Here is a 56,153-nt window from a genome sequence, read left to right as displayed (position 1 = left end):
GCTGGTGGGCCAGTTCGCGAGCGGCGGCGGCTGGGAGCCGGTGGTCGTCATCGCCGCCCTGTCGGCGGCCGCCGCGCTGATCAGCGCGGTGAGCGCCACGCTCTCGCTGGGGGCGCTGCAGCTGCTCGTCTACACGGCCCTCGCCTCCGGGCTGGTGACCCCGCTGCCGGCCGCCGCCGAGGTCGGCTTCTTCCTGTGCGGGGCGGCGTGGGCGACGGTGACGACCCTGGTGCAGGCCGGTACCGAGCCGCTGGACCCCGACCGGTCGGCCGTCGCGGTGGTGTTCACCCGGATCGGCGAGCTGCTGGCTGCGGTGGGCAGCGAGGCGGCGCCCGAGGCCCGGCGGGCGCTCACGGCGTCGCTCAACGGCGCGTACGACCGGGTGATCCGCAGCCGCAGCCGGTCGCCCGGGCGGAGCCGCGAGCTCTCCGAGCTGGCCGGGGTCCTCAACGCCGCGGCTCCGCTCGTGGAGGGCGCGGTCGCCGCTGCGCGCGCCGGCGTGCCCGCCGACCCGCTGGACGTCGCCGCCGCGCACTCCCTGGCGGCGGCGGTCTCCGGCAGCGGGCAGCTCACCGACCAGCGGCCGCCCCCGCTGGAGCAGGGGCACCCCGCGGTCCGGGCGGTGCGCCACGGCGTGCGGCTGGTGTGGAACGTGGTCGGCGACCCCGAGGAGCGGGCCGGCGCCGCGGCCGCGGCCCCCCGGCCCGACCTGCGCACCCGCCTCCACGACCTGGGCGACCGCACGCTCGCCAGCGCCGACGCCCGGGCCTTCGCCGTCCGCCTCGCGCTGTGCATGACGATCGCCGAGATCGCCCGCCAGTACCTGCCGATCGAGCGCCCGTACTGGGTCCTGCTCACCGTCGCGATCGTCCTGAAGCCCGACTTCGGGTCGGTCTTCACCCGCGCGGTGCAGCGCGGCGCCGGGACGCTGCTGGGCGTGCTGCTCGGCTCGGCGCTGCTCGCGGTGCTCCCCCGCGACGGCTGGGTCCTGCTGGCGCTGGCGGGCTCGGCCGCGGTGCTGCCGTGGGCGCGCAACGCCAACTTCGGGCTGTTCTCGGTGTTCCAGACGCCGCTGATCATCCTGCTGCTCGACCTCGCCATGCCGGGCGGTCCGGGGCTCGTGGGCGCCCGCCTGCTGGACACCCTCATCGGCTGCGCGATCGTGCTCGTGTTCGGCTACCTGCTGTGGCCGCAGACCTGGCGGGCCCCGCTCGACGAGGCGCTGGGCGAGGCCGCGCGCGCCCTGGACGCCTTCGTGGCGGCGGCCTTCACCGGAAGCCCGACGGAGCGCCGCCGCGCCCGCCGGCGGAGCTACCGCGCGCTCACCGAGCTGCAGACCCAGCTCCAGCGGCGCCTGGCCGAGCCGCCGCCGATCAGCACGCGGGCCGCTGCCTGGTGGCCGGTGATCGTGCAGCTCGAGCGCACCTCCGACGCGGTCACCGAGGCGGTCATCGCCAGCCGCGGCGGGGAACCGGCGCCCGACCTGGCCCAGGTGGCCGTGCTGCGCCGGGCGATCCGCGGGCTGGAGGAGGACGTGCGCAGCGCCGCCCTGCCCGACGACGCGGAGCTGCACGCCGAGGGGGTGCTGGCCCCGGTGGCCCGCGAGGTCGACGCCGCCCGCCGCCTGGTGCGGGAGGCCGCCCCGGGGCGCCGCGGCGGGCACTGAGCCCGCACCTCCCCGGTTGCGCCCCCCGCCCAGGGGCCCTGGGATGGCGCCGTGGCCGGCGACCCCCCGCTCCTGACCCTGCCCCCGCTCGACGGACCGCCCCCACCGGGCTCCCGGACGGTGACCACCGACGACGGCGTCGACCTGCACGTGGAGTTCGACGGGTTGGCCGGGGGCGGTGGGGCGGGTGGACCCGGCAACGCCCCGCTCACCGTCGTCCTCTCGCACGGCTTCACGGCGCGGCTGGCCGAGTGGGAGCCGCAGCGCCCCGCGCTGCGGGGCCGGGCCCGGCTCGTCCTGTGGGACCAGCGCGGGCACGGCCGCTCCGGCTGGACGCCGCTCACCCGGGCCACGATCGACCGCACCGGCCGTGACCTCGGCCAGGTCCTCGACGCCGTCGCCCCGACCGGGCCGGTGGTGCTGGCCGGCCACTCGATGGGCGGTATGAGCATCCTGGCGCTGGCGCGCCAGCGCCCGGAGCTGTTCGGCACCCGCGTCGTCGGGGCGTTCCTGCTCGCCACCTCGGCCGGCGGGCTGGTGGGCGGGCTCACCGGGTTCCTCGTCGCGGTGCTGCGCCGGTTGCGGCTGCTGCGGATCTACCTCTGGCTGCTGCAGCGGCTGGCCCCGGCGCTGGAGCGGCGGCGCCGGCGCGGCACCTTCCTCGGCCGGCGGGCCATCCGGCGGCTGCTCTTCGGGCGGGACGACGCCGACCGGCGCTCCGTGCGGATGGTGCAGCAACTGCTGGAGGAGACACCGCTGCCGGTGACCATGGCGTTCTACGCGACCTTCCTCGACCACGACGAGGCAGAGGCGCTGGAGGTCCTCCGCCGGGTGCCGGTCACGGTCGTCGCGGCGACCCACGACCGGCTCACCCCGGAGGCGCACGGCCGGCGGATCGCCGAGGCGGTGGGCCGGGGCGCCGAGCTGACCGTCGTCCCCGGGGCCGGGCACAGCGTCAACCTGACGCGCCCCGAGGTGGTGAACCGCGCGTTCACCGATCTGCTCGACCGCGTGGAGGTCGAGCAGCGCGAGGCCGGTTGACCGGATGCGGTCCCGGGCAGGGACGATGTGGCCGCCGCCACACGATCGATGTGCGTGCACGTACGAGCACACCTAACGTCGGCGGCTCCGAACCGTGACGGCCGAGGAGGCAGACGTGGACCGCATGAGCGCCCTCGACAGCGGGTTCTACTTCGCCGAGAGCGAGAACACCCCCATGCACGTGGGGTCGGTGGCGGTGTTCGAGGGCCCGGCCCCCACCTACGGCGACGTCGTGCGCCTGCTGCTGAGCAAGCTGCCGCTGGTGCCCCGGTACCGGCAGCGCGTGCGCGAGGTGCCGCTGCAGCTCGGGCGGCCGATGTGGGTCGACGATCCCCACTTCCAGATCCTGTACCACGTGCGGCACACCGCCGTCCCCTCCCCGGGCGGGGACGAGCAGCTGCGCAACCTGGCCGGCCGGGTGCTCGGCCAGCGCCTGGACATGGCCAAGCCGCTGTGGGAGCTGTGGCTCGTGGAGGGCCTCGCCGACGGGCGCTGGGCGCTGATCTCCAAGGTGCACCACTGCATGGTCGACGGCGTCGCCGGCACCGACCTGATGCAGCTGATGTTCGACCTGGACCCCGACGCCACCCACGACGACCCCCGCGACTGGACGCCGCGGCGCGACCCCTCGGCGCTCTCCCTCGTCGCGGGCGCGGTCACCGAGGCGGCGACCCAGCCGCTGCGGACGCTCACCTCGCTGCCCACGGTGCACGGCGCCGTCCGCAACGTGCGGGGCCTCACCGAGTCCGGCCGCACCCTCGCCCGCACCGTGCCCTCGCTGGCCAAGCAGGCGATCACGCCGACGGCCCGGTCGCTCAACGGGCACATCGGCCCGCACCGGCGCTGGGCGTGGACCCAGGGCCGGTTCGAGGAGTTCCGGACCGTGCGCACCGCGCTGGGCGGCACGGTGAACGACGTCGTCCTCACCGCCATCACCCGGGGCTTCCGCGACCTGCTCAAGGGCCGTGGTGAGCTGTCCTCGGAGAACCTGGTGGTGCGGTCGATGGTGCCGGTGTCCGTGCGCTCGCATCAGCAGCGCGGCTCGCTGGACAACCGGGTCTCCGCCGTCTTCGTCGACCTCCCCGTCGGCGACCCGGACCCGGCGTCCCGGCTGCGGACGATCCGCGGCCAGATGGACGAGTACAAGAGGGCGATGCAGGCCGTCGACGTCCCCTCCATCATCTCGACGGGCGACTTCGTGGCCCCGACGCTGCTCTCCCTGGGTGTGCGCGCCGCGATGCAGGCCGGTCAGATGTGGTGCCAGGCGGTGACGACGAACGTCCCCGGCCCGCGCGTGCCGCTCTACGTGCTGGGCAAGCGGATGTGCTCCGCGCACGCCTACGTGCCCATCGCGGGCGGCACCCGCTGCTCCATCGGGATCTTCAGCTACCTGGACACCATGACCTTCGGCATCAACGCCGACTTCGACGCCTTCCCCGACGTCGACGTGCTCTCCGGCGGGATCCGCCGCGGCATCGAGGAGCTGCTGGAGCTGGCCCGGGCGGCGGAGGCCACTCCCCCGGTGGACCAGCCCACCGGCGGGAAGCCGACGACCTCGGCAGCCGCCCGGTGAGCCCGGCGAAGAAGCGAGGGGGCCGTACCCGCGGGCTCACCGTCGCCGTCACCGGGCCGACCGGCACCTTCGGCGCCGGCCTGGTGCCGCTGCTCCAGGAGGACGATCGCGTCGAGAGCGTCATCGGGATGGCCCGCCGGCCGTTCGACCCGGCCGAGCGGGGCTGGACGAAGATGACGTACCGGCAGGGCGACGTGCGCGACCCCGCGGCGCTGCGCGAGGCGTTCGCCGGCGCCGACGTCGTCGTCCACCTGGCGTTCCTCATCACCGGCAACGCGTCCCGGCAGACGACCCGGGCGATCAACGTCGACGGCACCCTGAACGTCTTCCGCGCGGCGGCCGCGGTCGGCGCACGGCGCTTCGTCTACGCCTCGTCGGTCGCCGCCTACGGCTTCCACCGCGACAACCCTGAGCTCATCCCCGAGGACTGGCCGGTGCGGCCGGCGTCACGGCTGTTCTACGCGCAGGAGAAGGCCGAGCTCGAGCAGCTGCTCGACGAGGAGTCCGCGGCCGCGCCGGAGCTCGACCTGTACCTGCTCCGCCCACCGGTCGTGCTGGGCCCGCAGGCCGTCGGCGGTAAGGACGTGCTGCCCGGCCCGCTCGCCCCGGTGGGGCGTCGCCTGTTCGGCCGGCCGCGGCGGCTGCCGGTCCCCGTGCCGCTGCTCGTCCCGCAGCACCCGCTCCAGTTCGTGCACCAGGACGACGTCGGGCAGGCGCTCCTGCTGTGCGTGCTCGGGGCCGGCCCGCCCGGGGCCTACAACATCGCCGGCGAGGGCGTCCTCACCGCTGCCGACGTCGCCCGGGAGTTCGGGGCGTTCGCCATCCCCCTGCCGGCCGCGCCGGCGCAGGCGGCCGCCCGCGCGTTCTCCCGGCTGCCGTTCCTGCCGCCCGCGGCGGAGTGGGTGGAGGCGGCCAGCCGGCCGGCGATCATGGACACCACCCGCGCCCGCGAGGAGCTGGGCTGGCGACCGCGCTACACCGGGCTGGAGGCGCTGCGGGACACGCTCCGCCCCGGCAACGGGAGCTAGGCCCGGGGCCCGGTGAGCTGCGCGTCCCGCAGCCAGTCCCCCACCTCGGCGACCAGCCGCTCCGGCTCCTGCAGCTGCGGCACGTGCCCGACGCCGGACCACTCGGCGTAGCGCCACGCGGGGTGCCGCCGGGCGATGTCGCGGGCCGCCTCCACGGGCACCAGCCGGTCGCGGTCGCCGTGGACCAGCAGCACCGGGACGTCGATCGAGGCCATCGCGGCCCGGTAGCGGCGCGGATCGGCGAGCACGCGCAGCAGCGAGCGGGCGGCGGCGAGGAAGGCGCGGTCCATGCCCTGGACGTCACGCCGCTCCTCCAGGAGGGTCACCGACCGGTCGATGACGTCGGGGGGCACCCGTCCGGCGTCGACGCCCACCAACTCCAGCATCTCGTGCACACGGGCCAGGGCCGACGTCCGCTGCCGCCGCCACCACAGGAACCGCTCGCCGACGAAGGGGATCGCGTACAACGCGAACATGACCGCCACCCGGGGGTCCAGCGCGCGCCGCGACCCGGGGACGGCGGGGTCGAGCAGCACCAGTCCCCGGACCGCCTCGGGGTGCTCCCCCGTCTCGAGGATGGAGATCATGCCGCCCATCGAGTTGCCCACGAGCACCGCCGGCTCCCCCACCACCTCGGTGAGGAAGCGGTGCAGGACGGCGACGTTCGCCGGCACGCTGGCCGTGCGCCCACCCGGCTCGCTCCGCCCGAACCCCGGCAGGTCAAGCGCCAGCACGCGACCGTGGTCCCGCAGCGCCGGCGCGACGAGGTCCCAGTTCAGGTGCGAACCGCCCAACCCGTGCACGAGCACCACCGGCGGCCCGTCGTCCGCGCCCCCGAAGTCCAGGTAGTGCACCGGCCCCCCGAGGTCCACCGTGCGGCTCCGCCCGGGCGTCCCGTCCTCGCGCATCCTGCCTCCTCCGTCGTCGTCCGTACGGTGGCACGTGCTGCCGGCGGGTCCCCCACCGCCCCTGCCCGGCGCAGGACGAACGCCGACGGCCGCTATGACGCAGGACACAGTTCGGCAACTCCTGCCCGCGCGTTCCGGGCCCGCAGGTGTGAGCCAAGCCGCATCTTGGTAGAGCCCTTGCACCAACGGACGGCAGCCAGGAGGACGACGTGGCACGACAGCAGGGCGATGGTCCGGCGCTCCCGCTCTACCTGAGCGAGCCCACGCGGGCGTTCGCGGACTACGGCCTCTACCTGGCGGCCCGTCCGCTCACCCAGCGGTTGCCGAAGGGCGACGGCCACCCGGTGCTGGTCCTCCCCGGCCTGCTCGCCGACGACACCTCGACGCGGGTGCTGCGGGCGACGCTGCGGCGGCTGGGCTACCGCGTGCACGGCTGGGGGCTGGGACGGAACATCGGCCCCACCGCGGTCTGCGTCAACGGGATGCGCGACAAGCTCGACTACCTGCACAACCGCTACCGCCGCGAGGTCTCGGTGATCGGCTGGAGCCTCGGCGGCATCTTCGCCCGCGACCTCGCCCGCCAGTGCCCCGACGCGGTGCGCCAGGTGATCACGCTGGGCAGCCCGTTCCGCATCGAGCGGCACACCCAGACCCGGGCCTCGAAGGCGTTCGACCGCTTCGCGCACCTGCACGTGGAGCAGCGGGAGTTCCCGCTGGAGCCCGAGGGCTGCCCGCTGCCGGTGCCGGCGACGTCGATCTACTCCCACTACGACGGGATCGTGCACTGGCAGACCTGCCTGAACACGCCCGGCGAGCGCTGCGAGAACATCGCGGTCACCGCGAGCCACCTCGGCATCGGGCACCACCCCGCGGCGCTGTGGGCGATCGCCGACCGGCTGGCCCAGCCCGAGGGCGAGTGGACCCCGTTCAGGGCGCCGGCGTTCCTGCGCCCGGCCTTCCCCAAGCCCGCCGAGCCGGCGGCGCGCGGCCCGGTGGGAGCCGCTGCCGCCTGAGGGGCCCGCAGACCGGACCTCCGCCCGAGCGCTCGCCGGCGACGGCACGGGGTGGGCGCGACAGGGTTCGAACCTGCGACCGCTCGCTTGTAAGGCGAGAGCTCTACCGCTGAGCTACGCGCCCGGCGCGTCCAGGGTATGGGCCCGGGACGCCCGGCCTCAGGCCGCGAGCGCGGCGACGGCGTCCTTCCAGCCGGACTGCTCGCGGGCGTCGCCGGGGCCGTTGACCTCGGCGAAGGCGATGACGCCCTCGGCGTCGACCAGGAAGGTGCCGCGCAGCGCCATGCCGGCCTTCTCGTTGAACACGCCGTAGGCCTGGGCCACGGCACCGTGCGGCCAGAAGTCCGACAGCAGCGGGAACTCGAGGCCCTCCTGCGCCTTGAACGCCTTGAGGCTGAAGACGGGGTCGGTGCTGATGGCCAGCACCGTCACGCCCGCGTCGGTGTAGTTCGCCAGCTCGTCGCGCAGCTGGCAGAGCTCGCCGGTGCAGATGCCGGAGAAGGCGAAGGGGTAGAAGACCAGCAGCACCGGGGTGCCGCGGAGATCGGCCAGGGACACGACCTGCTTGTCCTGGTCGGGGAGGCTGAACTCGGGCGCGCGGTCACCGACGGAGAGGCTCATGCCGCCCATGCTGCCTCAGCGGCGGCTGCGGGCCGCCTTGGGGGTGACCAGCCGGATCCCCGACCAGTCCTTGGCCGCGGAGATGCTGCTGGTCTGGGAGAGCCCGGCCGTGGGCGCGACCTCGGTGACGTCACCCGGCTCGACGTGCCCGGGCCGGCCCGACTTCGGCACCAGCAGCCAGACGACGCCCTCGTCGGCCAGCGAGGTCAGCGCGTCGGTCAGGGCGTCGAACAGGTCACCGTCGTCCTCACGCCACCAGAGGATGACGACGTCGGCCACCTCGTCGGTGTCCTCGTCGACCATCTCGCTGCCGGAAGCCTCGACGATCGAGTCGCGCAGGTCCTCGTCGGCGTCCTCGCTCCAGCCGAGCTCCTGCACGACCATGCCCGGCTTGATGCCCAACCGGGCCGCCATGCCGGTGCTGTCGACGCTCATCCCTGCTGCTCCTCCATGGGTCGGCCTGTTGCTGGCCTGGTGTGGGGTGGACGGTGCCCGGCCGGGCCGGCGACCGCGCGGGAACGCGTCACGGGCGGACCGAGCGGGCGGAGGACGGACACGCGGCGGCGATCGACACGACCAGCGGGAGAACCACCCGCACCCCGGTCATGTCACCCCTCTCGCTGTCGTCGAGCGCCCGTCGCCCGGCCCTCGTGGCCGGGAGTCCGGACGGCGCCGTCTCGTCGAGGCACCGCAGGCGGAAGCGTAGGGCATAGCGGGCGGGGCGCAAGCCTGCGTGCACGCAGGGCACCGCGCGCTGCCCGGGCGCGCCCCCCGACACGACTTGGGCCGCAGATGGCGCCGCGACGTGACGGGGACGACGTCGTCGGGAGACGATGGGGGCATGAGCGCACCGCAGCAGCCGGACGGCGACCCCGCCCGCGCAGGACAGGCCCGCGCGGTCATCACCGACGGGCTCCCCAGCCAGCTGGTCGACACCGACCCCGACGAGACGCAGGAGTGGCTGGAGTCCCTCGACGCCGTCGTCGACCACGCCGGCCGCGGCCGCGCCCGGTACCTGATGCTCCGGATGCTGCAGCGCAGCCGCGAGCAGCAGGTGGGCGTGCCCGCCCTGCGCAGCACCGACTACATCAACACCATCCCGCCGGAGCGCGAGCCCTGGTTCCCGGGTGACGAGCACGTGGAGCGGCGCATCCGCGCCTACATCCGGTGGAACGCCGCGATCATGGTCCACCGCGCGCAGCGGCCCGGCATCGGCGTCGGCGGGCACATCTCCTCCTACGCGTCGTCGGCGTCGCTCTACGAGGTCGGCTTCAACCACTTCTTCCGCGGCAAGGACCACCCCGGCGGCGGCGACCAGATCTGGTTCCAGGGGCACGCCTCTCCCGGCATCTACGCCCGCGCCTTCCTCGAGGGTCGGCTGACCGAGGACCAGCTCGACGGCTTCCGCCAGGAGGTCAGCCACCCCGGCGGCGGGCTGTCGTCCTACCCGCACCCGCGGCTGATGCCCGACTTCTGGGAGTTCCCCACCGTCTCGATGGGGCTCGGCCCGCTGAACGCGATCTACCAGGCGCGGTTCAACCGCTACCTGCACGCCCGCGGCGTCAAGGACACCTCCGACCAGCACGTGTGGGCCTTCCTCGGCGACGGGGAGATGGACGAGCCGGAGTCGCTGGGCGCCATCGGCCTGGCCGCCCGCGAGGAGCTGGACAACCTCACGTTCGTCATCAACTGCAACCTGCAGCGGCTCGACGGCCCGGTGCGCGGCAACGGCAAGGTGATCCAGGAGCTGGAGTCGTTCTTCCGCGGCGCCGGCTGGAACGTCGTCAAGGTGATCTGGGGCCGGGAGTGGGACCCGCTGCTGGCCGCCGACCGCGACGGCGCGCTGGTGAACCTGATGAACTCCACGCCCGACGGCGACTACCAGACCTACAAGGCCGAGGACGGCGCCTTCGTCCGCGAGCACTTCTTCGGGCGTGACGCGCGCACCCGCAAGCTCGTCGAGAACATGAGCGACAAGGAGATCTGGAACCTCTCCCGCGGCGGGCACGACTACCGCAAGGTCTACGCGGCGTTCAAGGCCGCGATGGAGCACAAGGGCCAGCCGACGGTCATCCTGGCCAAGACGATCAAGGGCTGGACCCTCGGCAGCCACTTCGAGGGCCGCAACTCCACGCACCAGATGAAGAAGCTGACCGCCGAGGACCTCGCCGCCTTCCGCGACCGGCTCTACCTGGACATCCCCGACTCGGCGCTGGACAAGACCCTGCCGCCCTACTACAAGCCCGATCCCGACTCCGACGAGATGCAGTACATGCTCGAGCGGCGCCGGGCCCTCGGCGGCGCCGTCCCGCGCCGTCGCTCGGAGTTCAAGACGCTCAAGGCGCCCGACGACAAGGCGCTCGACGTCCTGCGCCGCGGCTCGGGCAAGCAGGAGGTGGCGACGACGATGGCGTTCGTCCGCCTGCTCAAAGAGCTGCTCAAGGACAAGGAGCTCGGCCCGCGCTTCGTGCCGATCATCCCCGACGAGGCGCGCACCTTCGGGATGGACTCCCTCTTCCCGTCGCAGAAGATCTACAACCCGGCCGGTCAGCGCTACACCTCGGTCGACCGCGAGCTGATGCTCACCTACAAGGAGTCCGAGCAGGGCCAGATCCTGCACGAGGGCATCAACGAGGCCGGGTCGACGGCGTCGTTCACCGCCGTCGGCACGTCGTACTCGACGCACGGCGAGCCGATGATCCCGATCTACATCTTCTACTCGATGTTCGGGTTCCAGCGGACCGGCGACTCGATCTGGGCCGCCGCCGACCAGATGACCCGCGGGTTCCTGCTCGGCGCCACGGCCGGGCGGACGACGCTCAACGGCGAGGGGCTGCAGCACGAGGACGGCCACTCGCTGCTGCTGGCGCAGACCAACCCCGCGGTGGTCGCCTACGACCCGGCGTTCTCCTTCGAGGTCGCGCACATCACCCGGGACGCGCTGGCCCGCATGTACGGCGAGGACCCGGGCGCCCCGCTGGGCGGCTCCCGCTCGCCCGACGTCATGTACTACCTGACGGTCTACAACGAGCCGTTCAGCCAGCCGGCCGAGCCCGAGGACCTCGACGTGCGAGGCCTGCTGGCCGGCATGTACCGGTACGCCGAGGGTCCTCAGCTGGAGGGGCCGAAGGCGCAGGTGCTGGCCTCCGGCGTCGCGGTGCCCTGGGCGCTGCGGGCGCAGGAGCTGCTGGCGCAGGACTGGGGGGTGAGCGCCGACGTCTGGTCGGTGACCTCGTGGAACGAGCTGCGCCGGCAGGCCGACGAGTGCGAGGAGCACAACCTCCTGCACCCGGAGGAGGAGCCGCGCACCCCGTACGTCACCGCGCGCCTGCAGGAGACGGTCGGCCCGGTGGTGGCGGTGTCGGACTGGATGCGCGCGGTGCCCGACCTGATCGCGCCGTTCGTGCCCGGCGGCATGGCGACGCTCGGCACCGACGGGTTCGGCCTCTCCGACACCCGGCCGGCGCTGCGGCGGCACTTCCACGTCGACGCGGAGTCCATCGTGGTGCGCACGCTGGCCTCGCTGGCCGACGAGGGGCAGGTCGAGCGCGCGACGGTGCGCGAGGCCGTCGAGAAGTACCGGATCCGGGACGTGCAGGCCGCGCCGGCCGAGGAGCGGTCGGACCCCAGCCCGGCCACCTGAACGAGCGAGGGGGCGCCGAGCACTGCCCGGCGCCCCCTCGTCGTCTCAGGTCTGCTCGCGGTGGCGGCGGATCAGGTCGGCGTAGGCCCGGCCGCTGTCCTTCACCGTGCGGCGCTGGGTGTCGTAGTCCACGTGCACCAGCCCGAACCGCTGGGCGTAGCCCCGGGCCCACTCGTAGTTGTCCAGCAGCGACCAGGCGAAGTAGCCGCGGACGTCCACGCCGTCGTCGATGGCGGTGCGCAGCGCTGCGAGGTGCCGCAGCAGGAAGTCTGTCCGCTCGGGGTCGTGCACGGCCCCGTCGGGCGAGACCTCGTCCTCCCACGCCGAGCCGTTCTCGGTGATGACCAGCGGCAGGCCGGGTGCTTGCTCCCCGATCCACCGCAGCAGCCGGGTGAACGCCTCCGGGCTCACGCCCCAGCCCATCGTCGTCGTGACGCCCTCGGGGTCGAGCTCGACGACGTCCTCCCCGCCGATGAACGAGGTCGGCGGCATGCTCTCGGGACGCACCCCGGCCCGCACCGTCTCCTCGAAGTAGTAGTTGACGCCCAGCCAGTCCAGCGGCGCGCCGATGATCTCCAGGTCGCCGTCCTCCACCGGGAGGGGTGCGCCGGCGGCCGCGAGGTCGGCGACGACGTCCTCGGGGTAGGCGCCGGTGACCACCGGCAGCAGGAACATGCGGTTCTGCTGCCCGTCGAGCCGCCGCGCGGCGTCCAGGTCCTCGGGCCGGTCGCTGGCCGGGGACATCGGCGTGAAGTTCAGCGTGATGCCCAGGTGGTCGACGCCGCGCTCGCGCAGCACCCCGGCGGCCAGGCCGTGGCCGAGCAGCAGGTGGTGCACCGCCCGCGAGGCCGAGACGGCGTCCCGGATGCCCGGCGCGTGCGCGCCCGACTGGTGGCCGAGGAGCGCGCTGACCATCGGCTCGTTCAGCGTCGACCAGTGCCGCACCCGGTCCCCGAGCGCGTCGTGGACGATGCCGGCGTAGTCGGCGAACCGGGCCGAGGTGTCGCGGGCGGTCCAGCCGCCGCGGTCCTGCAGCGCCTGGGGCAGGTCCCAGTGGTAGAGCGTCAGCCACGGGTCGATGCCCTGCTCCAGCAGCTCGTCGACCAGGCGGCGGTAGAAGTCCAGGCCGCGCTGCTCCACGCGGCCGGCGCCCTCGGGCAGCACCCGCGGCCAGGCGACGGAGAAGCGGTAGGCCGAGAGCCCCAGCTCCTTCATCAGCGCGACGTCCTCGGGGTACCGGGTGTAGTGCTCGACCGCGACGTCGCCGGTGTCCCCCCGGAAGGTGCGGCCCGGGGTGTGGCTGAACGTGTCCCAGATCGAGGGGCCCCGGCCGTCGACGTCCACGGCGCCCTCGATCTGGTACGCGGCCGTGGCGGCGCCGAAGAAGAACCCGGGCGGGAAGGTGAGCCCTCCGGCGAGTTCCGGACGGCTGTCGGTCGAGGACATGGGCGCGCTGCTCCTTGGCGGTCGGTCGGTCCGGGGCGCCGGCCGGCGAGGTGGCCGCCTGGCGCGGTGAGAACGCTCTCACACCTCGTGCGGTGGTCGCACCGGCACTACGGTGACCACCCGGTGGCCCGCTGCGGTCCCCGCCCGTCACCGAGGAGCTGCCATGACGACCACCGGGGCGCGCCCTCCGACGCCCACGCTCGAGCAGGTGGCCGCGCTCGCCGGGGTGTCCCGGGCCACGGTGTCGCGGGTGATCAACGACTCGCCGCGGGTCAGCCCGGAGGCCCGGGACGCCGTGCGCGCTGCGGTCGAGGCGCTGCGCTACGTGCCCAACCGGATGGCCCGCAGCCTCGTCACCCGGCGGACCGACACGATCGCCCTCGTCCTCTCGGAGTCGAACACGCAGATCTTCGCCGACCCCTTCTTCGCCCGGATCGTGCGCGGGTTGTCGGCCCGGCTGGCCGACACCGAGCAGAACCTGGTCCTGCTGGCCGCCCGGGGCCGCCGGGAGCAGGAGAAGGTGGCCCGGTACGTCCAGCAGGGGCACGTCGACGGCGTCATCCTCATCTCGCTGCACCGCGACGACCTGCTGCCCGACCTGCTCGACCGCTCCCCCGTACCGCTCGTGCTCTCCGGGCGCCCCTTCGACGGCCGGCCGGTGCCCTACGTCGACGCCGACAACGTCGGCGGGGCCGAGGCCGCCACCCGCCACCTGCTGCGGCTGGGGCGTTCCCGGATCGCCACCGTCGCCGGCCCGCTCGACATGGTGGCCGGCCTCGACCGGCTGGCCGGGTACCGCGCCGCCCTGGCCGCCGCCGGCGCGCCGGCCCGGCCGGAGCTCGTCGCCGAGGGGGACTTCACGGAGGCCGGCGGCTCCCGCGCCATGGCGCGGCTGCTCGGCGAGGTGCCCGACCTCGACGCCGTCTTCGTCGCCTCCGACCCCATGGCGGTCGGCGCGCTGCGCGTCCTCCGGGCGGCCGGCCGGCGGGTGCCCGAGGACGTCGCGGTCGTGGGCTTCGACGACGCGGAGGTCGCCGCCACCTGCGACCCCCCGCTCACCACCGTGGCCCAGCCGCTGGAGGAGATGACCGGGGCGCTGGTCGACCTGCTGCTCGAGCAGATCGGCTCCGGCGGGTCACCGGCCGTCGCGGCCCGCCTCTGCGGCACCGCGCTGGTCCGGCGGGCCTCGGCCTAGGCGCGGAGCGCCTGGAGCGCCATCTGCGCGTAGAGAGCGACACCGGCCGGCAGCGGCTCCTCGTCGAACACCACCAGGTTGGAGTGGTTCGGCGGGGCCGTGGCGGCGTCCACCCCGTGCGGGCGGGCCCCCAGCCACGCCATCACGCCGGGCACCCGCTGCAGCACGTAGGAGAAGTCCTCGGCGCCCATCAGGGGGGCCGGCATGAGCACGGCCGCCTCCTGGCCCAGCAGCTCGGCCGCCGTCGTCAGCACGTGGGCGGCCATGCCGGGGTCGTTCATGGTCACCGGGTAGCCCTCGATGTGCTCCCAGTGCAGCTCCATCTCGTGCGCGGCGGCGACGTGGGTGGCCACCCGCTGCACCGAGGCCACGACGTCGGCCCGCCGCTCCGGGGAGAGCGTCCTGATCGTGCCCTCGAGGAACGCGGTGTCCGGGATGACGTTGTTCGTGCTCCCCGCCTCGATGTGCGCGACCGTCACGACGGCCGGGTCGAAGACGTCCACGCGGCGGGTGACCATCGACTGCAGGGCCAGCACGATCTCGGCCGCGACCGGGACCGGGTCGGCCGCCGCATGCGGCTCGGAGGCGTGCCCCCCGCGCCCGCGGAGCGTCATGCGCCACTGGTCGGCCGCGGCCATCACCGGTCCCGGCCGCAGGTTGACCGTGCCGCTGGGTAGCGTCGAGGAGACGTGCAGCGCGAACGCACCGCTCACCGGCGCCTCGGGGACGGCCTCCAGGAGCCCCTCCTCCAGCATGTACCGGGCCCCGTGGAAGCCCTCCTCCCCCGGCTGCACCATGAAGACCACCTGGCCGGCCAGCTCCTCCCGGCGGTCCGCGAGCAGGCGGGCCGCCCCGACCAGCATCGCGACGTGGGTGTCGTGCCCGCAGGCGTGCATCACGCCGGGCACCTCGGAGGCGAACGGCAGGGCGCTGTCCTCGTGCACCGGCAGGGCGTCCATGTCGCCGCGGAGGAGGAAGGTCGGCCCCGGCCGGTCGCCGCGGAGCACGCCGACCACCGAGCTGGTCGTGGTGCCCGTGGTCACCTCCAGCGGCAGCTCGGCGAACGCCTCCAGCACCGCCGCCTGCGTCCGCGGCAGGTGCAGCCCGATCTCCGGGTGCCGGTGCAGCCGCCGGCGCAGCTCGATGGTGCGGTCGGCGTCGGAGTACGCGGCGGCGAGGACCTCGGAGGGGCTGGTCGGCATGCCCCCACTCTCACCCACGGGAGGCGCATCGCGCCCGTCGCCCGTTCAGCGCGCCCAGCTCGGCCGGCCGGCGTCGAGCTGCCAGGCCAGGACCGTGGCCGCCCCGGTGGCGCGCACCGGGCCGCCCTCGTGCGCCCGCACGCCGTCGGGACCGGCGACGAGCACCAGGCCGGCGGGCGGCACCAGCTCCTCCCCCGGCGCCGCCCGCCCCACCCACAGCCGCGCGTCCTCGCGCCGCAGGTCCACCCACCCGCTGGGCGACCGGTGGACCGCGTGCGCCGGGGGCTCCGCCGGCGCGGCGCTGCGCAGGTAGCACTGCAGCACCCGGGCTCCCCGGTCGCCGGCCACCTCGTCGTGGGTCAGCCCGGCTCCCGCGCGCAGCACCGCGACGTCGCCCGCGGCGAGCTCGGCCCCCGCCCCCCACCGGTGGTGCAGCTCCCCGTCCACGACGACGGCGACGACGTCGACGGCGCGGTGGTCGTGCCCGCCGTAGCCCGCACCGGCTGCGAGCCGGTCGTCGGCGATCCGCAGCAGCGGGCCCAGCGAGCCGTCGTCGGGGGCGAGCACGACCCGGGAGACCGGGCCGTCCGCACCGCCCGCCGGGGCACCGACCGGGGGAACGTCCACGGCCTCACTCTCCCCGATGCCGGGGGGGCGTGACACGCTGACCCGGTGAGTCGGGTGAGCAACCACCCGCCGAGCGACGCGACGCTCCGGCGGCTGGAGCGCGCGTCGGGGTCGTTGGCCACGCAGGCCGTCGCGCGGATGGACGAGGACCTGCCCTGGTTCCGGGCCATGCCCGCCGACCAGCGCTCGTGGGTCACCCTGGTGGCCCAGGCGGGGATCGCCTCCCTCGTCGAGTGGTGCCGCAGCCCGGGCAAGCCACCGCGGCTGACCGGTGAGGTGTTCGGCGCGGCGCCCCGCGAGCTGGTCCGGGCGGTGGCCCTCAAGCAGACCGTCGACCTGATCAAGGTCACCGTCGAGGTCATGGAGGAGCGGGTCTCCTCCGTCGCCGAGCCCGGGGACGAGGAGACGCTGCGGCTGGCCGTGCTGCAGTTCAGCCGCGAGGTCGCCTTCGCCACCGCGCACGTCTACGCGACCTTCGCGGAGAACCGGGGCGCCTGGGACGCGCGCCTGGAGGCGCTGGTGGTCGACGCGCTCGTGCGTGGCGAGCGCTCGGAGGAGCTCTCCGGCCGGGCGGCGGCGCTGGGCTGGGCCGCCGGCACCCCGGCCCTGGTCGTGGTCGGTGCGACGCCGACCGGGGTCGACGACCCGCACGGGGCCGTGCGCCGGGCCGCACGCTCGCTCGACTGCGACGTGCTGGTCGGGGTGCACGCCGACCAGCTGGTGGTCGTCCTGGGCGGCGGCGGTGACCTGCAGGCGGCCGCGGAGCGGGTCGCGGACGAGTGCGGCGAGGGCCCGGTGGTGACCGGTCCGGTCGTGGACGGCCTGGGGCGGGCGGCCGTCTCGGCCGCGGCGGCGCTCGCCGGGCTCCGGGCGGCCGGCGCGTGGCCGGAGGCGCCGCGCCCCGTGGCCGCCGACGCGCTGCTGGCCGAGCGGGCGCTGGCCGGCGACCCGCTGGCCCGCACCGCGCTGCACGAGCAGGTGGCCGCTCCCCTGCGCTCGGCCGGCGGCGGCGTGCTCGAGACCGTGCGGGCCGTGCTGAGCACCGGCGGCAACCTCGAGGCGAGCGCCCGGGCGATCTTCGTGCACCCCAACACGGTGCGGTACCGGCTGCGCCGCGCGGCGGAGCTGACCGGGCTCTCGGCGACCGACCCGCGGGGGAGCTGGACCCTCCAGGTGGCCCTCGCGCTCGCCGCCCTGGACCGCGACCGCTCCCTCTGGCACTGACCCGGACGTCCGGTTCCCACCACGGATCGGCGCATCGAGGCCCCGATGGCCTGCGGGTCCTGTAGGAACCCCACAAAGATCAGCGGTGCGCTTTCGTGCCCGGTCGCCGCGCGCGGGACCGGTGATCACTGGCACGGTGAGGAGGTGCTCGCCGTCCTCGCCCCGGGTCAGGGTGCGCAGAAGCCCGGGATGTTGACCGACTGGCTCGACCTCCCCGGCGCCGAACCGTTCTTCCGCTGGGCCGGGGCCATCGCCGGCACCGACCTGCTCTCCCTCGGCACGACCGGCGACGCCGAGGCGATCAAGGACACCGCGGTCACCCAGCCGCTGGTGGTCGCGATGAGCCTCTTCGTGGCCCGGGAGCTCGGCGGGCTGCCCGGCCCGGTGACCCACACCCCGCACACCGGGCGCGACGTCGTCATCGCCGGGCACAGCGTCGGCGAGCTCACCGCCGCGGCGCTCGCCGGCGTGCTCAGCGTCGAGGCGGCGATCGCGCTGACCGCCGTCCGCGGTCGCGCCATGGCCGCCGCCTGCGCGCAGACGCCGACCGGCATGTCCGCCGTCCTGGGCGGTGACCCCGACGAGGTGCTCGCCGCCCTGGAGCGGCACGGGCTGACCCCGGCCAACATGAACGGCGGCGGCCAGGTCGTCGCCGCCGGTCCCCTCGACGGGCTGGCCGCGCTGAAGGCGGAGCCGCCGGCCAAGGCGCGGATCATGCCGCTGCCGGTGGCCGGCGCCTTCCACACGGGCTACATGGCCTCCGCGCGCGAGGAGCTCGAGGGCCTGGTCGGCGGCCTGCGCCCGGCCGACCCGAGCCGCCTGCTGCTCTCCAACGCCGACGGCGCGGCCGTCGACTCCGGCACCGAGGTCCTGGCCCGCCTCGTCAGCCAGGTCACCAGCCCGGTCCGCTTCGACTCGTGCCTGGCCACGATGCGCGAGCTGGGCGTCACCGCCGTCCTCGAGCTGCCGCCGGCCGGGGCCCTCGCCGGGCTCGCCAAGCGGGAGTGGAAGGGCGCGGGCATCGAGGTGCTCGCCGTCAGCACGCCCGCCGACCTCGACCGCGCCCGCGAGCTGATCGAGGCCGAGCGCGGCCGCAGCGAGGCCGAGCACCTGCCCGACTGGCGCGTGGTCGTGGCCCCCGCCCGCGGGACGGTCAGCCCGGCGGAGATCGCCGAGGGCACCCACCTCCCCGCCGGAACCCCGCTCGGCTGCATCCGCGGCCGCCGGGAGGAGGTCAACGTCTCCGCCGGCTACGACGGTGTGCTCGCCGAGTGGCTCGTGCACGACGGGGACCTCGTCCACGCCGGCGACCCCATCGCCCGGCTCTACCCGGAGGTGACCGCGTGACCACGCTCAAGCTCGACCGAGGCGCCCCGGGCGCCCGGATCCTCGGGTTCGGCAGCTACCGCCCCCGTCGACGGGTGACCAACGACGAGCTCGCCCAGCGCATGGACACCAACGACGAGTGGATCCAGGCGCGCGTCGGCATCGCCGAGCGCCGGTGGGCCGAGCCCGACGAGACGCTGGTGGAGATGTCGGTGGCGGCCGGCGGCAAGGCGCTGGCGGCCAGCGGTCTGGACGCCGGCGACATCGACCTGGTGCTGCTGGCGACCACGAGCCCGCCGAAGGCGATCCCGGGCCTGGCCCCGCGGATCGCCCACCAGCTCGGGGTCCCCCGCCCGGGGGCCTTCGACGTCAACGCCGGCTGCGCGGGGTGGTGCTACGCCCTCAGCGCGGCCTCCGACGCGATCCGCAGCGGCACCGCCCGCAACGCCCTCGTCGTCGGCGGCGAGCGGCTGACCGACTACACCAACCTCGACGACCGGGCGACGGCGGTGATCTTCGCCGACGGCGCGGGGGCCGCGGTCGTCACCGCGTCCGACGAGCCCGCCATCGGCCCGGCGGTGTGGGGCAGCGACGGCGACCTGCACGAGGCCATCGCCATCCCCGAGAACGAGACGGGCATGAGCATGGCCGGCCAGGCGGTCTACCGCTGGGCGACGACGAAGCTCACCGACACCCTGGTCGAGGCCATGCGCCGGGCCGGCGTCGGCCCCGGGGACATCGACGTCTTCGCGCCGCACCAGGCCAACCTGCGGATCATCGAGCTGATGGCCAAGCGGTTGAAGCTGCCGGAGCGGACCGTCATCGCCCGCGACATCGTGCGCTCGGGCAACACCTCCTCGGCCTCGGTCCCGCTGGCCCTGTCCGCCCTGCTGGAGAGCGGTGAGGCCAAGAGCGGTGACCTCGCCCTCCTGCTCGGGTACGGGGCGGGCCTGACCTTCGCCGGGCAGGTCGTCGTGCTGCCGTGACCCGTCCGGCCGGGAGCCCCGCCGCTCCCCCCAGATCCCCGGGACACCCGTCCCGGACGTCGACGGCGCCCCCGCCCGGGGTCGCCGTCCCATCCGAGAGAGAGGACCCCGCGTTGGCCAGCACCCAGGAGATCCAGGCCGGACTCGCCGAGATCCTGGAGGAGGTGGCGGGTGTGACCCCCGCCGACGCCACTCCGGAGAAGTCCTTCACCGAGGACCTCGACGTCGACTCCCTGTCGATGGTCGAGATCGCCACCGCCGTCGAGGACAAGTTCGGCGTGGCGATCCCCGACGACCAGCTCGCCAACATCAAGACCGTCGGCGACGCCATCAGCTTCATCGAGAGCAACCAGGGCTGACCCCCCCGGGTCCCGCCGGCCGAGCGCCGGCGGGACCCGACCCCGATCCGGCCCCCTCGGGGCCGTCGTCCGCACGAGGAGACATCCCATGAGCCCGTCCACCACCGACGTCGTCGTCACCGGCCTCGGGGCCACCACGCCCCTCGGCGGGGACGTGGCCGGCACCTGGGACGCCCTGCTCGCCGGCCGCTCCGGCGTCAGCCGGATCACCGAGGACTGGGTGCAGGAGTTCCCGGCCCAGCTGGTCGCCCGCCTGGCCGCCGACCCGGTGGAGCAGCTCGACCGGGTGCGCGCCCGGCGCCTGGACCGCAGCCAGCAGGTGGCGGTCATCGCGGCCGAGCAGGCGTGGGCGGAGTCCGGCGCGTCGGACGCGGGCGTCGCCCCCGAGCGGATCGCGGTCGTCTTCGGCACCGGGATCGGCGGGGCGCTCACCCTCCTCGGGCAGGACGACGTCCTCGAGCAGAAGGGCCCCAAGCGGGTCTCCCCCTTCACCATCCCGATGCTCATGCCCAACGGGCCGGCGGCCGCCGTCGGCCTGGCCATCGGCGCCAAGGGCGGCGTCCACGCGCCGGTGAGCGCCTGCGCCTCCGGCGCCGAGGCGATCCGCTGGGGCCTGGACCTGCTGCGCTTCGACCGCGCGGACGTCGTGCTGGTCGGCGGCGCCGAGGCATGCGTCCACCCGCTCCCCATGGCCGGGTTCGCCGCCATGCGTGCCATGTCCACCCGCAACGACGAGCCGGAGCGCGCGTCCCGCCCGTTCGACAAGGGCCGCGACGGGTTCGTGCTCGGTGAGGGCGCGGCCGCGCTGGTGCTGGAGCGGGCAGACTCCGCCGACGCCCGCGGCGCCCGGGTGCACGCCCGGCTGGCCGGCGCCGGCGCGACCGCCGACGGCTACGACCTGGTCGCCCCGCACCCGGAGGGCGAGGGCGCCGGGCGCGCGATCACGGCCGCGCTGCGCGACGCGGGGCTCTCCCCCACCGACATCGGGCACGTCAACGCCCACGCCACCTCCACCCCGGTCGGCGACACCGCCGAGGCCGCGGCCATCCGCTCGTCGCTCGGCGAGCACGTGCTGGTCAGCGCCACCAAGAGCCAGACGGGCCACCTGCTCGGCGCCGCCGGGGCACTGGAGTCGGTGTTCACGATCCTGGCGCTGCGGGAGCAGATCGTGCCGGCGACGGCGAACCTCGACGACCCCGACGACGACGCCGCCGTCCAGGCCCTCGACATCGTGCGCCGCGAGCCGCGCAAGGCGCAGCTCACCGCCGCCGTCAACGACTCGTTCGGCTTCGGCGGGCACAACATCGCGCTCGTGTTCACCACCGCCTGAAGAAGGACCTCGTCCCTCTCACCCCTCGCAGGCTCGGGCCGAGCCTCCGGACGGGGCCACACGACCCGGAGGTACCCGTGACGACAGTCCAGGCCGCGCCCGCCGTGACCGCGCCCGACCCCCGCGATCCGGAGGACCGGCTCCGGCGGTTCTTCGACCCGGGTTCCCTGCAGCAGTTCGGCGCCCGCGACACCTCCGGAGTGCTGGCCGCCCGCGGCACGGTGGCGGGGAGCCCGGCCATCGCGTTCTGCACCGACGCGACGGTGATGGGCGGGGCCATGGGCGTCGACGGCTGCCGGCACATCGTCGACGCCATCGACACCGCCCTGCGCGAGCGGGTGCCGGTCGTCGGCATCTGGCACTCCGGTGGGGCGCGGCTGGCCGAGGGCGTCACCGCCCTGCACGCCGTCGGCGAGGTGTTCGCTGCCATGGTCCGTGCGTCCGGCCGCATCCCGCAGATCTCCGTGGTGCTGGGCCCGGCCGCGGGTGGTGCCGCCTACGGTCCGGCGCTGACCGACCTGGTCGTCATGGGGCCGGCCGGCCGGGTGTTCGTCACCGGGCCGGAGGTGGTGCGTTCGGTCACCGGCGAGAACGTCGACATGGAGAGCCTCGGCGGGCCGGACACCCACGGCCGGCGCAGCGGCGTCGTGCACGTGGTCACCGACTCCGAGCCCGCGGCGCTGGAGACGGCGCGGCTGGCCGTCGACCTGCTCGCCGCCCAGGGCACCTTCGCCCCCGCCGGCGACCAGCCGGGCACCGACCTCGCGGCGCTGCTGCCCGAGCAGACCAACCGGGCCTACGACGTGAAGCCGCTGGTCTCCTCGCTCCTCGACGAGCCCGGGCTCGAGCTCCACCCGCGGTTCGCGCCCAACGTCGTCACCACCCTGGGCCGGCTGGCCGGGCGCACCGTCGGCGTCATCGCGAACAACCCGCTGCGGCTGGGCGGTTGCCTGGACTCGGCGTCGGCGGAGAAGGCGGCCCGGTTCGTGCGCATGTGCGATGCCTTCGGTGTGCCCCTGGTGGTGCTGGTCGACGTGCCCGGCTACCTCCCGGGCGTCGGCCAGGAGTGGGACGGCGTCGTGCGGCGCGGCGCCAAGCTCCTGCACGCCTTCGCCGAGGCGGTGGTCCCACGGGTGACCCTGGTGACCCGCAAGTCCTACGGCGGCGCCTACATCGCGATGAACTCGCGTTCCCTCGGCGCGACCGCGGTGTTCGCGTGGCCCGGCGCCGAGGTGGCCGTCATGGGCGCCAAGGCGGCCGTCGGCATCCTGCACCGCAAGAAGCTGGCGGCGGCGCCTCCCGGCGAGCGGGAGGCGCTGCACGCGCAGCTGGCCGAGGAGCACGAGCGCATCGCCGGCGGGGTGAACCGGGCGCTGCAGATCGGCGTCGTCGACGAGGTGGTGGAACCGGTGCGCACGCGGCAGCGGCTGGTCGAGGCGCTGGCGGCGGCCCCGCACGGCCGTGGGGCCCACGGCAACATCCCGCTCTGACGTGGGAAGGCCGTCCCGGCGCCGCTTCCCCGACGGCGCCCGGACGGCCCGCTCCAGGCTACGACGACCTCCCGACCAGGCCGGGAGTGTCGTGCCCCGATCGTGACCTTCAGACCACCTGGTGCAGCCAGGTCACCGGGCTCCCGTCGCCGGCGTGCCGGTAGACCTCCAGGTCGGCGTCCCAGGCGGCGCCGAGGAGTTCGTCGACACCATGCCGGAAGGCCTCGATCGAGGTCGCCGTGGCGGCCAGGTGCCGGAGCTGCTGCTCGGTGACGATCAGGTCACCGTTGGCGCTGGTCGGCGCGCGGAAGACGCCGTGCCCGGGCACGTAGGACATCCGCTCGCCGTCGTTGCCGTGGCTGGCCTCCTCGGTGACCTCGAAGCGCAGCATCGGCCACGCGCGCAGGGCAGCGACGAGCTTGGCGCCGGTGCCGGGCGAACCCGTCCACGCCACTTCGGCACGGTAGGCACCGTGCGCCGCAGGCTGCTCAGCCCACGACAGGGAGACCGGCGCGCCGACGACGCGTTCCAGCGCCCACTCGACGTGCTGGCAGAGCGCCTTCGGGCACGAGTGCACGAAGACGACACCCTGGGTTGACCGTCGCTGCACCGGGCACCTCCATCGACTCGATCGGTCTCGTCTTCCCCTACGGACCCATCGATTCGGTGACGCGCCGTTATCGGCAGTGGCGGAGCAGGGCTCCCGCGACAAGTTTGCACGATGGTGACCCCATCGCGCCAGCCCGGGTGCGACTCCTGGGACGAAAGTGGCGATCGAGCGCCCGGCCGCCGCCTTGTCGCTGGTCAGCGGGCAATACCATCTGTCACCGACCACGTCCAGCAGTGTCAGGGTATTCACAGGTCCACCGGCTCGGCGGGCGCCGCACCGATCCGGACCGATCCGGAACCAGCCCGGGACCGTGCCACGCCCGGTGACGCTGAGTCACCACCCGGCCGGGCCGGACGGTGGCGACCGGACCGTTCGACCAGCGCATCCGGCCACCCGGCCGTTCACCGTGCGTTGCGTGCATGACACGTGGCGTGGAGGGCGGAAGCGTGCGAGAAGCAGACGGTGGTGCCGCCAGCCCGCTGGACGCCCCCGGACGGGCCGGGACGACCACCACCGCGACGGTGCCGAGCGTCCACCCGCGGGACCCAGCGGGCCCCACCAGTCGCGCATCACGGCCGGCGACGGGAGCAGCAGGACCGAAGGAGCGGTGACCGCCACGACGACGGCGAGGACCACCAGGGCGATGTGCTCACCGGCCGACCCCCCGGCGAGCAGCGCGTGAGCGATGACGACCAGCGCCGACAGCTCGGCCCTCCCCCGTGCAGGTGACCGGCACCACGGGACCCGATGCCTGCCCGGCCAGGCCACCGGGTAGACCCGCGGCATGGGCGCACACCAGGGGATGGCCGAGGCGGGGCGGGACGCCGTCGCCGGGATGGTGCTGCCGGCCTGGGATGCGTTCCTGGCCCAGGCGGAGTCGGTGGACCTCACCCGCTCCTCGCGCCTGCCGGGGTGGCGGGCCCACGAGATCTGCGTGCACCTGGGCTGCTGGGACGACCACGCCGCGCTGGCCGACCTCATCAGCTCGGCCCGGTCCGGCGGGGCGGGGACGCCGCCGGACCCGGACACGGTGAACGCGCGGGTCGTCGCCGCCCACCGCGACGCCTCCCGCGAGGAGGTGCTGGCCGGGCTGCGCCGCAACCGCGAGGCGACGGCCCGGTACCTGGCCGACGAGCCGGAGGGGCTCGACACCGCCCCGGCGGTCTCCGTCGTGGGCCGGCTGCCGCTGCTGAGCGTCGTCCTGGGCCAGGCCTACGAGCTCGCCGTCCACGGGCTGGACCTGGTCTCCTGCGGCGCGGAACCGCCGCCCGCCACCGTCCTGCAGTCCGGGCTGGCGGCGCTGACCGACGTCACCGGCGCGCTGGCCGCCTCGAGCGGCATCTCCGGGCGGGTCAGCCTGGTCACCCCTGACGGCGGGTGGGGGTTCACCTCGGCCGACGGCGGCTGGCAGGTGCGCCGGGTGCCCGCGGGGGTCGTCGACGGGCCGGCCGTCGAGGCGGCCGCGGACCTGCTGCTGGACGCCGCGTCGGGCCGGGTGAACCCCGTCCCGGCGGCGGCACGCCGCAGGCTGAAGGTGCACGACGTGCCGGGCCTGCTGCAGCTGGCGCCGATCGTGCAGCAGGTGCCGGGCATCCCGGGCGGACCCATCCTGCAGCTCGCCGCCCGCACCGTCGGTGGGGCCGGCGGCGTGCTCGGCCGGCTGTTCGGCCGCGGCTAGGCACCCCCGCGGGCGAGCCGCGCGCCCCGTCCCCGGCACCACCACGCGGTGCCGACGGCGAGCGCCGCGAGTCCGACCACGAGGCCTGCGACGACGACCCAGGAGCCCAGGTGCCCGATGAGCACGCCGGCCGAGGCGCCCACGCCCACCTGCACCACCGTGCTGGGGACCAGCCCGACGGCCGTGGCCGCGGCGAAGGGCGCCGGCCGCACGCCCACGAGGCCGGCGCCGTAGTTGACGGCGACGAAGGGCACGACCGGCACCAGCCGGCTCACCAGCACGGCGACGAAGGTGCGGCCGCCGGCCAGCCGGGCCGGCCGGGGCCCGACCAGCCGGGCGACGGCCGGCCGCCCCAGCGTGCGGGCGAGCCCGAACGCGAGGACGGCGGCGAGCAGCCCGCCCGTGAAGGAGACGGCCAGCCCCGCGGCGAAGCCCAGGACCGCCCCGAGGAGAGCCGAGACCACCGACCGCGGCACCGGCGCCAGCAGGACCAGCGCCACGGCGCCGACCAGCGCCGGCCAGGCGACGACGCCGGCGCCGGCCACGACCGCCCGCAGGTGGTCCGCCGACGGCAGGTCCAGCGTCAGCGCCGCCACCCCGCCGCCGAGCAGCAGGGCGCCGAGCCCTGCTGCCCGCAGCCAGGTGCTGCCCGCCGTCGTCCGCACGCCCCGATACTGCCCGAGGGCGCGCGCCGGACCGGTCAGCTGCAGCTGCCGCCCAGGGAGATGCCGCGCTGCGCCAGCCACGGGACCGGGTTGGCCCGGTCGGCGTAGAGGCCGCCCCGGTGCGTCTCGAAGTGCAGGTGGGGCCCGGTGGACTGGCCCCGGTTGCCGACCTCGGCGATCTGCTGCCCGCCGGTGACCACCTGACCCGGCGACACGAAGAACTGGTTCACGTGGCCGTAGACGGTGATGACCCCGTCGGGGTGCTGGATCGCGACGGCGAGCCCGAAGCCGCTGGCCGGCCCCGCCTGCAGCACGACGCCCGGCTCGGGCGTGTAGATCGGGGTACCGATCGGCGCGGCGATGTCCACCCCGAGGTGCATGGTCCCCCAGCGCGCGCCGTAGCAGGAGGTGACCCTGCCCTGGGTCAGCGCGGCGCCGCTGCCACCCGGGGCCGCCGCCACCGTCATGACCGCCTGCTCCGCCGCCTGCGCCTCGTCGTACGCGCGGGCGGCGTCCTCGGCCCCCTTGACCTCCAGCAGCCGGATCTCGGCATCGCGCAGCTGCTGGTCCAGGCTCGCCTTCTCCGCCGTCAGGGCGTCGAACTCGGCCTGCGCCTCGACGAGGAGGCGGTCGGCCTCCGCCTGCGCCTCACGGGCCCTGCCCGCCGCGGCGTCGCGCTCGGCGACGGCGGCCTTGGCCTCCTGGTCGAGCCGCGCCTCGCGCGCCTCGGCGACCCGCAGCTCCTCGAGCACCCGGGCGCGGTCCTCACCGAGCAGGTCCAGCGTCGCCGCCTGCTGCAGCAGCTCCCCCGGGCCCTCGGCGTGCAGGACCATCTCGAGCTCGGTGAACGCCTCGTCGCTGCCCATGTAGGCCTCCCGGCCCAGGGTGGCGACGTCGTCCTGGGTGCGCCCCACGGCCTCCCGGACGGCGGCGAGCTCGGCGGCGATCGCGTCGGCGTGCTGCCGGGCGCGGTCGAGTTCGGCCTGCGCGGCGAGCACGGCCCCGCTGGCCTCCTCAGCCCGCAGCGTCATCTGCTGCAGCCGGTCCTCGGCCTCGCGGACGCGCTGCTCGATGCTCTGGACCTCCGCGGCGACGCGGTCGTGCTCGCTCTGCGCTGCGCTGGGGGCCGCCGACGAGACCGGCGCCCCGAGCAGGGACAGCGACAGCAGTGCGGTGAGGGCGATGGTCGCCCGGCCGGCTGCCCGGCGTGGGCGCCGCAGGACGCCCTTCAGGTGGTGCGTGGTCGCCAAGGCGACGGTCTCCGTTCCTCGGTCCGCCTACCAGGTCAGCTGACGGGTTCGGGCCGGAACGTGCCCTACCTGCCTGCCCGTGGAGGCGCAGGCCGGATTCACCCCAGAAACGTGGGTCCCCGGTCCCCGCGGCGGTCAGACCGCAGAGTTCGGCGGGGCCCGCCCGAGCCCCCGGGTTCGGGAGCGGGATCGGGTGGGCCGCGAGAGACGGTACAAGCGAAACCCGCAGATGTCACAGGCAGGTAACGGACCATCTCGGTCCGCCACTCGGGTACCGGGTCGCGACGCGGGTGCTGCGGCGCCTTCTGGCAGGCTGGTAGGTCCGGGGCGGTAGCTCAGCCGGTCAGAGCATGGGACTCATAATCCCTGGGTCGTGGGTTCGAGCCCCACCCGCCCCACCGTTCGTCGGCGTTCCCGGCCACCGGCCGGGCGGTCGAGGTGTGCCGGAGATCATGTCCCGTCCGGGTCACCGAGCAGGGCCGCGGCGCGCGGGTGCCACGCCGCGCCGCCGGCCGCGACCGCCCGGACGTGACGGGGGAGATCGGCGGGGTCGTCCTCCTTGAGCAGGTAACCGGCCGCATGGAGCGCCCGGGCCCGCTGCACGCTGGCCGAGCTGAGGCCGCCGGTGAGGAAGAGGATGCGCACCTCCGGGTGGGAGGTGCGGACGTCGCTGGCCGCGGTGAGGCCGTCCACCACCGGCATCTGCAGGTCGAGCAGCAGGACGTCGGGGCGCAGGTGCCGGACGGCGTCGGCGACCTCGCTCCCGTCCGCGCACTGCCCCACCACCGAGATGCCACCGGCTGCCTGCAGCAGGTCGGTGAGCGCCTCCCGCACGAAGCGGTGGTCGTCCACCACCACGACCCTGATCTCGGACACCCGCGTCCCGCCCCTCGGTACGGCCCGGTCCCCACCCTGCGCGGCAGGCCGGCCACGACTGACACGCGGTGGGCCCCGGTGCATGACGCGGCCGCGCGGAGCCACCGCCGCCGCCCGCGGGGTCAGGGCGGTGGGCGACGGTGGTCCGCAGCGAGGACGAGGCGCGAGCGCCCGGGGCATGACGCGGGGACCGCCCCCGCCGCGCACCGGGCCGCCCGTCGTCGCGGCGCCGCCCGGGGTGGGCGCGGGGTCGTCACGACGGGCCGCGCGGCAGCCCCCGCGTCATGCCGTGCGCGTCGCCGCGTCCTCACCTGCGCACAGGCCCAGGAGGATGCGAGGTGCGCCATGACCACGGACCACCAGCCGTGGAGGAGGTCCACGGATCCCGGGGGCGGGAGGCCCCACCGCCAGGAGCAGCTGCTCCGGTGCACCCGGGCGCGGCGGGCGGCCGGTCACCTGGCGACCGCGGAGCTCCTCGAACGCCGCGCGGCTCGCACCGCCAGCCCCGTGCTGGCGTCGCTGCTGCGCGAGCGCGCCGGACAGCGGCGGTCCCTCGGGGAGCGGCTCCTCGCGAACGCGCCCGGGTTCCGGCGCACGGGAGGGGAGGCGGTGCAGGCCCACCGGCTGTAGCGTCCGGCCATGGCAGCCGCGGGGCCGGCTGGCTCCGCCGAGGAGCGACCGGGATCGGTCGAGTTCATGGCGCTCGTGCCGCTCGTCCGGCGGATCGTCGCGTCCCGGGTCCGCGACCCCACCACCGTGGACGACCTGGTGCAGGAGACGTTGACGCGCGTGCTGGCCGCGGCCGGGCGGATCGAGCCGGGGATGCTCGAGCCCTACGCGATCGTGACGGCCCGCAACGTCGTCACCTCGCTCTGGCGGGAGCAGGACCGGCAGCGGCGGAACCAGCACCGCGTCGTCGACCTGCACCCGTCGGAGGCCCCCGATGCGGACGTGCTCGCGCGCGAGGACCGCGAGGCCGTGAGCGCAGCCCTCCGCCGCCTCGGTGACCGTGAACGCGCCACCCTGCTGGCCCACGAGGTGGCCGGCCAGGACACCCGCTCGCTGGCCGCCGAGCTGGGGTCCACCGCCGGCGCGGTGGCGGCGCAGCTCAACCGCACGCGGGCGCGGCTGCGCGTGGAGTACCTGCTGGCCCTCGAGACGACCGACCCGCCGACGGACCGGTGCCGGCCGGTGCTGCTCGCCCTGTCCTCCGGGGACCGCCGCCGGCAACGGGAGGTGGACGCCGCCCGCCACCTGCTGGAGTGCGCGTTCTGCGCGGGGCTGAGCCGGCCCCTGGTGGACCGCGGCCGGTCCCGGGGGGACGAGGTCCGCGTCCCGGTGCAGGCCGACGCCGATGTCGTCGCCGCCCGGCAGGCGGCCCGCGAGGCGGCGGCCAGGCTGGGGTTCCCGCCGACCGACCTCACCGCGATCGCCACCGCCGTGTCGGAGGTGACCCGGAACGTCGTGAAGTTCGCCGAGGCCGGTGAGGTGGTCATCGACATCCTCGAGGAGCCGCGCCGCGGCATCCGCGTCGTCGTGCGCGACGTCGGCCCGGGCATCGCCGACGTCGAGCAGGCGCTGCAGGACGGCTTCAGCACCTACGCAGGCCTGGGCCTGGGACTGCCCGGTGCCCGGCGCCTGATGGACGAGTTCACCGTCGTGTCGGAGGTCGGTCGCGGCACCACCGTGACCATGACGAAGTGGTGGGGAGAGCGATGACCAGCAACGCGGACGGCGGCGCGACCGGGAGCTCCGTGAGCGGGCCGGCGGAGGGGTCCGGGGACGCGGACGTGCTCCTCCCGGAACTGGTCGCGCACCTCCGCGAGCACCGCACCCGGCTGCGCCAGGAGTGGACCACCCGCATCGGCGAGGCGCACCTGCTCCAGGCCATGACCAGCCAGGAGGTCGCGGCGGAGACCACGTCGGTCTACGACAACTACGTCGAGGTGCTGGAGACCGGCAGCGTGGAGGCGCTGCAGCACTACGCGCGAGACCTCTCGGAGCGGATCATCCCGCGGGGCGTGGAGACGCACGAGGTCGTGGGCATCGTCCTTCTCCTGCGCGACGTGCTGGCGCGCTCGCTGTTCGAGAAGTACCAGCGCGACTTCGCCCTGCTCAACCGCGTCCTCGACGCCTACGAGCCGGCCGCCAACCGCATCGCCAACACCGTGGCGGTGAGCTTCGTCGACGAGCGCGAGCGCGTCATCCGGCAGCAGCAGGACGCCATCCTCGAGCTGTCGACGCCGGTCCTGCCCGTCCGGGAGCGACTGCTCATCCTGCCGATCATCGGGGTCCTCGACAGCGAGCGGGCCAAGCAGCTGACCGTGCAGCTGCTCAACGGCATCCGCACGCACCGGGCCAAGGTCGTCGTCATCGACATCACCGGCGTCCCGGCGATCGACCAGACGGTGGCCAACCACCTGGTGCAGACCGTCGACGCATCGCGCCTGATGGGGGCCAACGTGATCATCACCGGGCTGTCACCGGACATAGCGCGGACCCTGGTCACCATCGGCGTGGACCTGAGCAAGATGGACACCGTCGGTGACCTGCAAGGGGGGTTGGAGGAGGCCGAGCGGATGCTCGGGTACGCGTCGGCGCACCCCGACGGGGCGATGGGGCCATGAGTGCCGGGCCGCGGCTGTTCTCCATCCTCAAGCAGGGCTCGACGCTGATCGCCTCGATCCACACCGCGCTGGACGACTCGCAGCTCGAGCGCTTCCGCGAGGACCTCGTCGACCGGATCGGGCGCGACCGTGCCCGCGGGGTGATCATCGACCTCGCGGCGCTGGACGTCCTCGACTCCTTCGCCACCCGCATGCTGCGGGACATCGCCGAGATGGCGCGGCTGCGGGGCGCCCGGACGGTGGTCGTCGGCATCCAGCCGGAGGTCGCGTTCGTCATCGTCCGGCTCGGGATGGACACCGGCACCCTGGTGACGGCGCTGGACCTCGAGGAGGGGCTCGAGTACCTGGCCGTCCCGACGGTGGGGCCCCGCCGGTGACGCCCGTCGACGACCTGCGCCGGGACCATCGGGCGGCCCTCCTGCGCCACCTGGGCCACCGGCACGAGGCGTCCCTGCACGCGGGGTACGAACTCGGGCGCAAGGCCCTGGCCGCGGACATCAGCCTCCTCGAGGTGGTCCGCGTCCACCACGACGTCCTCGTCGAGGTGCTGCGCACCACCCGGCCCGAGGAGGTGCCGGCCGTCGCCGAGGCCGCGTCGGACTTCCTGCTCGAGGTCGTCGCCAGCTTCGACATGTCGCAGCGCCGGTCGCCGAGCGGGCGGGGACGCCGGCAGGGGCCCCCGCTCAGCCGGTGAGCAGCAGCCAGAGCGGCACGGTCACCAGGGCCGCGGTCGTCGCCACCGAGATGTGCGCGGACACGAAGCCGCCGTTGCCGCCCATCCGCACCGCGAGCACGTAGGAGGCGGTGGCCGGGGGCACCACCGCGAACGCCAGCACCACCGCCCGCTGGTCGCCCTCGACCCCGAGCAGGACCACCAGGGCCAGGGCGGCAGCGGGCACCACCAGCAGCTTGACCGCCGCCAGGTAGCCGGAGAGCAGCCACCCGCTGAGGTCCATCCCGCGCAGTCGGAGCGCCGCCCCGACCGTCAGCAGCCCCAGCGGGACCGCCGCCGCCGCGATCCGGCCGAGGGTGGCGTCGACCGGATCCGGCAGCGCGAGGCCCGCGACGTTGCCGAGCAGGCCGACGACGGTCGCGACGATCAGCGGGTTGCGGACCACGGCGCCCAGCGCGCTCAGCACGGCGCCGCGACCGCTCGACGTGGCCGTGCCGTTGGCGAGGGCCACCACCGCGAGGACGTTCACCGCCGGCACCGTGACGCCCAGCAGCACACCCATGAGCGCGAGCGCCGCCGGTCCGCGGTCGTCGACGAGGGCCAGGGCCAGGAAGGTGTTGAAGCGGAACGCCGTCTGCCAGCCCGAGGCGGCGGTCACCCGGTCCACCCCGGGGAACCAGCGCACGAGCGCCCCCACCAGCGCACCGGCGGCGAGCCCCCCCACGGCGGCGAGGAGGGCGCTGCCGGTGCCGCCCGCGGCGAGGTCGGCCGCCAGCGTCGTCCGCACCAGGAGGGCGGGGAACAGCACGAAGTACACGAGGCGCTCGAGGTCGACCCAGAAGCCCGGCGACCGCCACGCCCAGCGGCGCAGCACCACACCCAGGACGATGAGCGAGAACTCCGGCAGCACCACCGCCGCCGCCTCCACGCCGGCAGCCTAACCAGGGCCCACCCCTGCTCGGCACAGCAGCCGGCGGCGGCCCGGACCGGACCGGACCGGACCGGTGAGCGTCCTGCTCCGGCATGATCACCGCATGGGATCCGGACCACGGCGGGTACGGCTGGCGACCTGGCCCACGCCGCTGGAACCCGCGCCGCGCTTGGCCCGCGCGGTGGGGCTCGCCCAGGACGACCTGTGGCTCAAGCGCGACGACCTGGTCGGCCTCGGCGGCGGGGGCAACAAGGTGCGCAAGCTGGAGTGGATCGTCGGCGCGGCCCTGGGCGACCGTGCCGACGTCCTGGTGACCACGGGCGCCGCGCAGAGCAACCATGCCCGGCTGACCGCGGCCGCGGGGGCCCGGCTGGGCTTGGACGTCGTCCTCGTGCTGTCGGGTGAGGCCGGGTCGTCCTCGTCGGGCAACCTGGCGCTGGACGGGCTGCTCGGGGTCCGCGTCGTCTGGGCCGGGGACACCGACCCGGCCGGGCGGGCCGCCGTCGCCGAGGAGGTCGCCGCCGACCTGGTCCGCGCCGGCCGCCGGCCCGTCGTCGTCCCCTTCGGCGGCTCGAGCGCCGTCGGCGCCCGCGGCTACCGGGAGTGCGCCGAGGAGCTGCTGGCGCAGGCGCCGGACCTGCGCACGGTGGTGACCGCCCTCGGCTCGGGCGGCACGATGGCCGGCCTGGTCGCCGGCCTCGGTGCCGACCGGGTGCTGGGCGTGGACGTCGGCGCCGTCGCCGACCCCGCACGGACGGTCGCGGCCCTGGTGACGGAGTTGACCGGCGCGACTTGCGACCCCGGTCGTCTCCGGCTCCGCCGGGACCAGGTGGGCGAGGGGTACGCGACGCTCCCGGAGCCGGTCGTGGCCGCGCTCGCCACCGCCGCCCGGAGCGAGGGCGTCGTCCTCGACCCTGTCTACACCGGGCGGGCGCTGGCCGGGCTGACCGCCGCCGTCGCCGCCGGGGACGTGCAGCCGGGCGAGCGGACGGTGTTCCTCCATTCCGGTGGCCTGCCGGGTCTCTTCGGCTCGGCAGCGGCGGTGCGCCGGGCCGAGGCGATGCTCGGCTGATCCCGCACCCCCTTCCACTCCTGCCGCACTCACCCCCTGCTGATCGCGTAGACGTGCGCCACGACGGTCACGTCGTCGCCGGGGCCGGCGAGGAAGGGCGCCGCGCTCGCCCGGAACGCCGCGAGCGAGGGGCCCTCGGCGCGGTCCACGGCCCGTGCAGCGGGCAGGTAGCTGCTCCGGAGCCCGTGGTCGGTGGCGATGCTCCCGGTCGGCCGGCCGAAGGTCACCGTGGTGACGTTCGGGTCGTCGTCGTTGTCCCGGCCGTCGAGGTGGGCGACGACGTCGTGCGCGTTCTCCAGCGCGAGGACCTGCACGTGCGGGGGAACCTCCACCCGGCCGATCGGCGCGCCCGCGGCCAGCACGCAGCGGACGTCGTAGGGGAAGTCGGCGGTCCCGGCGTCGTGCGCGGCCTGGGCCGCCACCATCCCGCCCTGGCTGTGCCCCACGAGCAGCACCGGGTCCGCCGGGCCGGCACCGGACCGCCGCAGCGCCTCGGCGATCGCCCGCTGCCGCGTCGTGACGTCCCCGCCGAGCACCCGCAGGTTGGTGCCCAGGTCGTTGCTGGCCGGGTTCACCGAGCCACCGGGGAGGTCCCAGTCCCCGGTGCCGGGGATGTCGACGACGTACGCGGTCGTGCCGTCGGAACGGGTGAGCACCCGGACGCCGATGTGGTCGCGGTCGGCCCCGGACTCCGTCGACCGCAGGTCGAGCGCCGCCAGCAGGTCGGCCGCGCCGCGGGGCGGCCGGACGGCGGCGGCGCGCACGTCGTCCGGGCGGCGGGCCACCACGGGACCGCCGTCGGGCCACAGCCGGCCCAGCCGGGCGGCGGCGGACCGGACGTCGCCGCCGCCGAGCCACGGGGAGAGCACCCCGCCGGCACCCAGCTCCAGGCGCGAGACCGCGCCGGGGGCGGCGTTGACGAGGTGGTCGACCACCTGCGGGTTCCGGGTGAGCCAGCGCTCGGGGTCGCCGGCCGCGTCCCGCGCCGCCACCACCGCGCCGGCCGGGTCGGTCACCGCCTGACCGGCCCCGAGGAGCAGCAGGCCGCCCACCGTGGCCTCCGGGACGAAACCGGCCGCCCAGTGCAGGCCGTCGGACAGCTCGGCGAGGGCGGCGTCCGCGGCCGCGTAGGCCTCGGCCGCCGCCCGCACCGCCGCCGCACGCGCGGTGAAGACCACGGCGAGGGACGTGAGGCCGCCGGGACCGTCGAGCGCCGCCAGCAACGCCACCTCGAAGCGGGCGACGGCGACCGGGTCGAGGGCCGCCGAGGCGAGCAGGTCGGGGTCGGCCAGCACCGCGTGGCAGGCCGCGCTCGTGGCGGCGAGGAACCCGGCCACATCGAGGCTGCCGTCCGCCAGGGTGGCCAGATCGGCGAGGTCGGCCTCCACGCCGCCCGCCCCGCCGCGGACCGCGAGCTCGGCGACCACCGGGGCGCCGGTCACCAGAGGCCCGCCCGGCTCAACCGGGCCGAGATCGCACGCCAGGCGTCCGCGCCCGCCTCGGGCAGCTCCCCGACGACGTCGTCCAGCAGGTCACCGCCCCGGGCCACCTGCTGGGCGAGCCAGGAGCGGACCGCCTGCTCCGCGCGGGCGATCGCCGCCAGCCGGGCGCGGACCTCGTCGGCGTGCCGGCGCAGCATCCCGGCGGCGAGCTCGAGCGCGTCGGCGGCGGCGGCGACGTCCGCGCAGTCCCGGGCCAGCTGGCGGCGGTGGGCCGTGGCGGCGTCGGAGACCCAGCGCGTGCGCGCCCCCGCCTGCCGGTGCTGCTCCCCTGCCGCACGCACCGCCCGGGCCCGCTGTGCCAGCTCGGCGGCCAGCTCGTCCAAGCCCTCGGGATCCCCGTACGCACCCACCGCGGCCTCCTCCCCGTACCCCGACCAGGGCGGAGCCTAGGAACGCGGGCACCCTCCCGGCGGGGCTCGACCGGGTCTGTGGGAAGCGGCCAGGGCTGTTGATGGATGCTGACCCGATGACCGGCGCACCCGTCTCCCGAGCCCACGTGCAGACCGTCCTCGACATCCCGCTGCACCGGTTCCTCGGTGTCGGGCTGCGGGACGAGGCCGACCCGGCAGCCGGCATCCGCTTCCCGGTCGGCCCGGCCGCGCAGAACCCGGCCGGGATGCTGCACGGCGGCGTCGTCTACGCCCTGCTGGACGTCGCCTCGTTCCTCGCCCTGCTCCCGTACCTGGGCGAAGGCGAGCACGCCGTCACCCACGACGTCTCGGCGTCGCTGCTGCGACCGGTCGGTGCCGGGTCCGAGGTGGAGGTCACCGCGACCGTGCTGCGCCGCGGCCGGGCGGTGGCATTCATGCGGGCGGAGGCCACCGTCGACGGCGTCCTGGTGGCCACCGGCCAGGTCACCAAGACCGTCGTCGCCCCGCGCTGAGCCGACTCACCAGAGGGAGATCGACCGGCGGAAGATGCCGGCCAGGTCCTCCTCGGTCACCGCCCGCGGGCAGGTGGCGAGCAGCCGCTGCTGCTTCATCGCGCCGTCGACGAGGTCGGGGATGTCGCCCTCCCCGAACCCGACCGCGCCCACCCCGTTGGGGATGTCGATGTCGCGCATCAGGTCGGCGAGCACCGTGGGCAGGAACTCAGCGGCGTCCGACGGGCGGTCGGCCCCGGGCGCCAGCAGCTCGGCGGCGCGGACGTGCCGCTCCGGGGATGCCTCGAAGGTGAAGCGGAACGCCTCCGGCGCGGTCAGCGCCACCGACATCCCGTGCGGCACCATCGGCTCCCCGGCCGGGTAGTCCTTGGGGTGGAAGTCCTTCACCTGCCCGGCGATCGGGTAGGCGTTGGCGTGCGGGATGTGCACACCGGCGTTGCCGAAGCCCATGCCGGCGAACGTGGCCGCGATCGCCATGTCCGAGCGGGCCTGCGCGTCCTCCCCGTTCCGGACGGCGGTGCGGAAGGAGCCGGCCAGCAGGCTCATCGCCTTCTCCGACCACATGTCCGAGATGGGGTTCGAGCCGCAGTAGGGCACCCGCTGGTCGGGGCTCTTGCGGTCGTAGGTGGTGTACCAGCGGGCGGTATAGCTCTCCAGCGCGTGGCAGAGGATGTCCATGCCCGAGGCCGCCGTCACCCCGGGCGGCTGGGTCAGCGTCAGGTCCGGGTCGATGACGGCCAGGGTCGGCCGCAGCCAGGCGTGGCTGATGCCCGTCTTCACCCGCTGGGCGATCACGTCCATCACGCAGATCGTGGTGCTCTCCGAGCCGGTGCCGGTCGTCGTCGGGACGGCGACCAGCGGCTTGAGCGGCTGCGAGGGCGCCTGCCCCCTGCCGACCGGCACGTTGACGTAGTCCATGAGCTCGCCGGGGTTGGTGGTGAGCAGGTTGATCGCCTTCGCGGTGTCGATGCTCGACCCGCCGCCGACGGCGACGAACGCGTCCCACGGCCCGGAGGACCGGGCCTCGTCGATGGCCTCGACCAGGCTCACGTCGGTCGGCTCGACGTGGACCCCGTCGAACACCCGGGCCTCGATGCCGAACTGCGCCATCTGGTCGGCCACCCGCTGCGGGTGCCCGGTCGCCGCCACCCCGGGGTCGGTCACGACGAGGACCCGGCGCACGCCGTAGCGACTCAGGTCGAAGCCGATCTCGTCGGAGGCGCCGTTGCCGAACTTCAGCTGCGGCGCCCCGTAGGTGAAGACGGACTCCGGGTTGCCGGGCACGGTGCTGCTGGTCATGGGCTCTCCCTGGGCTGCTCGGCGGGGACGTCGGTGCGCGGTTGCACCGAATGTTGCACGGTGGTTGTGGCTGGCACCACACCGGCGAATAGTCCGGTGCACTGCCCCGCCCGTCCGACGGACGGGCCTCCGACCAGCCCGGGAGGCACCAGTGACCGACACCCCCGCGACCGCGCCCTACCTCGGTGACCTCCTCAAGGACGCGCCCACCAACTGGGGCAAGTGGGGCCCCGACGACGAGGTCGGCGCGCTGAACTACCTCGGCCCGGAGCAGGTGCTCGCCGCGGTGAAGCTGGTCCGCTCGGGGAAGGTGTTCACGCTGCAGCGGCTCATCGGCGACCCGAAGGGCGACCCGGTCTGGCCCGGCCGCACCCCCGCCGTCCGCACCCAGGTGCTCGACGAGAGCGACTGGGACGAGGGCGGCAAGGGAGCCGACTACCCCGGCGGCCTGCACTACGCCGACGACAAGATCGACGCCTACCTGCAGGGCTCCACGCAGTACGACGCCCTCGGGCACCTCTGGTACGACGGCAAGATCTGGAACGGCTACGACGCCCGCACCACCGTCGGCGGGCTCGAGAAGGCCAGCGTGGAGCCGATCGCCCGGCGGGGCGTCGTCGGCCGGGCCGTGCTCCTGGACATGGCGCGGTTCCGCGGCAAGCCCACCCTCGACAAGGGCGAGACCTTCACCCACGAGGACCTGGTCGCCTGCGCCGAGGCCCAGGGCACGCCCATCGAGAAGCGCGACATCCTGGTCGTCCGCACCAACTTCCTGCAGCTGTTCCACGAGCAGGGCGAGGCCTTCTACGAGGGCTTCAACGAGCCGGGGCTGGTCTACTCCCCCGAGCTGGTGCAGTGGTTCCAGGACATGGAGATCCCCAACCTGGTCACCGACACGATCGCCAACGAGGTCACCTTCGACCCGAACAACGGCGTCGCCCTGGTGCTGCACAACGCGCTCATGCGCAACCTCGGCGTCACGCTCACCGAGATCGCCGACCTGGAGGAGCTGGCCGCGGACTGCGCCGAGGACGGGCAGTACGCCTTCCTCTACGTCGCGGCCCCGCTGAAGGTCGCCAAGGCCGCCGGCACCCCCGTCAACCCCGTCGTCATCAAGTAGCGCCGTGAGCAGCTACGACGACCGGCCGTGGCTGGCGCTCTACGGCGACCAGCCGGCCGACTACGAGATCGAGTTCGAGACCGCGCTGGACATGTTCCGGGCCGGGGTCGAGCGCGACCCCGACGGCGTGGCCCTGCGGTACTTCGACGGGACGATCACCCGCCGGGAGCTCGACGAGCTCAGCGACGCCCTCGCCGTCGGGCTCCTCGCCCGCGGTTTCGGGCCGGGCGACCGGCTGGCGGTCTACCTGCAGAACGTGCCTCAGTTCGTGATCGCCATGGTCGCCGCCTGGAAGGCCGGCGGGATCATGGTGTCGATCAACCCGATGAGCCGGGCCCGCGAGCTCTCCTACCTGCTCGAGGACTCCGGGGCCACCGTGCTCCTGTCCCTGGAGACGCTCTACGACCAGGTGGCGCGCGAGGTGGTGCCCGGCACCGGTGTGCGGCTGGTGCTCACCACCAGCGAGCTGGAGTTCCAGACCCGGGACGACGAACGGCTGTTCGCCGGCACCACCCGGCAGCGGCACGAGGGGACGACGGACTTCGCCGAGTTCGTCGCCGTCCACCGCGGCCAGGCGCCGCCGCCGGTGGGCCTGCGCTCCGACGACGTCGCGTTCCTGACCTACACCTCGGGTACCACCGGCGTGCCCAAGGGGGCGATGAACACCCACCGGAACGTGGTGTTCACCGCCCAGGTCTACCGGGACTGGGTGCACGCGGGCCGGGACGGCGCGATCTTCGGCGTCGCCCCGCTGTTCCACATCACCGGGCTGATCGGGCACATCGCGGTGAGCCTGCTGGTGCCGGCGCCGCTGGTGCTCGCCTACCGGTTCGAGCCGCAGGTCGTGCTCGACGCCTTCGCGGAGCACCGCCCGGCCTTCACCATCGGTGCGATCACCGCCTTCACCGCGCTGCTCAACGCCCCGGGATTCACGCGGGACCACTTCGCCTCGTTCACCTCGATCTACTCCGGCGGGGCGGCCATCTCCCCGACCGCCGAGCAGAACTTCCTGGCGGCCACCGGCAAGCAGGTGCACAACGCCTACGGCCTGACCGAGACCACCTCGCCGATGACGGTGACCCCCTTCGGGGCGCCGTCCCCGGTGGACCCGGTCTCGGGCGCCCTGTCGGTCGGGGTCCCGGCCCCGAACACGGTGGTGCGCATCCAGGACGACGAGGGGCGGGACCTGCCGCTCGGCGAGGTCGGCGAGATCGTCGCCGAGGGGCCCCAGGTGGTGGCCGGCTACTGGGGCAAGCCCGAGGAGACCGCGGCCGGGCTGCCCGGCGGGGCGCTCAAGAGCGGGGACGTCGGGTTCATGAACGCCGAGGGCTGGGTGTTCATCGTCGACCGCAAGAAGGACATGATCAACGCCTCGGGCTACAAGGTCTGGCCCCGCGAGGTCGAGGACGTGCTCGCCGAGCACCCCGCCGTCCGCGAGTCCGCGGTCGTCGGCGTCCCCGACGAGAAGCGCGGCGAGACCGTCAAGGCGTTCGTCAGCCTCAAGGCTGGGGCGAGCACCACGCCCGAGGAGCTGATCGCGCACTGCAAGGAGCGCATGGCGGCCTACAAGTACCCGCGCAGCGTGGAGCTGGTCGAGGAGCTGCCCAAGACGGTGACCGGGAAGATCCTCCGCCGCGAGCTCCGGGGACGGTGACGCGGGCGGTCGGCCAGGCCGGGGGGCCTGGCCGACCCCCAACGTTGGGTGGACGGACCGGTTCCGGCTCGCCGCACCCTCCGCAACGTCGTCCCGCCGGTTAACGTTCAACCGCTCCTCCCCGGAGTTCCCCCGGCTGGCCGACCCTGGCGGTGATGACGATGACCCCCTCACCCCCGCCCGTCCCGGGGGCCGGCCCGGCGGGCGACCGGCAGTCGGTCCCCTCTCTCCCCGGAGCCGACCGCCCCGGGTGGCGACCGTCCCCGGTCCCGCGTGATCCCTCCGCCGTCCGGCCGCCGACTGCGCCGGTGCGCCGGCGCCTCGTGCCGGAGCGGCCGGCACCCCCGCCGCCGGCACCGCTGGCGCGCTACCACGCCCAGCTGCTGGCCCGCCGCCGGCTGCGGGCGCTCGCCGCGATGACGGGCGGGCTGGGCTCTGCCGCCGTGCTCGCGCTGGGCGGCTCGGCGCTCCCCACCGCCGGTGCCCTGCCGGTGGCCACCGACGACGCGCTGGACCCGCAGGCCTGGGTCCTGCCCGAGGGCGCCGGCATGGGGCCGCTGGTCATCCCGACGATCGGCGCCCTGCCTGCCGGCTCCGAGGACTGGTTCCTCCCGGGTGCCCCGGCCGCGACCGTCAGCTCGCCCGCTGCCGCCGCCGTCAGCTCCGTCCGGCAGGCGGTGCGATCGGCCGCCCCCGCCCTCGAGGCCGACACGGGGGCAGACCCCGACCCCGGTCCCTCGGCGTCACCGGCGCGACCCACCACCGCGGCGCCCCCGTCCGCGGCGGTCCGCGGGGAATCACGGGACCAGGCGGTCGCACCGCCCACCCACCCGGCACCGCCCTCCGGCTCCACCGCACCGGCCACGACCCGGCCCCCGTCCGGCCCGTCCTCGTCGGTGCAACCGTCCCCGGCGACCCAGCCGCCGGGCACGCCCCTCCCGCCCGCGGACCCGACCCCGGCCGACCCCACCCCCGCGGACCCGACCCCGGCCGACCCCACGCCGGCCGACCCGACCCCGGCCGACCCGACCCCGGCCGACCCCACGCCGGCCGACCCGACCCCGGCCGACCCGACCCCGGCCGACCCCACGCCGGCCGACCCCACGCCGGCCGACCCGACCACGGTCGACGAGCCACCCCCCGCCGAGGAGCCACCGGCCGAGCCGCCGCCGGCCGAGCCCACGCCCGCGCCCGTGGTGGCACCCGGCGCGTCCGTGGAGGTGCTCGACCCCGCGACCAGCGCGCCGGCCCTCTCGGTCGTGCTGGAGCAGGCGATCGCCGGCGCGTCGTGCGCGGACCCCTCCGTCGTCGCGGGCAACGGCACGCTGGTGGCGGTCCGGATCACCGTGACCACCGGCGCCGACCTCTCCGTCCTCGGCGGGGGGCAGAGCATCTCGCCGGGCGATTTCCGCCTCGTCGCGGACGACGGGTCCGTCGCCTCGGGCAGCGCGCCCGCCGGGTCCTGCGACACCGGGGCGGCCGCCTTCCCGGCGGCAGCGCTCGTGCCGTCCTCGTCGGTCACCGGCACCGTGGTCCTGGACGTGCCGGCGCAGTCGGGCACGGTGGTCTTCCGCCCGTCGTGGCTGCCCTGAGCAGCCGGTGAGGGAGCGGGGCACGCCGGCCTCCGGCAGGGTGGGGGCATGACGACGCCCTCGGACACACCGCAGCCGCGCGACATCGCCCTCGAGCAGGAGTCGCCCGAGATGGCGGCGTCCCTGGAGGAGCAGAGCACCCCGCGGGAGGCGCCGCAGGGCGACGAGGCCGACGTCGAGGGCCACCCCTCCTAAGCGCGCGACCCGCCGGTGAGCTGCCGGGCCGGGATGCGCCCGTCGGCGACGTAGTACAGCACCGCCCCCGCGGTCAGCGGGGTGTCCCACGGCGGGCTGACCGCGAGCCCGTCGGGGCCGCGCACCGCCAGCACGGTGGCGCCCCAGGTCGCACCGAAGTGGCGCTGGCACTCGCCGAACGTGCCGTGCAGGAAGCCCGGGGGCACCGTCAGCGAGTAGGTGTTGCGCCCGCCGTGGGTCATCAACTCGCTGTAGACCTGGGTGATGCCGGGGTCGTTCGCCTCCTCGGTGAGCAGCGAGGGCATGTGCCACTGCACCGCCTGCACCCCGGTGCTGACGTAGCGCAGCGTGTCCCGCCGCTCCAGGTCGCGCAGCGCCGCCACGAGGTGCACGCCCGGGTGGGCGTGCTCGACGGCGACCGCCACGGCGAGCGTCTCGTTGTCGTCCCGGACGTCGACGACCACCGTCCGGGCCCGCGGTACGCACGCCCGCCGCATGACGTCCTCGTGGGTGAGGTCGCCGCGGACGAAGTGCACCGCCGGTTCGTCGGGCATCGGGTTCTCCGCGACGTCGTCCCAGGCGCACAGCGCCACCTGGGTCCGCCCCTCGGCGGTCAGCTCCGCGACGATCCGCTCGGTGCGCCCGGGCCAGTACCCGAGCAGCACGACGTGATCGGACAGCTCCAGGGGGACCACACCTCTCAGACGCCGACCCCGCAGCGACTGCAGGGCCTCGGACAGCTGCGTGAACAGCAGGGTCAGGGTCACGATGCCGCCCACGATCACGTAGGCGCCGATCAGCCGGCCGCCGATCGAGCTCGGGAAGACGTCGCCGTAGCCCACCGTCGCGGCGGTGACCAGGAAGTACCACCAGTAGGTGCCCGGTGCGGTGATCGCACTGCCGCCCGGCTCGACCAGCGCCATCGCCAGCCAGCTGGACAGGAAGACGAACACCGCGACGGCCAGCGGCAGCCGCCAGCCGCTCAGCCGCAGCCGGACGAACCGGGCGAAGTGGACGAAGAACGGCAACGGAGCTCCGTGGGGCGGGAACCGGGACGAGGCAAGCTACCGCGATGCGCCCGGCGGCAGGAGTTCCCCGTCGGGCGCGATGAGGACGTGCACGACGGGCAGCATCCCGCAGATCGCCGTACGTTCGGGGTCGTGACCGTCGACAGCCCCGACTTCTACGCCATCGAGGACCTCCTCGAGCCCGCTGAGATCGAGCTCCGCGACCGGGTGCGCGCCTTCTGCGACGCAGAGGTCACGCCGCACATCAACGACTACTGGGAACGCGCCGACTTCCCGATGGCGATGGCCGAGCAGCTCGCCGGGCTGGGCATCGTCGGCGGCACCATCGAGGGCTACGGCTGCCCCGGGATGAGCAACGTCGCCGCGGGCCTGGTCGCCGCGGAGCTCGCCCGCGCCGACGGCAGCATCGGCACCTTCAACGGGGTGCACAGCTTCCTGGCGATGCAGTCGATCGCGGTCCTCGGCGACGAGGAGCAGCGGGAGCGCTGGCTCCCGGAGATGGCGCGGCTGGAGAAGATCGGCGCTTTCGGCCTCACCGAGCCCGCGCACGGCTCCGACGCGGTGGCCCTGGAGACCTCCGCCCGCCGCGACGGCGACGCCTACGTGCTGAACGGGCAGAAGAAGTGGATCGGCAACGGGTCGATCGCCGACTACGTCATCATCTGGGCCCGCGGCGAGGACGGCGCCGTCGGCGGGCACGTCGTCGAGAAGGGCAGCCCCGGCTACGAGGCCACGGTCATGACCGGCAAGACGGCGCTGCGGGCGGTCTGGCAGGCGGAGATCACGCTGACCGACGTCCGGGTGCCGGTCGAGAACAAGCTGGCCAACTGCCACTCGTTCAAGGACGTCTCGCAGATGCTGGACCGCACGCGCTACACCGTCGCGTGGCGGGCGCTGGGGCTGGCAACTGCGTCCTACGAGCTGGCGCTGGCCCACGCCCTGCGCCGCGAGCAGTTCGGCCAGCCGATCGCCGGGTTCCAGCTGGTGCAGGACAAGCTCGCCCGGATGCTCGCCGAGATCACCTCGATGCAGCTGATGTGCTGGCGGCTGTCCAAGCTCGCCGACGCCGGTCGGATGACCGCCGCGATGGCGTCGCTGGCGAAGATGAACCACGCGGCCAAGGCCCGGGCGATCGTCGCCGACGCGCGCGACATCCTCGGCGGGGACGGGATCCTGCTGGACCACCACATCGCCCGGCACCACGCCGACATGGAGGCGATCTTCACCTTCGAGGGCACCGACTCGGTGCAGGCGCTGATCGTGGGCCGTGCGGTGACCGGGCTGTCCGCGATCAGCGGGCGCAAGCCCGACAAGCGCTGAGCCGACCGGCCGGCCGGTCCGGGCGCCCGCGGTCAGCGGGCGGTGGTCAGCCGCTGGTCGACCGCGGTGATGCGCGCGCACTCGGGGCAGCCGGTGCGGCCCACCCCGACGCGCTCCCACTTCTGCGTGCCCCAGACCTGGACGATGGCACCGCAGACGGCCAGCTCCACCTCGCCGTCCAGCTCGGCCGGCGGGCGGTGCGCCTCCACCGCGTGCCACGGGTGGCTCTGCTCGGTCCGCTGCCCGGCCGACCAGCGGTCGGGTCGGGCGAATCCCACGGCGTACGTGTCCACGGGTCACACGTGCCCCAGATCACTGCTGATCAATCCCCCCCGATCGGGCTAATACGGCTCGGGGTCGGACGCGAGGACCACGACGCCCGGTCACCCACCCGCCGGGGCCGCCGGGGACCGGGCGGGCGCCCCCGGAGACGGCGTCCGCGCGCTACCGTCGGAGGCTCGCGCGGGAGGGGCACGCAGATGGATCCGATCAGCCTGCTGGTGGGCGCCGGGCTGCTCGGCGCCGGCTTCGTCGCCGGGCGCCTGGGCCGGAACCGGGGAAACGCGCCACCCCCGCCGGTGACGCCGCTGTGCGGCTGCGGGCACACGCTCAGCCAGCACGACACGGAGACCAACACCTGCTACGCCGAGCTGCGCCGCGACACCTACGACAAGCGCGGGCGCTGGTCGGGACACAGCTGGGTGCCCTGCACGTGCCGCCAGTACGTCGGTCCCCGGCCGATCGACGAGGTGTTCGTCCCGCGCGTGCTGCCGCCGGGCGACTGACCGCACCCCTGCGCGGGCATGCAGGGCGGGTGAGCACCCCGACCGGGCGCCCCCGCCCCGCCCGCACCGACGACCTGCTGGCGCTGACCGAGCCGGCCCGTGCGCTGGTCAGCGCGGGTGCGCTCGCCGCCGGCGCGCTCCCGCTTCGGCTGGCGCCGCGCGGCGAGCCGCACCCGGTGGTCGTCCTACCGGGCTGGCTGGCCTCGGACGTCTCCACCCGGACGCTGCGCGGCTGGCTGCGCCGCCTCGGCTACCCGGTGGTGGGCTGGGACCTCGGCCGCAACCACGGCCCCCGGCCGGAGGTGGTGGACGGCGTCCGCGACCTGGTGCGGCGCCTCGCCGACGAGCACGGCGGGCCGGTGAGCATCGTCGGGCAGAGCCTCGGCGGCATCTTCGCCCGCCGCCTCGCCGAGCGCTCCCCCCGGCTGGTGCGGCAGGTCGTCTCGCTCGGCTCCCCCTTCGCCGCCGCGCCCGCCCGGTCCCGCCGCGCCGCCTCGGGCGCCGGCATGTACGGCGAGTACCGGCGGCTGCGGGCGGTGGCGGACGTGCGGCCCGCGCCCCCGCTGCCGGTGCCGAGCACCTCGGTGTACTCGCGGTGGGACGGCGTCGTCGACTGGCGCACCTGCCTGCAGCAGGAGGGGCCGACGAGCGAGAACGTCGCCGTGCACGCCGCCCACCTCGGCATGGGGCTGGACCCGGCCGTGCTGTGGGTCGTCGCGGACCGGCTGGCCCAGCCCCGCGGCGGCTGGCAGCCGTTCCGGCGGCCGGATCGCCTCCCGTTGCGGGCGCTGTTCCCCGACGGGTGACCGACCGGGCGGGTCCGGGGGCACGGGACCCGCGACCGGTCGGGTGGCTCAGCGGTGCAGGAGCTCCCGGAAGCGGGCGCACGACTCGTCGATCGCCTGCTGGGCGGCCGGTGAGATCGTCCCCATGTCGAAGAAGCCGTGAATCATGCCGTCGTAGCGCCGGACGTCGACGGTCACGCCCGCGGCACGCAGCGCCTCGCCGTAGGCCTCGCCCTCGTCGCGCAGCGGGTCGTACTCGGCCGTGACCACCACCGCGGGCGGCAGGCCGGCGAGGTCGGCCCCGTGCAGCGGCGAGAGGCGCGGGTCCATCGCGTCGTCCCAGCCCTCGGCGTAGTGCCCGTAGAACCAGTCCATCGTGTCCTTCTCGAGGAAGTAACCCTTGGCGTTCTCGATGCGGGACGGGTACTCCCCCTCGGCGTCGACCGCCGGGTAGATGAGGAACTGCGCCGCGAGCGGCGTGCCGTCGGCGTGCAGGGCCTGGGCGACCACCGCGGAGAGGTTGCCCCCCGCGCTGTCCCCGGCGACGCCGAGCCGCTGGTCGCCGCCGAACTCCTCGAGGTGCGCGGCGATCCAGCGCGCGGCCGCCACGGCGTCCTCCGCCGCCGCCGGGAAGGGGTGCTCCGGCGCCAGCCGGTAGTCGACGGCGACGACGACGGCGCCACTGCCGCGGCAGACGTTGCGGGCCATGTTGTCGTGGGTGTCCAGGTCGCCGATCACCCAGCCACCGCCGTGGAAGAAGACGACGGTCGGAAAGGGCCCCTCCCCCTCCGGGCGGTAGACGCGGGCCTTCAGCTCGCCCTCGGCGCCGGGGACCGTGCGGTCCTCGGTGGAGCCGACCGGCACGAGCTGCTCGGGGGTGCGGGCGCCGTGGGTCAGCGCCAGGTACAGCGCCCGGCCCGCCTCGGGGGTGCCTTCGTACATCGGCGGCAGGCCGGCCTGCTCCATCATGGTCAGCATCGCGGCGATGTTCGGGTCGACGGGCACGGGGGCTCCTGATCTGTCGGGGACGAAGGGGTCAGCGGTAGACGAGGGAGCTGTCGTCGAGGTCGACGGCCGGCAGCGCCGTCCGCTCCTGCGCGTACTCCAGCAGGTGGGTCCACGGCTCCCGGTCGCCCTGCTTGAACATGCGGTCCACCGAGCGCATGACGTAGCCGGAATTGAAGTTCTCCGGGTCGGCCCACGGCCGCAAAGGCATGTCCGCGTCCTCGGGGCGCAGGGTCGGGACGACCGTGGTGGCACCGCGCTCCTGCATGTGCGCCAGGAGCCGGCAGACGAGCTCGCTGACCAGGTCGGCCCGCAGGGTCCAGCTGGCGCGGAAGTACCCGAAGACGTACGCCATGTTGGGCACACCGCTGATCATCGTGCCGCGCCAGGTGACCCGGGAGGTGAAGTCGACCGGCTCGCCGTCGACGGTGAACGCCACACCCCCGAAGAGGCTGAGGTCGAACCCGGTCGCGGTGACGACGACGTCCGCCTCCAGCTCCTCGCCCGACGAGGTGCGGATCCCCGTCTCGGTGAAGGTGTCGATGGTGTCGGTGACGACCGACGCCTTGCCCTCCCGGATGGCGGTGAACAGGTCCCCGTCGGGCAGCAGGGCGAGACGCTGCTGCCAGGGCCGGTAGGTCGGGCTGAAGTGCTTCTCGATGTCGAACCCCTCGGGCAGGAGGGGGCGCATCGCCTCGATGAGCATCTCGCGCAGCTCTCCGGGCTGCTCGAACGACATCCGGGTGATCTCGTCGCCCTCGGCGATGTAGGCCCGGCGGAGGATCTCGTGCGTCCAGTCGTCCGGCACGTCGAGCGCGCGCAGCGTCTCTGCCAGCTCGTGCGTGCGGGGGCGGGCGAAGAAGAACGTCGGGGACCGCTGCAGCATCGTCACGTGCGCGGCGGTGTCGGCCATGGCCGGGACGATCGTCGCCGCGGTGGCGCCCGAGCCGATGACGACGACGCGCTTGCCGGCGTGGTCGAGGTCCGCGGGCCACTGCTGCGGGTGCACCACCACCCCGCGGAAGCGGTCCATGCCGGGCCACTCGGGCCGGTAGGGGCGCCCGTGGTCGTAGTAACCCTGGCACATCCACAGGAAGTCGGTGGTGAGGGTGAGCTCCTCGCCGGTGTCCTCCCGGGAGACCTGCACCGTCCACCGCCGCTCGGCCGAGGACCAGCTCGCCTCCGTCACGCGGTGCCGGTACCGGATGCGGCCGGCCAGGTCGTCCTCGGCGATGACCTCGTCGAGGTAGGACAGGATCTCCGCGGAGGTGGCGATCGAGGGTCCGCGCCACGGCTTGAACCGGTAGCCGAAGGTGAACAGGTCGCTGTCGGAGCGGACGCCCGGGTAGCGGTGTGTCCACCACGTGCCACCCCGGTCGTCGAGGGCGTCGAGGACGGCGAAGCTGCGGCCGGGGAAGCGGTCCCGGAGGTGGTGGGCGGCCCCGATGCCGGAGATGCCCGCGCCGATGATGAGCACGTCGACGTGCTCGGTCGTCGCCGTCCTGGCCGGTTCCTGCGCGATCGCCGTCATGCCCGGTCTCCCCTCGGTGCCCGACCCGTGTCGACCGCGAACGTAGTGAGCGACCGGTTCTGTGAGCCATGACACAATCGGCCGCATCTTGATGATTCCGGCCAACTCAGTCCACGCCGCGGCCCGGGGCACGGGCAGCGCGGCGCTGTTGTGCACGCTCGGCGAGGAGCACGGCCTCCCGCGAGCCGGGCTGCTCGCCGCGGCCGGGCTGACCGAGGCGGAGCTGGCGGATCCGGAGGCGGAGATCGGCGCCGAGCAGGAGGTGCGGCTGGTGGCCGCGCTCGTCGCGGCCCTGCCCGAGCACGGCGGCCTCGCCGCCGGGAGCCGCTACCGGCTGGCCACCTACGGCATCTGGGGCTTCGCCCTGCTCTCCAGCCGCACCCTGCGGGCCGGCCACGAGGTGGCGATGCGCTTCCTCGACCTCACGTACGCGCTCACCCGGGTCAGCGCCGTGGAGGACGGCGGCGAGCTCCGGCTGTTCTTCGACGACCTCGACGTGCCCGAGCCGGTGCGCCGGTTCGTGCTCCTGCGCGACACCACGGCGGCGCTGCAGCTCTGGCGGGAGTCCCTCGGCCGGCCGGTCGACCCGCGACGCGTGGAGCTCCGGCTGCCCGCACCCGACGACCCCACGCCCTACGCGGCGGCGTTCGGCGTACCGCCGCGGTTCGCCGCACCCCGGTCGGCGGTGGTCTTCGACGCCGCCCTGCTCGACCAGCCGCTCCCCCAGGCGGCACCGCTGACCGCCGCCCTGTGCGAGGCGCAGTGCCGCGAGCTGCTCGAACGGCGCGTGTCGCGCCGCGGGCTGGGCGGCCAGGTGCGCGACCTGCTGCTCCGCCACCCCCGGCGGATGCCCGGTCAGGAGGAGGTCGCCGCCGAGCTGCACCTGAGCGTGCGCACCCTCCGCCGGCGCCTCGCCGAGGAGGGGACGAGTTTCCGGGCCGTCGTCGACCAGACCCGCCGGCACCTGGCCGAGGAGCTGCTGGTGACCGTGGGCCTCAGCGTCGAGGAGGTCGCCGAGCGCGTCGGCTACTCGGAGGCCTCGGCGTTCGTGCACGCCTTCCGGCGCTGGACCGGCGTCAGCCCGCGGCGGTGGGCGCGCTCCGCCGCCCGGGAGTGAGCGGGGTCAGGCCCAGGCGGCGCCGGCGGCGAGCACGACCAGCGCCGCGGTCGTGCCGGTCTCGACGACCGCACCGAAGACGTCGCCGGTGACCCCGCCCAGCCGGCGGGCCGCGTGCGCGGTGAGCCCCGCCCCGGCCGCCAGCGCGACCAGCACCGCGGCCACGGCCCAGGCCGCGCCCACCGCGGACCCGCTCGCCAGCAACCCCAGCCCGGCCGCGGCGGCGACCAGCAGCAGCGTCGCCGTCCACCGCACCGCCGGCGAGCCGGCGCCGGCCACCAGCACGCCCAGCGCGGAGCCGGCCGCCGCCGGCCGGGCGGCGGCGTGCAGCACCGCCACCCGGCCGGCCGTCGTCGCCAGGACGACGCCGACCAGGCCGGCGGCCCGGGACGACCCCTCCAGCACCGCCGCGAGGGCCGCCACCTGCACCAGCAGCACGCACACCAGCGCGGCCACCCCGAAGGCGCCGACGTCCGGACGCCGCATGATCGCCAGCGCCTGCTCGGCCGGCCGGCCGCTGCCCAGCCCGTCGGCGAGGTCGGCGGTGCCGTCCAGGTGCAGGCCGCGGGTCAGCAGGGCCAGCGCGCCCACCACGAGCGCGGCGGCCAGCAGGGGGGCACCCTCGCCGCTCCCCCGCCACACCGCCATGGCAGGCACGGATGCCAGCGCACCGAGCAGCGCACCCACCAGCGGCAGCCAGCGGAGCACGCCGGGGCCGGGGGTGCGTGCGGACGCCGGCACCGGCAGCACGCTGAACACCCCGAGCGCGGCGAGCGGTCCCCCGCCCGTCACCGGAGCCGCTGCGGGAGGCCGGCGGTCAGCAGCCACACCCGCTGCGAGGCGGCGGCGACGCGCGCGTTGAGGATGCCCAGCTCGTCGCGGTAGCGGCGGCCCGATGCGGTCGCCGGCACGACGCCGCACCCCACCTCGTTGCTCACGCCGACGACCCGGCGGCGGGAGCCCGACCAGGCGCCGACGACCTCGTCGACAGCCGCGGCCAGGCGCGCGTCGGCGCCCTCGGCCCCCGTCCAGACACCGCAGTCGTCCATCACCCGGGCCAGCCAGGTGGAGAGGCAGTCGACCAGCACCGGCGGGCCCGGCTGCCCGAGCACGCCGACCAGGTCGACGGTCTCGACGGTGCGCCAGGACGCCGGGCGGCGGTCGCGGTGCAGCGCCACGCGGTCGGCCCACTCGGGGTCCCCGCTGTCGGCGGGCAGCCCGCAGGCCACGTACTCCACCCGCCGGGCCCGGGCGAGCAGCTGCTCGGCGTACCGGGACTTCCCCGAACGGGCACCCCCGAGCACCAGCGCCCGGCGGGGCGGGCGGCCGATCACCGCACCCGCCCGGCGGCGTGCCGGGCGCGCAGCGCGGTGAGCAGCAGCTGTGCGGCGAGCGCGGCGCCGACGCCCTCCCCGGCGCGCAAACGCAGGTCGAGCAGGGGCTCGACCCCCAGCTCGGTGAGGACGGCGGAGTGCCCGCGCTCCCGGCTGCGCTGACCGGCGACCAGCGCCGGCTGCGCGGCCGGCTCCAGGCGCACCGCGACGGCGGCGGCGACCGAGGTCACCAGGCCGTCCAGGACCACCGGCGCACCGGCCGCGGCGACCCCGAGCGTGACACCGGTGAGCACCGCGACCTCCGGCCCGCCGAGCGCGGCGAGGAGGGCCATCGGGTCGGCGGGGCCGCGCTCCGCCCGGACCCGCTCGACGGCACCGCGGACGACGGCGCGCTTGCGGTCCAGCATCGCGGCGTCGGCGCCGGCACCGAGCCCGACGGCGTCGTCGGGGTCCAGGCCGAGCAGCCCGCAGGCGAGCGCGGCGGCCACCGTGGTGTTGCCGATGCCGACCTCGCCCAGGCACACCAGGCCGGTGGCGGCCAGCTCGCGCCCGAGCTCCCGGCCCTCGGCGACCAGGGCGGCAGCGGCCCGCGCGGTCAGGGCGTCGGCGGTGAGCAGGTCGCCCTGCGCCTCCGGCGACACCGCGTGGTGGGCGTGCACCCGCAACCCGGCCTGGCGGGCGGTCGAGGCGCCGAGCGACTCCCCGGTGCGGGTGGCGGCCAGCACGTCGGCGGTGACCGATGCCGGGTAGGCGGAGACGGCGTGCGCGCGGGCGACGGGGTGGTCGCCCGCGACGACCACCAGCGTGCCGGCGTCGGGCACCGGTCCGGGCAGGGCCAGCACGCGGTCGACGGCGCGGTCGAGCACACCCAGCGACCCGGGCACGGCGAGCAGGTCGTCGCCGGTGTCGCGCGCGGCGACGACCGCCTCCGGACGCGGCCCGGCGAGGTGGCTGACCGGGGCGGCGGGGCTGTCGTCGGACGGCCACCGCTCGCGCAGCACGACGTCCTCCAGGGCGGCCCGGTGCGACCAGCCGTGGCGCACCAGCCCGGGCTCCGGCGGGCGCTCGTCGGGCCAGCCCACGCACAGCCAGCCGAGGGTCTGCACCCCCTCGGGCAGGTGCAGCAGCGCGGCGAGGTCGGCCGGCTGGAAGAGCGTCACCCAGCCCATGCCGAGGCCCGCGGCGCGCGCGGCCAGCCACATGTTCTGGATCGCGCAGGCGCAGCTCCACAGGTCGGCGTCCGGGAAGGTCGCCCGGCCCAGCACGCCGGTGGCGTGGGTGCGGCGGTCGCAGGCGACGACGACGCCCAGCGGCGCCTCGCGGATGCCCTCCAGCTGCAGGTCCAGCAGCCGGGCGCGGCGGTCGGGGGTCAGCAGCTCCGCCTGGCGCAGCCGCTCGCGGTCGGCGAGCACGGCGGCGCGGTCGCGGGTGGCCTGCTCGGTGACGACGACGAACCGCCAGGGCTGCGAGTGGCCCACCGACGGTGCCCGGTGGCCCGCCTCGAGCACCGAGCGCAGCAGCTGCGGGGGCACCGGGTCCGGGCGGTAGCGGCGGATGTCGCGGCGCGCCCCGACGACGGTGTGCAGCGCCTCGACCGTGGCGGCGTCGAAGGCCCAGCCCGCAGGGTCGGCGGCCCGCTCGGCGGCGTGGGTCTGGTCACCGATCACCGGGACCGGCCGGGGCCAGGTCATGCCAACTCCTCCATCGGGCTCTCCGGCAAACCCTCGCACGCCCGCAGGTGGGCGTGGACCCCGGTTCCCCCGCCGGAGTGCCTCGGTCAGCGCTCCGGGGCGGCCAGCTCGCGCAGCGCCAGGCGGAGGCCCTCGACGCGCTCGCGCCCCAGGGCGGCAGCCAGCGCCGCCTCGTGGGCGTGCACCAGCGCCTCCCAGCGACCGAGCCGGGCGCGGCCGGGGCCGGAGAGGTGGACGACGACCTTGCGCCCGTCCCCGGGGTGCGGCAGCCGGTAGGCCAGCGCCTGGTCGACGGCGACGTCGACCAGGCGGGTGCAGGTGGGCGCCGGCAGCTGCAGCGCGGCGCCGAGCTCGCCCATCGTGCGCCCGCCCGCGGCGAGCGCCCGCAGCAGCCGGTACCCGTCGAGCGTGCCGCCGTCCTCGGCGAGCGCCGCCGCGACGCCGGCGGCCACCCGGCGCTGGGTCACCGTGAGCAGCTCGACCAGGTCGTCCGCTACGGGTACCGCGTCGACGTCACCGCCCCGGAACATGGGGAGACCATACTTCTCGGCGTGTCCGGTGCCAGGCCTCCGCTCGACCCGTGGGAGCTGCTGCTCTCCGGGCCGCGGGCCGACGCGCTGCACGTCGGGCTGGCCGTGCCGCTCTCCGGCCCGCTCGCCCTGACCGCGCCCTCCGCGCTGGAGCTCGCCGGGCTGGCCGCCGACGAGCTGAACGCGGACGGTGGCGTGGACGGGCGGGAGGTGCGGCTGGTCGCGGTCGACTCCGGGCGCGCGCCCGACGTCGTCGCGGCCGAGGCGGCGTCGCTGTTCGCGGCGGGGGCCTTCGACGTCCTCGTCGGGTTCCACACCAGCGACGTGCACCGCGCCCTCGCGCGCACCCTGCCGGCCGGCGCCCGGTACGTCTTCACGCCGCCGCACGAGGGCGGCCGCCCGCGCCCCGGCGTGGTCCGCACCGGCGTCTCCCCCGCCGAGCAGCACGCCGCGGCGCTGGCCTGGCTGGTCGCGCACCGCCGGGCACGCCGCTGGGTGCTGCTCGGCACCGACTACGTGTGGCCGCGGGCGGTGCACCGGGCCGCCCACCGGGCCCTCGCCGCGGCCGGCGCGCGGGTGGTCGGCGAGGCGCTGGTGCCCTTCGGCCCCACGGACATGGGGCCGCTGCTCGACCTGGTCCGCCGCACCCGGGCGGACGGCGTCCTGCTCAGCATGGTCGGGCGGGACCTTGTGACGTTCAACCGCGAGTTCGCCCGGGCCGGCCTGGACCGGCGGGTGGTCCGGCTCTCGGGTGCGCTCGAGGAGAACGGCCTGTACGCCCTCGGCGGTGACGGCACCGGTGAGCTGTACGCCTGCATGCCGTCCTTCGCGTCGTCCGGCGACGGCCCCGACGAGGCCCAGCTGGACCTCCAGGAGCGGCACGCCCGGCGTTCCGGCCCGTCGGCCCCGGTCGTCTGCGCCTACGCCCGGGGGGTCTACGACGGCGTCCGGCTGGCCGTCTCCCCCACCGGACGGGGCCGTGCCGGCCGGCGGGCGCCGGCTGCCCGGCTGGCGCGCGCCGACGGTCTGACCTTGCGCGAGATCCCGGGGCTTCTCACGGCCTGAGACGGTTACTTCCACCTGGAAGGATTTGGTCCTACTCTGCTCGCGCCCCGGCACCGCACCGGGAAGAGAGACGGAGCAGACCGCCCATGAGCGACCCCCGCACCACCACCGGCGCCCCCGAGGGCGCCCCCACCCTCGGCGGCGCCAGCCCCGCCGCCAGCGCGCAGGGCGTGGAGTCCTTCGGCTACCGGCAGGAGCTCAAGCGCTCGTTGACCTTCGGCGACCTGCTGGTCTACGGCCTGGTCTTCATGGTCCCGATCGCGCCGTTCGGCATCTTCGGCGGCGTCTTCCAGGCCTCGGGCGGCATGGTCGCCCTCGCCTACGTCGTCGGCGGCCTGGCCATGGCGTTCACCGCCGCGTCCTACTCGCAGATGTCGCGCGCCTTCCCGATGGCCGGCTCGGTCTACACCTACGCCGGGCGCGGCATCGCCCAGCCGGTCGGCTTCATCGCCGGGTGGATGGTCCTCCTGGACTACCTGCTCATCCCCGGCCTGCTGTACCTGATCTCCGGCTTCGCCATGAACTCGATCATCCCCGGCATCCCGGTGTGGGCCTGGATCGTCGGCTTCGTCCTGCTGAACACGGTGGTCAACTACTTCGGCATCGAGTTCACCGCCCGGGTGAACAAGACCGTGCTGGTGGCCGAGCTGGTCGTCCTGGCGATCTTCCTCGTGGTCGGCGTCGTCGCGCTCGCCCAGGGCGAGGGCGGCGGCTGGGACCTCACGCCGATCTACAACGCCGACACCTTCTCGCTGGAGCTCGTGTTCGGCGCGGTCTCCATCGCGGTCCTGAGCTTCCTGGGCTTCGACGCCATCTCCACCCTCGCCGAGGAGAACCGCGACTCCGCCCGCTCCCTCGGCAAGGCGATGATCGGCGCGCTGGTCCTCGCGGGGACGCTGTTCGTCGTCCAGACCTGGGTCGCCGCCCTGCTCGTCCCCGAGCCCGGCACCCTGATCGCCGAGGGCGACGCCGCGGGCACCGCCTTCTACGACGCGGCCGAGGTCGCCGGCGGCGCGTGGCTCGGCACCCTCACCGCCGTCGCCACCGCCATCGCCTGGGGCTTCGCCAACTCGCTGGTCGCCCAGGCCGCGACCTCCCGGCTCCTGTTCGCCATGGCCCGCGACCGCCAGCTGCCCGGCGTCCTCGCCAAGGTCCACCCGACCCGCCGCGTCCCGGTGAACGCCACGTTCCTGGTGGCGACGATCTCCCTGGTCCTCGGGGTCTACATGAGCACCCGGGACGACGGCATCACACTGCTGTCCACGCTGGTCAACTTCGGCGCCCTGTCGGCGTTCCTGCTGCTGCACGTGTCGGTGGTCGTGCACTACATCGGCCGGCTCAAGAGCCGGAACTGGTGGCTGCACCTGGTCGTGCCGGTCACCGGTTTCGCGATCCTGGCCTACGTGGTCTACAACGCGCAGGTGGCCGCCCAGGAACTCGGCTTCGTGTGGTTCGCCGTCGGCCTGGTGCTGCTGGTGGGTCTGCTGGCCACCGGCCGCCGGCCCGAGCTGCGGACGGAGGAGCAGCTGTGAGCCTCGAGGTCGTCCCGCTCACCCCGACCCCCGACCAGTACCGGTACGTCTTCGGCGGTGCACGCGAGCCGCTGGTGCGCGTGCAGCCGGGCACCGTCGTCGAGCTGACCACCGAGGACTGCTTCGGCGGCCGGGTGACCAGCACCGGCGACCTGCCCAGCCGGGTCTGCGACTTCTCGCAGCTGAACCCGGTCACCGGGCCCATCCACGTGGAGGGCGCCGAACCCGGTGACACCCTCGCCGTCCACTTCGTGGAGATCGCGCCGGCCCGCGACTGGGCCGTCTCCACGACGTTCCCCCACTTCGGGGCGCTGACGGCGACCCACAGCACGGCGATGCTCCACGACCCGCTCGAGGAGGTCGTGTGGGTGTACGAGGTCGACCGCGAGCGGGGCACCTGCCTGTTCCGCCCGCGCCGCGGCGGGCCGGAGGTCGAGCTCCCGCTCGACCCGATGCACGGCACCGTGGGGGTGGCGCCCGCCGGGGGCGAGGCGTTCGCGACCATCACGCCGGGCGCGCACGGCGGGAACATGGACACCCCCGAGATGCGCGCCGGGACGACGGCCTACTTCGGCGTCAACGTGCCCGGCGGGCAGCTGTCGATCGGTGACGGGCACTGCCGGCAGGGTGAGGGCGAGGTGTGCGGCACCGCCGTCGAGGCCGCGATGCGCACCGTCGTCGTCGTGGACCTGGTCAAGGGCGGCGGGCCTGCGACCACTCAGCCATGGCCGCGGCTCGAGACCGACGACTTCCTCATGTCGACCGGCTCGGTCCGGCCGCTGGAGGACGCCTACCGGGTGAGCCAGCACGACCTGGTCACCTGGGCCGCCGAGCTCACCGGCTGGGACGTGCTCGACGCCTACCAGCTGGTCAGCCAGGCCGGCCTGGCACCGGCCGGGAACGTCGTGGACACCAACTACACGATGGTCGCCAAGCTGGCGAAGGCCTACCTGGGCCGCGAGGGGGTCGTCGCCGCCGACGGCGTGCACGACCGCCTGCGGCAGACCGCCGCGGCGTACCTCGCCCAGCGCTGAGGCCGGCGGGGGGGGGGGGGGGGGGGGGGGGGGGGGGGGGCGCGGGCGCGCGCCCCGCGCGCCCCCGGCGCCCGGCCCCCGCGGGCCCCCC

The 56,153-nt window shown here is 75.3% G+C and carries 54 protein-coding genes, 2 tRNA genes and 1 riboswitch (1 of these 57 running past the window's edge); of the genes, 33 read left to right on the top strand and 23 right to left on the bottom strand.

The features are described from left to right. The 4 genes from ACI79W_RS18400 to ACI79W_RS18385 form a co-directional block, all read left to right on the top strand. A protein-coding gene (locus ACI79W_RS18400) for an FUSC family protein (protein ID WP_456563536.1) crosses the window boundary here: on the top strand, positions 1-1,666 show its 3' portion. Its footprint begins 299 nt before the window's first position; 1,666 of the gene's 1,965 nt are visible here — the last part of the coding sequence; the start codon falls outside the window, past its left edge; its stop codon occupies positions 1,664-1,666. Between the two features lie 51 nt (positions 1,667-1,717). Beyond that, positions 1,718-2,707: an alpha/beta fold hydrolase gene (locus tag ACI79W_RS18395; protein ID WP_456563535.1), complete on the top strand. Its 990-nt coding sequence runs from the start codon at positions 1,718-1,720 to the stop codon at positions 2,705-2,707. Between the two features lie 124 nt (positions 2,708-2,831). After that, positions 2,832-4,280 (top strand): WS/DGAT/MGAT family O-acyltransferase, encoded by a 1,449-nt coding sequence (locus ACI79W_RS18390; protein ID WP_456563548.1) that lies wholly within the window; start codon positions 2,832-2,834, stop codon positions 4,278-4,280. Beyond that, positions 4,277-5,308 (top strand): NAD-dependent epimerase/dehydratase family protein, encoded by a 1,032-nt coding sequence (locus ACI79W_RS18385; RefSeq protein WP_456563534.1) that lies wholly within the window; start codon positions 4,277-4,279, stop codon positions 5,306-5,308. The genes ACI79W_RS18390 and ACI79W_RS18385 overlap by 4 nt, the downstream gene beginning before the upstream one ends. Here the strand turns inward: ACI79W_RS18385 and ACI79W_RS18380 are convergent. After that, complete coding sequence (locus ACI79W_RS18380; RefSeq protein WP_456563533.1) at positions 5,305-6,216, bottom strand: alpha/beta fold hydrolase; 912 nt, start codon at positions 6,214-6,216, stop codon at positions 5,305-5,307. The two genes, ACI79W_RS18385 and ACI79W_RS18380, sit on opposite strands and share 4 nt — an antisense overlap. 209 nt (positions 6,217-6,425) lie before the next feature. Between ACI79W_RS18380 and ACI79W_RS18375 the strand changes: the two genes are divergently transcribed. Then, positions 6,426-7,229 carry an esterase/lipase family protein gene (locus ACI79W_RS18375; RefSeq protein WP_456563532.1) on the top strand — a complete coding sequence of 268 codons (804 nt, stop codon included), beginning with the start codon at positions 6,426-6,428 and terminating at the stop codon, positions 7,227-7,229. 52 nt (positions 7,230-7,281) lie between these two features. Here ACI79W_RS18375 and ACI79W_RS18370 read toward each other — a convergent pair. The 3 genes from ACI79W_RS18370 to ACI79W_RS18360 form a co-directional block, all read right to left on the bottom strand. After that, positions 7,282-7,353, bottom strand: a tRNA-Val gene (locus ACI79W_RS18370). 35 nt (positions 7,354-7,388) lie between these two features. After that, positions 7,389-7,850 (bottom strand): peroxiredoxin, encoded by a 462-nt coding sequence (locus ACI79W_RS18365; RefSeq protein WP_456563531.1) that lies wholly within the window; start codon positions 7,848-7,850, stop codon positions 7,389-7,391. Between the two features lie 15 nt (positions 7,851-7,865). Continuing rightward, positions 7,866-8,285 (bottom strand): DUF3052 domain-containing protein, encoded by a 420-nt coding sequence (locus ACI79W_RS18360; RefSeq protein ID WP_456563530.1) that lies wholly within the window; start codon positions 8,283-8,285, stop codon positions 7,866-7,868. A 406-nt stretch (positions 8,286-8,691) separates the two neighbouring features. On the opposite strand from ACI79W_RS18360, the gene aceE reads away from it, so the two are divergent. After that, the gene (gene aceE, locus ACI79W_RS18355; protein WP_456563529.1) at positions 8,692-11,493 is read left to right on the top strand and encodes a pyruvate dehydrogenase (acetyl-transferring), homodimeric type; all 2,802 of its coding nucleotides are present in this window, start codon (positions 8,692-8,694) and stop codon (positions 11,491-11,493) included. A 45-nt stretch (positions 11,494-11,538) separates the two neighbouring features. Here aceE and ACI79W_RS18350 read toward each other — a convergent pair whose 3' ends face one another. Continuing rightward, positions 11,539-12,939: a GH1 family beta-glucosidase gene (locus tag ACI79W_RS18350; RefSeq protein WP_456563528.1), complete on the bottom strand. Its 1,401-nt coding sequence runs from the start codon at positions 12,937-12,939 to the stop codon at positions 11,539-11,541. Between the two features lie 163 nt (positions 12,940-13,102). Here ACI79W_RS18350 and ACI79W_RS18345 point away from each other — a divergent pair, with 163 nt between their 5' ends. Further along, the gene (locus tag ACI79W_RS18345) at positions 13,103-14,134 is read left to right on the top strand and encodes a LacI family DNA-binding transcriptional regulator (RefSeq protein ID WP_456563527.1); all 1,032 of its coding nucleotides are present in this window, start codon (positions 13,103-13,105) and stop codon (positions 14,132-14,134) included. Here the strand turns inward: ACI79W_RS18345 and ACI79W_RS18340 are convergent. Together ACI79W_RS18340 and ACI79W_RS18335 are read right to left on the bottom strand one after the other, a co-directional pair. Continuing rightward, positions 14,131-15,336, bottom strand: coding sequence for a M20 metallopeptidase family protein (locus ACI79W_RS18340; protein ID WP_456563526.1), 1,206 nt, complete (start codon positions 15,334-15,336; stop codon positions 14,131-14,133). The genes ACI79W_RS18345 and ACI79W_RS18340 overlap by 4 nt on opposite strands. A 45-nt stretch (positions 15,337-15,381) precedes the next feature. Then, positions 15,382-15,963 (bottom strand): pirin family protein, encoded by a 582-nt coding sequence (locus ACI79W_RS18335; RefSeq protein WP_456563525.1) that lies wholly within the window; start codon positions 15,961-15,963, stop codon positions 15,382-15,384. A gap of 45 nt (positions 15,964-16,008) precedes the next feature. On the opposite strand from ACI79W_RS18335, the gene ACI79W_RS18330 reads away from it, so the two are divergent. The 6 genes from ACI79W_RS18330 (at position 16,009) to ACI79W_RS18305 (ending at position 22,678) form a co-directional block, all read left to right on the top strand. Next, entirely contained in the window at positions 16,009-17,187 is a 1,179-nt protein-coding gene (locus ACI79W_RS18330) for a PucR family transcriptional regulator (RefSeq protein ID WP_456563524.1), read from the top strand. A 144-nt stretch (positions 17,188-17,331) separates the two neighbouring features. After that, positions 17,332-18,534 carry an acyltransferase domain-containing protein gene (locus ACI79W_RS18325; protein WP_456563523.1) on the top strand — a complete coding sequence of 401 codons (1,203 nt, stop codon included), beginning with the start codon at positions 17,332-17,334 and terminating at the stop codon, positions 18,532-18,534. Beyond that, positions 18,531-19,499, top strand: coding sequence for a beta-ketoacyl-ACP synthase III (locus ACI79W_RS18320; protein WP_456563522.1), 969 nt, complete (start codon positions 18,531-18,533; stop codon positions 19,497-19,499). Before ACI79W_RS18325 ends, ACI79W_RS18320 begins: the two co-directional genes overlap by 4 nt. A gap of 113 nt (positions 19,500-19,612) precedes the next feature. Further along, positions 19,613-19,858, top strand: a complete 246-nt coding sequence (locus ACI79W_RS18315) for an acyl carrier protein (protein WP_236825729.1) — start codon at positions 19,613-19,615, stop codon at positions 19,856-19,858. Positions 19,859-19,946: 88 nt separating this feature from the next. Continuing rightward, a complete protein-coding gene (locus tag ACI79W_RS18310) occupies positions 19,947-21,188 on the top strand; it encodes a beta-ketoacyl-[acyl-carrier-protein] synthase family protein (protein WP_456563521.1) in 1,242 nt (413 codons plus the stop codon). Positions 21,189-21,265: 77 nt separating this feature from the next. Then, positions 21,266-22,678: an acyl-CoA carboxylase subunit beta gene (locus tag ACI79W_RS18305; protein ID WP_456563520.1), complete on the top strand. Its 1,413-nt coding sequence runs from the start codon at positions 21,266-21,268 to the stop codon at positions 22,676-22,678. Positions 22,679-22,787: 109 nt separating this feature from the next. On the opposite strand, the gene ACI79W_RS18300 is transcribed toward ACI79W_RS18305, so the two are convergent. After that, the gene (locus tag ACI79W_RS18300) at positions 22,788-23,288 is read right to left on the bottom strand and encodes a DUF3145 domain-containing protein (RefSeq protein ID WP_091934603.1); all 501 of its coding nucleotides are present in this window, start codon (positions 23,286-23,288) and stop codon (positions 22,788-22,790) included. Between the two features lie 784 nt (positions 23,289-24,072). On the opposite strand from ACI79W_RS18300, the gene ACI79W_RS18295 reads away from it, so the two are divergent. Next, positions 24,073-24,966, top strand: coding sequence for a maleylpyruvate isomerase N-terminal domain-containing protein (locus ACI79W_RS18295; protein WP_456563519.1), 894 nt, complete (start codon positions 24,073-24,075; stop codon positions 24,964-24,966). Here ACI79W_RS18295 and ACI79W_RS18290 read toward each other — a convergent pair. After that, positions 24,963-25,631 (bottom strand): TVP38/TMEM64 family protein, encoded by a 669-nt coding sequence (locus ACI79W_RS18290; protein ID WP_456563518.1) that lies wholly within the window; start codon positions 25,629-25,631, stop codon positions 24,963-24,965. The genes ACI79W_RS18295 and ACI79W_RS18290 overlap by 4 nt on opposite strands. Positions 25,632-25,666: 35 nt before the next feature. After that, positions 25,667-26,881 (bottom strand): peptidoglycan DD-metalloendopeptidase family protein, encoded by a 1,215-nt coding sequence (locus tag ACI79W_RS18285; protein ID WP_456563517.1) that lies wholly within the window; start codon positions 26,879-26,881, stop codon positions 25,667-25,669. Between the two features lie 24 nt (positions 26,882-26,905). Further along, positions 26,906-27,036: riboswitch (cyclic di-AMP (ydaO/yuaA leader) on the bottom strand. 169 nt (positions 27,037-27,205) lie between these two features. Here ACI79W_RS18285 and ACI79W_RS18280 point away from each other — a divergent pair. Beyond that, positions 27,206-27,279, top strand: a tRNA-Ile gene (locus tag ACI79W_RS18280). A gap of 52 nt (positions 27,280-27,331) precedes the next feature. Here the strand turns inward: ACI79W_RS18280 and ACI79W_RS18275 are convergent. After that, on the bottom strand, positions 27,332-27,757 hold the full coding sequence (locus ACI79W_RS18275) for a response regulator (protein ID WP_456563516.1): 426 nt from the start codon (positions 27,755-27,757) through the stop codon (positions 27,332-27,334). A 345-nt stretch (positions 27,758-28,102) separates the two neighbouring features. Between ACI79W_RS18275 and ACI79W_RS18270 the strand changes: the two genes are divergently transcribed. Genes ACI79W_RS18270 through ACI79W_RS18250 form a run of 5 tightly spaced genes read left to right on the top strand, consistent with a single transcriptional unit; the run spans position 28,103 to position 31,078 of the window. Beyond that, the gene (locus ACI79W_RS18270; protein WP_456563515.1) at positions 28,103-28,387 is read left to right on the top strand and encodes a hypothetical protein; all 285 of its coding nucleotides are present in this window, start codon (positions 28,103-28,105) and stop codon (positions 28,385-28,387) included. A gap of 9 nt (positions 28,388-28,396) precedes the next feature. Then, complete coding sequence (locus tag ACI79W_RS18265) at positions 28,397-29,476, top strand: sigma-70 family RNA polymerase sigma factor (RefSeq protein WP_456563514.1); 1,080 nt, start codon at positions 28,397-28,399, stop codon at positions 29,474-29,476. Beyond that, a complete protein-coding gene (locus tag ACI79W_RS18260; protein ID WP_456563513.1) occupies positions 29,473-30,384 on the top strand; it encodes an STAS domain-containing protein in 912 nt (303 codons plus the stop codon). The genes ACI79W_RS18265 and ACI79W_RS18260 overlap by 4 nt, the downstream gene beginning before the upstream one ends. Then, entirely contained in the window at positions 30,381-30,761 is a 381-nt protein-coding gene (locus tag ACI79W_RS18255; RefSeq protein ID WP_456563512.1) for an STAS domain-containing protein, read from the top strand. The genes ACI79W_RS18260 and ACI79W_RS18255 overlap by 4 nt, the downstream gene beginning before the upstream one ends. Then, positions 30,758-31,078 (top strand): phosphatase RsbU N-terminal domain-containing protein, encoded by a 321-nt coding sequence (locus ACI79W_RS18250; protein WP_456563511.1) that lies wholly within the window; start codon positions 30,758-30,760, stop codon positions 31,076-31,078. Before ACI79W_RS18255 ends, ACI79W_RS18250 begins: the two co-directional genes overlap by 4 nt. Here ACI79W_RS18250 and ACI79W_RS18245 read toward each other — a convergent pair. Beyond that, positions 31,068-31,985, bottom strand: a complete 918-nt coding sequence (locus ACI79W_RS18245; RefSeq protein ID WP_456563510.1) for an AEC family transporter — start codon at positions 31,983-31,985, stop codon at positions 31,068-31,070. The genes ACI79W_RS18250 and ACI79W_RS18245 overlap by 11 nt on opposite strands. A 106-nt stretch (positions 31,986-32,091) precedes the next feature. Here ACI79W_RS18245 and ACI79W_RS18240 point away from each other — a divergent pair, with 106 nt between their 5' ends. Next, positions 32,092-33,060, top strand: coding sequence for a pyridoxal-phosphate dependent enzyme (locus tag ACI79W_RS18240; protein ID WP_456563509.1), 969 nt, complete (start codon positions 32,092-32,094; stop codon positions 33,058-33,060). A 29-nt stretch (positions 33,061-33,089) separates the two neighbouring features. On the opposite strand, the gene ACI79W_RS18235 is transcribed toward ACI79W_RS18240, so the two are convergent. Then, positions 33,090-34,502, bottom strand: coding sequence for an alpha/beta fold hydrolase (locus ACI79W_RS18235; RefSeq protein ID WP_456563508.1), 1,413 nt, complete (start codon positions 34,500-34,502; stop codon positions 33,090-33,092). After that, positions 34,499-34,912, bottom strand: coding sequence for a putative T7SS-secreted protein (locus ACI79W_RS18230; RefSeq protein ID WP_456563507.1), 414 nt, complete (start codon positions 34,910-34,912; stop codon positions 34,499-34,501). The genes ACI79W_RS18235 and ACI79W_RS18230 overlap by 4 nt, the downstream gene beginning before the upstream one ends. A gap of 116 nt (positions 34,913-35,028) precedes the next feature. Between ACI79W_RS18230 and ACI79W_RS18225 the strand changes: the two genes are divergently transcribed. After that, positions 35,029-35,445 carry a PaaI family thioesterase gene (locus ACI79W_RS18225; RefSeq protein ID WP_456563506.1) on the top strand — a complete coding sequence of 139 codons (417 nt, stop codon included), beginning with the start codon at positions 35,029-35,031 and terminating at the stop codon, positions 35,443-35,445. A 6-nt stretch (positions 35,446-35,451) separates the two neighbouring features. Here the strand turns inward: ACI79W_RS18225 and ACI79W_RS18220 are convergent, their stop codons facing one another. Then, the gene (locus ACI79W_RS18220; RefSeq protein ID WP_456563505.1) at positions 35,452-36,744 is read right to left on the bottom strand and encodes a hydroxyacid-oxoacid transhydrogenase; all 1,293 of its coding nucleotides are present in this window, start codon (positions 36,742-36,744) and stop codon (positions 35,452-35,454) included. A 151-nt stretch (positions 36,745-36,895) separates the two neighbouring features. Here ACI79W_RS18220 and ACI79W_RS18215 point away from each other — a divergent pair, with 151 nt between their 5' ends. From ACI79W_RS18215 to ACI79W_RS18200, 4 genes are all read left to right on the top strand, one after another. Beyond that, positions 36,896-37,864: a cyclase family protein gene (locus tag ACI79W_RS18215; RefSeq protein WP_456563504.1), complete on the top strand. Its 969-nt coding sequence runs from the start codon at positions 36,896-36,898 to the stop codon at positions 37,862-37,864. A 4-nt stretch (positions 37,865-37,868) separates the two neighbouring features. Then, positions 37,869-39,518, top strand: a complete 1,650-nt coding sequence (locus ACI79W_RS18210; protein ID WP_456563503.1) for an AMP-binding protein — start codon at positions 37,869-37,871, stop codon at positions 39,516-39,518. Positions 39,519-39,826: 308 nt separating this feature from the next. Beyond that, positions 39,827-41,110 (top strand): hypothetical protein, encoded by a 1,284-nt coding sequence (locus ACI79W_RS18205; RefSeq protein WP_456563502.1) that lies wholly within the window; start codon positions 39,827-39,829, stop codon positions 41,108-41,110. Positions 41,111-41,158: 48 nt separating this feature from the next. Continuing rightward, complete coding sequence (locus ACI79W_RS18200; RefSeq protein ID WP_456563501.1) at positions 41,159-41,305, top strand: hypothetical protein; 147 nt, start codon at positions 41,159-41,161, stop codon at positions 41,303-41,305. Here the strand turns inward: ACI79W_RS18200 and ACI79W_RS18195 are convergent. Continuing rightward, positions 41,302-42,333 carry an ion channel gene (locus ACI79W_RS18195; RefSeq protein WP_456563500.1) on the bottom strand — a complete coding sequence of 344 codons (1,032 nt, stop codon included), beginning with the start codon at positions 42,331-42,333 and terminating at the stop codon, positions 41,302-41,304. The genes ACI79W_RS18200 and ACI79W_RS18195 overlap by 4 nt on opposite strands. A gap of 132 nt (positions 42,334-42,465) precedes the next feature. Between ACI79W_RS18195 and ACI79W_RS18190 the strand changes: the two genes are divergently transcribed. Continuing rightward, the gene (locus tag ACI79W_RS18190) at positions 42,466-43,653 is read left to right on the top strand and encodes an acyl-CoA dehydrogenase family protein (RefSeq protein WP_456563499.1); all 1,188 of its coding nucleotides are present in this window, start codon (positions 42,466-42,468) and stop codon (positions 43,651-43,653) included. 32 nt (positions 43,654-43,685) lie between these two features. Here the strand turns inward: ACI79W_RS18190 and ACI79W_RS18185 are convergent, their stop codons facing one another. Next, on the bottom strand, positions 43,686-43,946 hold the full coding sequence (locus ACI79W_RS18185) for a hypothetical protein (protein ID WP_456563498.1): 261 nt from the start codon (positions 43,944-43,946) through the stop codon (positions 43,686-43,688). Between the two features lie 186 nt (positions 43,947-44,132). Here ACI79W_RS18185 and ACI79W_RS18180 point away from each other — a divergent pair, with 186 nt between their 5' ends. Continuing rightward, positions 44,133-44,438, top strand: a complete 306-nt coding sequence (locus tag ACI79W_RS18180) for a hypothetical protein (protein WP_456563497.1) — start codon at positions 44,133-44,135, stop codon at positions 44,436-44,438. A gap of 29 nt (positions 44,439-44,467) precedes the next feature. Further along, entirely contained in the window at positions 44,468-45,244 is a 777-nt protein-coding gene (locus ACI79W_RS18175) for an esterase/lipase family protein (RefSeq protein ID WP_456563496.1), read from the top strand. Between the two features lie 48 nt (positions 45,245-45,292). On the opposite strand, the gene ACI79W_RS18170 is transcribed toward ACI79W_RS18175, so the two are convergent. Both ACI79W_RS18170 and ACI79W_RS18165 read right to left on the bottom strand, forming a co-directional pair. Beyond that, positions 45,293-46,228 (bottom strand): alpha/beta hydrolase, encoded by a 936-nt coding sequence (locus ACI79W_RS18170; RefSeq protein WP_456563495.1) that lies wholly within the window; start codon positions 46,226-46,228, stop codon positions 45,293-45,295. A gap of 31 nt (positions 46,229-46,259) precedes the next feature. Further along, positions 46,260-47,759: a flavin-containing monooxygenase gene (locus tag ACI79W_RS18165; protein WP_456563494.1), complete on the bottom strand. Its 1,500-nt coding sequence runs from the start codon at positions 47,757-47,759 to the stop codon at positions 46,260-46,262. Positions 47,760-47,850: 91 nt separating this feature from the next. Here ACI79W_RS18165 and ACI79W_RS18160 point away from each other — a divergent pair, with 91 nt between their 5' ends. Further along, positions 47,851-48,876, top strand: coding sequence for an AraC family transcriptional regulator (locus ACI79W_RS18160; RefSeq protein ID WP_456563493.1), 1,026 nt, complete (start codon positions 47,851-47,853; stop codon positions 48,874-48,876). A 6-nt stretch (positions 48,877-48,882) separates the two neighbouring features. Here the strand turns inward: ACI79W_RS18160 and ACI79W_RS18155 are convergent, their stop codons facing one another. The 4 genes from ACI79W_RS18155 to ACI79W_RS18140 all read right to left on the bottom strand — a co-directional run bounded on the left by ACI79W_RS18155 (position 48,883) and on the right by ACI79W_RS18140 (position 52,431). Then, on the bottom strand, positions 48,883-49,635 hold the full coding sequence (locus ACI79W_RS18155; protein WP_456563547.1) for an adenosylcobinamide-GDP ribazoletransferase: 753 nt from the start codon (positions 49,633-49,635) through the stop codon (positions 48,883-48,885). A 29-nt stretch (positions 49,636-49,664) separates the two neighbouring features. Further along, the gene (locus ACI79W_RS18150; protein ID WP_456563492.1) at positions 49,665-50,210 is read right to left on the bottom strand and encodes a bifunctional adenosylcobinamide kinase/adenosylcobinamide-phosphate guanylyltransferase; all 546 of its coding nucleotides are present in this window, start codon (positions 50,208-50,210) and stop codon (positions 49,665-49,667) included. Beyond that, entirely contained in the window at positions 50,207-51,901 is a 1,695-nt protein-coding gene (gene bluB / locus ACI79W_RS18145; RefSeq protein WP_456563491.1) for a 5,6-dimethylbenzimidazole synthase, read from the bottom strand. The genes ACI79W_RS18150 and bluB overlap by 4 nt, the downstream gene beginning before the upstream one ends. A gap of 86 nt (positions 51,902-51,987) precedes the next feature. Then, the gene (locus tag ACI79W_RS18140; RefSeq protein ID WP_456563490.1) at positions 51,988-52,431 is read right to left on the bottom strand and encodes a MarR family winged helix-turn-helix transcriptional regulator; all 444 of its coding nucleotides are present in this window, start codon (positions 52,429-52,431) and stop codon (positions 51,988-51,990) included. A 21-nt stretch (positions 52,432-52,452) separates the two neighbouring features. Here ACI79W_RS18140 and ACI79W_RS18135 point away from each other — a divergent pair, with 21 nt between their 5' ends. The 3 genes from ACI79W_RS18135 (at position 52,453) to ACI79W_RS18125 (ending at position 56,062) form a co-directional block, all read left to right on the top strand. Then, positions 52,453-53,496, top strand: a complete 1,044-nt coding sequence (locus ACI79W_RS18135; protein WP_456563489.1) for an ABC transporter substrate-binding protein — start codon at positions 52,453-52,455, stop codon at positions 53,494-53,496. A gap of 86 nt (positions 53,497-53,582) precedes the next feature. Then, positions 53,583-55,028 carry an APC family permease gene (locus ACI79W_RS18130; protein ID WP_456563488.1) on the top strand — a complete coding sequence of 482 codons (1,446 nt, stop codon included), beginning with the start codon at positions 53,583-53,585 and terminating at the stop codon, positions 55,026-55,028. Beyond that, entirely contained in the window at positions 55,025-56,062 is a 1,038-nt protein-coding gene (locus ACI79W_RS18125; RefSeq protein ID WP_456563487.1) for an acetamidase/formamidase family protein, read from the top strand. The genes ACI79W_RS18130 and ACI79W_RS18125 overlap by 4 nt, the downstream gene beginning before the upstream one ends. Positions 56,063-56,153: the final 91 nt, after the last annotated feature.

This window comes from Blastococcus sp. SYSU DS0533, from assembly GCF_054050775.1.
The sequence above is the reverse complement of the archived record's forward strand: the minus strand, read 5'-3'. Positions and strand labels throughout refer to the sequence as shown.

Bases quoted from the DNA above. Each gene is read 5' to 3' on its own strand.
- ACI79W_RS18380 (WP_456563533.1), bottom strand. From the start codon at position 6,216: ATGCGCGAGGACGGGACGCCCGGGCGGAGCCGCACGGTGGACCTCGGG.
- ACI79W_RS18260 (WP_456563513.1), top strand. From the start codon at position 29,473: ATGACCAGCAACGCGGACGGCGGCGCGACCGGGAGCTCCGTGAGCGGG.
- ACI79W_RS18265 (WP_456563514.1), top strand. From the start codon at position 28,397: ATGGCAGCCGCGGGGCCGGCTGGCTCCGCCGAGGAGCGACCGGGATCG.
- ACI79W_RS18310 (WP_456563521.1), top strand. From the start codon at position 19,947: ATGAGCCCGTCCACCACCGACGTCGTCGTCACCGGCCTCGGGGCCACC.
- ACI79W_RS18160 (WP_456563493.1), top strand. From the start codon at position 47,851: ATGATTCCGGCCAACTCAGTCCACGCCGCGGCCCGGGGCACGGGCAGC.
- ACI79W_RS18295 (WP_456563519.1), top strand. From the start codon at position 24,073: ATGGGCGCACACCAGGGGATGGCCGAGGCGGGGCGGGACGCCGTCGCC.
- ACI79W_RS18390 (WP_456563548.1), top strand. From the start codon at position 2,832: ATGAGCGCCCTCGACAGCGGGTTCTACTTCGCCGAGAGCGAGAACACC.
- ACI79W_RS18350 (WP_456563528.1), bottom strand. From the start codon at position 12,939: ATGTCCTCGACCGACAGCCGTCCGGAACTCGCCGGAGGGCTCACCTTC.
- ACI79W_RS18165 (WP_456563494.1), bottom strand. From the start codon at position 47,759: ATGACGGCGATCGCGCAGGAACCGGCCAGGACGGCGACGACCGAGCAC.
- ACI79W_RS18240 (WP_456563509.1), top strand. From the start codon at position 32,092: ATGGGATCCGGACCACGGCGGGTACGGCTGGCGACCTGGCCCACGCCG.
- ACI79W_RS18220 (WP_456563505.1), bottom strand. From the start codon at position 36,744: ATGACCAGCAGCACCGTGCCCGGCAACCCGGAGTCCGTCTTCACCTAC.
- aceE (WP_456563529.1), top strand. From the start codon at position 8,692: ATGAGCGCACCGCAGCAGCCGGACGGCGACCCCGCCCGCGCAGGACAG.
- ACI79W_RS18360 (WP_456563530.1), bottom strand. From the start codon at position 8,285: ATGAGCGTCGACAGCACCGGCATGGCGGCCCGGTTGGGCATCAAGCCG.
- ACI79W_RS18365 (WP_456563531.1), bottom strand. From the start codon at position 7,850: ATGAGCCTCTCCGTCGGTGACCGCGCGCCCGAGTTCAGCCTCCCCGAC.
- ACI79W_RS18340 (WP_456563526.1), bottom strand. From the start codon at position 15,336: ATGCCGACCAGCCCCTCCGAGGTCCTCGCCGCCGCGTACTCCGACGCC.
- ACI79W_RS18270 (WP_456563515.1), top strand. From the start codon at position 28,103: ATGACCACGGACCACCAGCCGTGGAGGAGGTCCACGGATCCCGGGGGC.
- bluB (WP_456563491.1), bottom strand. From the start codon at position 51,901: ATGACCTGGCCCCGGCCGGTCCCGGTGATCGGTGACCAGACCCACGCC.
- ACI79W_RS18140 (WP_456563490.1), bottom strand. From the start codon at position 52,431: ATGTTCCGGGGCGGTGACGTCGACGCGGTACCCGTAGCGGACGACCTG.
- ACI79W_RS18255 (WP_456563512.1), top strand. From the start codon at position 30,381: ATGAGTGCCGGGCCGCGGCTGTTCTCCATCCTCAAGCAGGGCTCGACG.
- ACI79W_RS18345 (WP_456563527.1), top strand. From the start codon at position 13,103: ATGACGACCACCGGGGCGCGCCCTCCGACGCCCACGCTCGAGCAGGTG.
- ACI79W_RS18200 (WP_456563501.1), top strand. From the start codon at position 41,159: ATGACGACGCCCTCGGACACACCGCAGCCGCGCGACATCGCCCTCGAG.
- ACI79W_RS18130 (WP_456563488.1), top strand. From the start codon at position 53,583: ATGAGCGACCCCCGCACCACCACCGGCGCCCCCGAGGGCGCCCCCACC.
- ACI79W_RS18225 (WP_456563506.1), top strand. From the start codon at position 35,029: ATGACCGGCGCACCCGTCTCCCGAGCCCACGTGCAGACCGTCCTCGAC.
- ACI79W_RS18180 (WP_456563497.1), top strand. From the start codon at position 44,133: ATGGATCCGATCAGCCTGCTGGTGGGCGCCGGGCTGCTCGGCGCCGGC.